The sequence below is a fragment of the Photorhabdus namnaonensis genome, from assembly GCF_001684335.1.
In the GTDB taxonomy this organism is placed as follows: domain Bacteria; phylum Pseudomonadota; class Gammaproteobacteria; order Enterobacterales; family Enterobacteriaceae; genus Photorhabdus; species Photorhabdus namnaonensis.
Genome location: NZ_LOIC01000015.1, coordinates 1 through 57,671, shown reverse-complemented (window position 1 = coordinate 57,671; position 57,671 = coordinate 1). Strand labels below are relative to the sequence as shown.

The 57,671-nt window shown below is 42.8% G+C and carries 47 protein-coding genes, 6 tRNA genes and 1 rRNA gene (1 of these 54 running past the window's edge); 20 read left to right on the top strand and 34 right to left on the bottom strand.

Going from position 1 to position 57,671, the window contains the following annotated elements:
• On the top strand, positions 1–204 hold the 3' portion of the coding sequence (cyaY, locus tag Phpb_RS02280) for an iron donor protein CyaY (protein ID WP_046395910.1). 117 nt of this gene lie to the left of the window's left edge; the window shows 204 of its 321 coding nt (coding positions 118–321); its start codon lies beyond the left edge, outside the window; it ends in the stop codon at positions 202–204.
• 28 nt (positions 205–232) lie between these two features.
• Here the strand turns inward: cyaY and Phpb_RS02275 are convergent, their stop codons facing one another.
• Entirely contained in the window at positions 233–2,809 is a 2,577-nt protein-coding gene (locus Phpb_RS02275) for a class I adenylate cyclase (RefSeq protein WP_065388991.1), read from the bottom strand.
• A 598-nt stretch (positions 2,810–3,407) separates the two neighbouring features.
• Between Phpb_RS02275 and hemC the strand changes: the two genes are divergently transcribed.
• Genes hemC through hemY form a run of 4 tightly spaced genes read left to right on the top strand, consistent with a single transcriptional unit; the run spans position 3,408 to position 7,467 of the window.
• Entirely contained in the window at positions 3,408–4,349 is a 942-nt protein-coding gene (gene hemC / locus Phpb_RS02270) for a hydroxymethylbilane synthase (protein ID WP_065388990.1), read from the top strand.
• Positions 4,346–5,086, top strand: a complete 741-nt coding sequence (gene hemD / locus Phpb_RS02265; protein ID WP_065388989.1) for a uroporphyrinogen-III synthase — start codon at positions 4,346–4,348, stop codon at positions 5,084–5,086. Before hemC ends, hemD begins: the two co-directional genes overlap by 4 nt.
• A 20-nt stretch (positions 5,087–5,106) precedes the next feature.
• Entirely contained in the window at positions 5,107–6,231 is a 1,125-nt protein-coding gene (gene hemX / locus Phpb_RS02260) for a uroporphyrinogen-III C-methyltransferase (RefSeq protein ID WP_065388988.1), read from the top strand.
• 3 nt (positions 6,232–6,234) lie between these two features.
• On the top strand, positions 6,235–7,467 hold the full coding sequence (gene hemY / locus Phpb_RS02255; RefSeq protein WP_065388987.1) for a protoheme IX biogenesis protein HemY: 1,233 nt from the start codon (positions 6,235–6,237) through the stop codon (positions 7,465–7,467).
• A gap of 85 nt (positions 7,468–7,552) precedes the next feature.
• Here the strand turns inward: hemY and Phpb_RS02250 are convergent, their stop codons facing one another.
• From Phpb_RS02250 to trxA, 20 genes are all read right to left on the bottom strand, one after another.
• On the bottom strand, positions 7,553–7,855 hold the full coding sequence (locus Phpb_RS02250) for an NINE protein (protein ID WP_065388986.1): 303 nt from the start codon (positions 7,853–7,855) through the stop codon (positions 7,553–7,555).
• 773 nt (positions 7,856–8,628) lie between these two features.
• Positions 8,629–8,705, bottom strand: a tRNA-Pro gene (locus Phpb_RS02245).
• 40 nt (positions 8,706–8,745) lie between these two features.
• Positions 8,746–8,832 (bottom strand) — tRNA-Leu (locus Phpb_RS02240).
• A 15-nt stretch (positions 8,833–8,847) separates the two neighbouring features.
• Positions 8,848–8,923 (bottom strand) — tRNA-His (locus tag Phpb_RS02235).
• Between the two features lie 76 nt (positions 8,924–8,999).
• A tRNA-Arg gene (locus tag Phpb_RS02230) sits at positions 9,000–9,076 on the bottom strand.
• 157 nt (positions 9,077–9,233) lie between these two features.
• A complete protein-coding gene (gene thrP, locus Phpb_RS02225) occupies positions 9,234–10,610 on the bottom strand; it encodes a bifunctional threonine/serine APC transporter ThrP (RefSeq protein WP_065388985.1) in 1,377 nt (458 codons plus the stop codon).
• 259 nt (positions 10,611–10,869) lie between these two features.
• On the bottom strand, positions 10,870–11,607 hold the full coding sequence (gene wecG, locus Phpb_RS02220; RefSeq protein WP_065388984.1) for a lipopolysaccharide N-acetylmannosaminouronosyltransferase: 738 nt from the start codon (positions 11,605–11,607) through the stop codon (positions 10,870–10,872).
• Positions 11,598–12,977 (bottom strand): ECA oligosaccharide polymerase, encoded by a 1,380-nt coding sequence (wzyE, locus tag Phpb_RS02215; protein WP_065388983.1) that lies wholly within the window; start codon positions 12,975–12,977, stop codon positions 11,598–11,600. Before wzyE ends, wecG begins: the two co-directional genes overlap by 10 nt.
• Positions 12,974–14,059, bottom strand: coding sequence for a TDP-N-acetylfucosamine:lipid II N-acetylfucosaminyltransferase (locus Phpb_RS02210; RefSeq protein WP_065388982.1), 1,086 nt, complete (start codon positions 14,057–14,059; stop codon positions 12,974–12,976). The genes wzyE and Phpb_RS02210 overlap by 4 nt, the downstream gene beginning before the upstream one ends.
• Positions 14,056–15,306, bottom strand: coding sequence for a lipid III flippase WzxE (gene wzxE / locus Phpb_RS02205; protein WP_065388981.1), 1,251 nt, complete (start codon positions 15,304–15,306; stop codon positions 14,056–14,058). The genes Phpb_RS02210 and wzxE overlap by 4 nt, the downstream gene beginning before the upstream one ends.
• A gap of 1 nt (position 15,307) precedes the next feature.
• Positions 15,308–16,438, bottom strand: a complete 1,131-nt coding sequence (gene rffA, locus Phpb_RS02200; protein ID WP_065388980.1) for a dTDP-4-amino-4,6-dideoxygalactose transaminase — start codon at positions 16,436–16,438, stop codon at positions 15,308–15,310.
• A 1-nt stretch (position 16,439) separates the two neighbouring features.
• Positions 16,440–17,150, bottom strand: a complete 711-nt coding sequence (gene rffC / locus Phpb_RS02195; RefSeq protein WP_065388979.1) for a dTDP-4-amino-4,6-dideoxy-D-galactose acyltransferase — start codon at positions 17,148–17,150, stop codon at positions 16,440–16,442.
• Positions 17,128–18,009, bottom strand: a complete 882-nt coding sequence (gene rfbA, locus Phpb_RS02190; RefSeq protein WP_065389000.1) for a glucose-1-phosphate thymidylyltransferase RfbA — start codon at positions 18,007–18,009, stop codon at positions 17,128–17,130. The genes rffC and rfbA overlap by 23 nt, the downstream gene beginning before the upstream one ends.
• Before the next feature lie 21 nt (positions 18,010–18,030).
• A complete protein-coding gene (gene rffG, locus Phpb_RS02185) occupies positions 18,031–19,101 on the bottom strand; it encodes a dTDP-glucose 4,6-dehydratase (RefSeq protein WP_065388978.1) in 1,071 nt (356 codons plus the stop codon).
• Positions 19,098–20,360, bottom strand: coding sequence for a UDP-N-acetyl-D-mannosamine dehydrogenase (gene wecC / locus Phpb_RS02180; RefSeq protein ID WP_065388977.1), 1,263 nt, complete (start codon positions 20,358–20,360; stop codon positions 19,098–19,100). Before wecC ends, rffG begins: the two co-directional genes overlap by 4 nt.
• Positions 20,361–20,364: 4 nt before the next feature.
• Positions 20,365–21,486 carry a non-hydrolyzing UDP-N-acetylglucosamine 2-epimerase gene (wecB, locus tag Phpb_RS02175; protein WP_065388976.1) on the bottom strand — a complete coding sequence of 374 codons (1,122 nt, stop codon included), beginning with the start codon at positions 21,484–21,486 and terminating at the stop codon, positions 20,365–20,367.
• A gap of 126 nt (positions 21,487–21,612) precedes the next feature.
• The gene (wzzE, locus tag Phpb_RS02170) at positions 21,613–22,668 is read right to left on the bottom strand and encodes an ECA polysaccharide chain length modulation protein (RefSeq protein WP_065388975.1); all 1,056 of its coding nucleotides are present in this window, start codon (positions 22,666–22,668) and stop codon (positions 21,613–21,615) included.
• Between the two features lie 29 nt (positions 22,669–22,697).
• Positions 22,698–23,783 (bottom strand): UDP-N-acetylglucosamine--undecaprenyl-phosphate N-acetylglucosaminephosphotransferase, encoded by a 1,086-nt coding sequence (gene wecA / locus Phpb_RS02165; RefSeq protein ID WP_065388974.1) that lies wholly within the window; start codon positions 23,781–23,783, stop codon positions 22,698–22,700.
• Positions 23,784–24,086: 303 nt separating this feature from the next.
• A complete protein-coding gene (rho, locus tag Phpb_RS02160; protein WP_011148733.1) occupies positions 24,087–25,346 on the bottom strand; it encodes a transcription termination factor Rho in 1,260 nt (419 codons plus the stop codon).
• A gap of 478 nt (positions 25,347–25,824) precedes the next feature.
• Positions 25,825–26,151, bottom strand: a complete 327-nt coding sequence (gene trxA / locus Phpb_RS02155; protein ID WP_065388973.1) for a thioredoxin TrxA — start codon at positions 26,149–26,151, stop codon at positions 25,825–25,827.
• Between the two features lie 118 nt (positions 26,152–26,269).
• Here trxA and rhlB point away from each other — a divergent pair, with 118 nt between their 5' ends.
• Together rhlB and gppA are read left to right on the top strand one after the other, a co-directional pair.
• Complete coding sequence (rhlB, locus tag Phpb_RS02150) at positions 26,270–27,556, top strand: ATP-dependent RNA helicase RhlB (RefSeq protein WP_065388972.1); 1,287 nt, start codon at positions 26,270–26,272, stop codon at positions 27,554–27,556.
• A 6-nt stretch (positions 27,557–27,562) separates the two neighbouring features.
• Entirely contained in the window at positions 27,563–29,065 is a 1,503-nt protein-coding gene (gppA, locus tag Phpb_RS02145) for a guanosine-5'-triphosphate,3'-diphosphate diphosphatase (RefSeq protein WP_065388999.1), read from the top strand.
• Between the two features lie 50 nt (positions 29,066–29,115).
• On the opposite strand, the gene rep is transcribed toward gppA, so the two are convergent.
• Both rep and ilvC read right to left on the bottom strand, forming a co-directional pair.
• Positions 29,116–31,143 carry a DNA helicase Rep gene (rep, locus tag Phpb_RS02140; RefSeq protein ID WP_065388971.1) on the bottom strand — a complete coding sequence of 676 codons (2,028 nt, stop codon included), beginning with the start codon at positions 31,141–31,143 and terminating at the stop codon, positions 29,116–29,118.
• A 158-nt stretch (positions 31,144–31,301) separates the two neighbouring features.
• On the bottom strand, positions 31,302–32,780 hold the full coding sequence (gene ilvC / locus Phpb_RS02135; protein WP_065388970.1) for a ketol-acid reductoisomerase: 1,479 nt from the start codon (positions 32,778–32,780) through the stop codon (positions 31,302–31,304).
• Between the two features lie 191 nt (positions 32,781–32,971).
• On the opposite strand from ilvC, the gene ilvY reads away from it, so the two are divergent.
• Positions 32,972–33,853 carry an HTH-type transcriptional activator IlvY gene (gene ilvY / locus Phpb_RS02130; RefSeq protein WP_065388969.1) on the top strand — a complete coding sequence of 294 codons (882 nt, stop codon included), beginning with the start codon at positions 32,972–32,974 and terminating at the stop codon, positions 33,851–33,853.
• Positions 33,854–34,433: 580 nt separating this feature from the next.
• The gene (locus Phpb_RS02125) at positions 34,434–35,288 is read left to right on the top strand and encodes an AraC family transcriptional regulator (protein ID WP_065388968.1); all 855 of its coding nucleotides are present in this window, start codon (positions 34,434–34,436) and stop codon (positions 35,286–35,288) included.
• A gap of 230 nt (positions 35,289–35,518) precedes the next feature.
• Here Phpb_RS02125 and Phpb_RS02120 read toward each other — a convergent pair whose 3' ends face one another.
• Complete coding sequence (locus Phpb_RS02120; RefSeq protein WP_065388967.1) at positions 35,519–36,604, bottom strand: flavin-containing monooxygenase; 1,086 nt, start codon at positions 36,602–36,604, stop codon at positions 35,519–35,521.
• A gap of 393 nt (positions 36,605–36,997) precedes the next feature.
• Between Phpb_RS02120 and Phpb_RS02115 the strand changes: the two genes are divergently transcribed.
• The 9 genes from Phpb_RS02115 to Phpb_RS02075 all read left to right on the top strand — a co-directional run bounded on the left by Phpb_RS02115 (position 36,998) and on the right by Phpb_RS02075 (position 46,273).
• A complete protein-coding gene (locus Phpb_RS02115; protein WP_065388966.1) occupies positions 36,998–38,179 on the top strand; it encodes a LuxE/PaaK family acyltransferase in 1,182 nt (393 codons plus the stop codon).
• Between the two features lie 11 nt (positions 38,180–38,190).
• Positions 38,191–38,547: an iron-sulfur cluster assembly scaffold protein gene (locus tag Phpb_RS02110; protein ID WP_065388965.1), complete on the top strand. Its 357-nt coding sequence runs from the start codon at positions 38,191–38,193 to the stop codon at positions 38,545–38,547.
• On the top strand, positions 38,544–39,734 hold the full coding sequence (locus tag Phpb_RS02105; RefSeq protein ID WP_065388964.1) for a cysteine desulfurase family protein: 1,191 nt from the start codon (positions 38,544–38,546) through the stop codon (positions 39,732–39,734). The genes Phpb_RS02110 and Phpb_RS02105 overlap by 4 nt, the downstream gene beginning before the upstream one ends.
• A 124-nt stretch (positions 39,735–39,858) precedes the next feature.
• The gene (locus Phpb_RS02100) at positions 39,859–40,095 is read left to right on the top strand and encodes an acyl carrier protein (RefSeq protein ID WP_011148745.1); all 237 of its coding nucleotides are present in this window, start codon (positions 39,859–39,861) and stop codon (positions 40,093–40,095) included.
• A gap of 280 nt (positions 40,096–40,375) precedes the next feature.
• Positions 40,376–41,641, top strand: a complete 1,266-nt coding sequence (locus Phpb_RS02095; RefSeq protein ID WP_065388963.1) for a beta-ketoacyl-[acyl-carrier-protein] synthase family protein — start codon at positions 40,376–40,378, stop codon at positions 41,639–41,641.
• Positions 41,638–42,453 carry a MaoC/PaaZ C-terminal domain-containing protein gene (locus tag Phpb_RS02090; protein ID WP_065388962.1) on the top strand — a complete coding sequence of 272 codons (816 nt, stop codon included), beginning with the start codon at positions 41,638–41,640 and terminating at the stop codon, positions 42,451–42,453. Before Phpb_RS02095 ends, Phpb_RS02090 begins: the two co-directional genes overlap by 4 nt.
• 56 nt (positions 42,454–42,509) lie before the next feature.
• On the top strand, positions 42,510–43,253 hold the full coding sequence (gene fabG, locus Phpb_RS02085) for a 3-oxoacyl-ACP reductase FabG (RefSeq protein WP_065388961.1): 744 nt from the start codon (positions 42,510–42,512) through the stop codon (positions 43,251–43,253).
• 322 nt (positions 43,254–43,575) lie between these two features.
• Positions 43,576–44,748, top strand: coding sequence for a multidrug efflux MFS transporter periplasmic adaptor subunit EmrA (gene emrA, locus Phpb_RS02080; RefSeq protein ID WP_065388960.1), 1,173 nt, complete (start codon positions 43,576–43,578; stop codon positions 44,746–44,748).
• Positions 44,749–44,755: 7 nt separating this feature from the next.
• The gene (locus Phpb_RS02075; RefSeq protein ID WP_065388959.1) at positions 44,756–46,273 is read left to right on the top strand and encodes a DHA2 family efflux MFS transporter permease subunit; all 1,518 of its coding nucleotides are present in this window, start codon (positions 44,756–44,758) and stop codon (positions 46,271–46,273) included.
• A 135-nt stretch (positions 46,274–46,408) separates the two neighbouring features.
• Here the strand turns inward: Phpb_RS02075 and ilvA are convergent, their stop codons facing one another.
• The 6 genes from ilvA to ilvL form a co-directional block, all read right to left on the bottom strand.
• Entirely contained in the window at positions 46,409–47,983 is a 1,575-nt protein-coding gene (ilvA, locus tag Phpb_RS02070) for a threonine ammonia-lyase, biosynthetic (protein WP_065388958.1), read from the bottom strand.
• A gap of 4 nt (positions 47,984–47,987) precedes the next feature.
• Positions 47,988–49,838, bottom strand: a complete 1,851-nt coding sequence (gene ilvD / locus Phpb_RS02065; RefSeq protein ID WP_065388957.1) for a dihydroxy-acid dehydratase — start codon at positions 49,836–49,838, stop codon at positions 47,988–47,990.
• Positions 49,839–49,922: 84 nt separating this feature from the next.
• Positions 49,923–50,849: a branched-chain amino acid transaminase gene (locus tag Phpb_RS02060; protein WP_065388956.1), complete on the bottom strand. Its 927-nt coding sequence runs from the start codon at positions 50,847–50,849 to the stop codon at positions 49,923–49,925.
• A gap of 23 nt (positions 50,850–50,872) precedes the next feature.
• Positions 50,873–51,130, bottom strand: a complete 258-nt coding sequence (gene ilvM / locus Phpb_RS02055; protein WP_036779619.1) for an acetolactate synthase 2 small subunit — start codon at positions 51,128–51,130, stop codon at positions 50,873–50,875.
• Positions 51,127–52,773, bottom strand: a complete 1,647-nt coding sequence (ilvG, locus tag Phpb_RS02050) for an acetolactate synthase 2 catalytic subunit (RefSeq protein WP_065388955.1) — start codon at positions 52,771–52,773, stop codon at positions 51,127–51,129. The genes ilvM and ilvG overlap by 4 nt, the downstream gene beginning before the upstream one ends.
• A gap of 138 nt (positions 52,774–52,911) precedes the next feature.
• Positions 52,912–53,010, bottom strand: coding sequence for an ilv operon leader peptide (gene ilvL / locus Phpb_RS23310; RefSeq protein WP_071647081.1), 99 nt, complete (start codon positions 53,008–53,010; stop codon positions 52,912–52,914).
• 644 nt (positions 53,011–53,654) lie between these two features.
• Between ilvL and Phpb_RS02045 the strand changes: the two genes are divergently transcribed.
• Positions 53,655–55,178 carry a YifB family Mg chelatase-like AAA ATPase gene (locus Phpb_RS02045; protein ID WP_065388954.1) on the top strand — a complete coding sequence of 508 codons (1,524 nt, stop codon included), beginning with the start codon at positions 53,655–53,657 and terminating at the stop codon, positions 55,176–55,178.
• Between the two features lie 46 nt (positions 55,179–55,224).
• On the opposite strand, the gene Phpb_RS02040 is transcribed toward Phpb_RS02045, so the two are convergent.
• Positions 55,225–55,563, bottom strand: a complete 339-nt coding sequence (locus tag Phpb_RS02040; RefSeq protein ID WP_046395390.1) for a MaoP family protein — start codon at positions 55,561–55,563, stop codon at positions 55,225–55,227.
• A 125-nt stretch (positions 55,564–55,688) separates the two neighbouring features.
• Between Phpb_RS02040 and hdfR the strand changes: the two genes are divergently transcribed.
• On the top strand, positions 55,689–56,525 hold the full coding sequence (gene hdfR, locus Phpb_RS02035) for an HTH-type transcriptional regulator HdfR (RefSeq protein WP_065388953.1): 837 nt from the start codon (positions 55,689–55,691) through the stop codon (positions 56,523–56,525).
• A gap of 699 nt (positions 56,526–57,224) precedes the next feature.
• On the opposite strand, the gene Phpb_RS02030 is transcribed toward hdfR, so the two are convergent.
• The 3 genes from Phpb_RS02030 to rrf all read right to left on the bottom strand — a co-directional run.
• A tRNA-Trp gene (locus Phpb_RS02030) sits at positions 57,225–57,300 on the bottom strand.
• A 9-nt stretch (positions 57,301–57,309) separates the two neighbouring features.
• Positions 57,310–57,386, bottom strand: a tRNA-Asp gene (locus Phpb_RS02025).
• A gap of 202 nt (positions 57,387–57,588) precedes the next feature.
• Positions 57,589–57,671, bottom strand: a 5S ribosomal RNA gene (rrf, locus tag Phpb_RS27645); the annotation flags it as partial.

The window sequence follows — 57,671 nt, the reverse complement described above, 5'->3', positions numbered from 1 at the left end:
ACCCTCAGCTTTGATAATGACAGCAAAATTATTATCAATCGTCAGGAACCGTTTCATCAAATCTGGCTGGCAACCAAAAGCGGGGGTTATCATTTTGACTACAAACAAGGTCAGTGGATTTGTGACCGCAGCGGCGACAATTTTTTAACCATGCTAGCACACGCCATCACCGAGCAAAGTGGCGAACAGTTCAGTTTTTCGTAATTGAACCTACCCCGCGCCGCGGGGTAAATCAGTAATGAGACACAGAACGATAAAATTCTGACCGCTCTTCTTTACCATTCTCACCATCATGCGTTACACATAAATGTGAAAAAGATGAGCCACTAAATGGAATAACCTGAATCTGCCCTTCCATTTGGACAATCTGATAAAACTGCGGCAAGTTAAAGTTGATAAAACTTGATCCGTAGGTAAACCGATCATGAGATGAAGAATAAAACCGGCTGACGTCACGAACCAACTCTTCCTTACTTCCCTCACAATGAGAATAGATTTCTACCCGGTTGGTTTCATCCAGAATATAGATATTAAAACTTTTACTATCTTGCGTATTTTCGAAGAAAAATTGAATAATGCCCTCGCTGGCAAAACCATCAACTACCGCGGGCAAATGTGTCTCTTTGGTATTAATTTTCACCGGCAACCCATGCAATTTGTTATTAGAAATCGCTCCATAGAATTCCACGGCATTTTCCAATTTCTGTACAGATACATTTAGACGCTCAAAGAACAACCCCCAAGTCTGGCCGGCAATACGTAACGCTTTAAAACGACCAGGGTCCTGACGATTGCTGGATAAACGTAACTCAATACATTCAGATACCAGTTGCTGGATACGAGTTCGGATAAGCCCTCGTAAATGTTCGCTGTAACAGAACACTTCAACCGCCGCTGGCGGCGCGGCATCTTGATGCATCTTGCCCAATATGGTCTTCAACGCTTCCAGCACAGATTGTTCACCACTAAAGTGTAAGGTCCGCACTTCATTCCATGAATTACGGTAAAGTAAGTCAATACTTTCCACTAAACATTGTTGCGATTCACCAAAGCTGAATACATCAAGCTTACGGAAATCAAAATGTACAACCTGATTAGAGAATTCAGCCGTTGGATCTTTCTCCAAATTGACAATAATTGCCAAATGGCGAATTTCACACGGACTATAAAGTGCTTTCGGTGTCGGCGCTGGCAAACGGATAGGGAAATGAGCGGAAATATCGTTAATCAATTCATGCAGTTTCAGTTCATCACATTGGGTGTCGCCATGATGAATATGGATACACGATTTCTCTGTTAACAAACCATTAAAATAGGTCCACGATACCAGTTTATTGAGATAACGATTATATTCCAGAGGTTGATGACCAATAATCGATCCAATCGTCGGCGCCTGATTGTAAAGATACCAACCGCTGCGGTTTGCACGTCCTTGAGGAACATAGATAAATGTTAAATTTGTCTCTGACAGGTCTGGCGAAATTTGCGGATTAACCAGCGTTACTTTTCCTGGCAATGCTTCAAATGCAGCATAAAGTTTACGCGTCAGCACACCAATATCCTGTGGACTGGCACTAACACTCAGATTATTACGGCGGGCAAAACGGATAAGATTACGGTAACTCTGCATCATGGTATCAAGCAGTTCATTATGCGCATCACGAACTTGTTCAATTTTCCATGAGTTGCGGTTATCCAAAATTTTCAACCGCTCTGGTTCCCACTTCCATTCATAGACCAGTTGAGTCAGAACCTGGCGTCGCCAGCCAATGCAACCTTTATCATCCTGATTAAGAGAGAGCTTTTCACAGACTTTTAAATAAAAACATCGACGTATTAGATCTAAACGGGTCGTATCATTAATTTCCGTCAGATAACGGGTAACACGCTCAAGCATCATGCTGTATGCATCAAGGCCAAAGGAGACTATTTCACCAGCATGCAAGCGCTGTTTCATATCCATTGCCAGTAACTTACCATTGGGATATTCCCAAGAATAGGCCTCCAGTAATAAGCTTTTTAATACGGCTTTATAAGGGGAATCGATACTTTTGTAGAGTTGCCATAAGCTAGCGCCAAAATACTCTTCAGCGGATAACTCACCCAATCCACCAAGATCAAGCCACTCATTTGGCGTCAAAACACCTTGCGCATAAAGGGATAAAACATATTCATCATAATGACGTTCTTCTTCTACGGGCACCATTTCCCATAACAAACGTTTACCCGCCATACGTACAGCGGTGCGGTAAAATTCATCCAGTAATAGAATATGCTGAGTAGAACCGCAATCCTCACCGCCGAGACTACCACTCGTATTATGGCGAAAACGGTTTTCATCAATAAGAAAAAAGTTAACTTCAATACCAAGCGCTGCCGCCCATTGTTCAATAAGCGTGCACTTACGTTGCAGCAAAAGGCGCTCATCATTATCCAGCCATGACTGATGACATACCCAGATATCTAAATCAGAGCAACCGCTCTGCCCAATTGATGAGGTACTGCCCATTGAGTAAATACCGGTAATAGGCAGTTCGCCATTGGCAGGCTGTTCTATGAAGTGTTCTAATTTACTTTCTAAATCATTAAGATAAGATTTTTGTGTTTCATCATGCACGAAAAAACATACGCCGCAGGGAACATTACCGTTAATGTAACCTGGCATCATCGGATGATGATAATGCAATAATACTGGCAGTAAACTGTATACCTGCTTAAATTCCGCACTCATGGCGGTGGAGGCGCGTTCTAACCTGAGTTGGTTTATCGCATCCAGTCTCTGCTTCAGTGTTTCGATATAAAGGTACAAGACGTCTCGCCCGATTGAGTTCCAGTGCCCAGATAAATCCCCCGTTTCCGGCTGTTATAGCTTGATGGAATTATTTAGAATGATTTTTACCAATTTATTACCGGAAACGTGATCAATTTAACACCTTGTCGATAAACCGTAAAGTCAGTAAAGCAATTGAGTTGCGATGTCCTATCGTACTAAAAATCAAATAATACATTGTTATATATGGAAATAATCGAAAAACCCATACTGTTTATACTTTCTTATACGAAAGAATTTTTCTCCACCCATTTTTTTAAACTAATACGTATAATACCTTGTTATCATCAATCCGATGAAAATGACTCCGTTGGCTATATTTTAATTAATGATTCTTTTCATTCAGGATTCCTTAATTACAGAAATAGTTTACTGAAAAAGTTAATTCATAATTAAATCAACCTATTTCCATTGCCATAAAAATAATTTAAAAATTAAAATTTATTTTATACTTTAACATAACCAGCATACCTTCTTCTTAGCCCCCTAGCTGGAAAAAAAAGTGCTGAAGTGTTAAAACGAGTGCTATGTTTTTCATTTATATGACGGCTGAAAAGCCCGAGAAATACCAACATCTATGTCAACTAAAACCATCCGTATCGCAACCCGGCAAAGCCCTCTAGCCATGTGGCAGGCGCTGTATGTTCAGCAAAAACTACAACAATGTCACCCAGATCTGGAAGTTCAATTGGTCCCGATGGTAACCAAGGGCGATGTCATTCTGGACACGCCTCTGGCAAAAATCGGAGGAAAAGGGCTGTTTGTCAAAGAGTTAGAATTAGCTCTGCTTGAAGGCCGAGCCGATATCGCTGTCCATTCAATGAAAGATGTCCCGGTCTCTTTTCCAGAAGGATTAGGTCTGGTCACTATTTGTGAACGTGATGATCCTCATGACGCTTTCGTCTCTGTCAAATATCCTTCTCTTGATGAATTGCCAACAGGCAGCACTGTTGGCACATCAAGTTTACGCCGTCAGTGTCAACTCCGTGAATTACGTCCTGATCTGATTATCCGTGACCTTCGGGGCAATGTTGGAACCCGCCTGAACAAGTTGGATAATGGTCACTATGACGCAATCATCCTCGCCGTCGCAGGATTGAAAAGGTTAAAACTGCATGAACGTATCCGTATACCATTGACGGCAGAACAATCATTACCTGCCGTTGGTCAAGGAGCGGTAGGAATTGAATGCCGCCTTGACGACCAACAAACACAAACTCTGTTAGCGCCATTAAACCACTATGATACAGAAATCTGTGTTCTTGCCGAACGTGCAATGAATACCCGGCTAGAAGGGGGCTGCCAAGTACCAATAGGTAGCTATGCCATTTGGCAGGATGGGAAAATCTGGTTACGGGCATTAGTTGGCGCTCCCGATGGTAGCATGATGATTCGCGGTGAGAGAACAGCTTTACCAAAAGACGCTTGCCAGGCAGGAATTGAATTGGCAGAAGAGTTATTAGAACGGGGCGCTCGGGAAATTCTAACCGAAATTTATCGAGGAAATCCCCCCACATGAGCATTCTGGTGACTCGTCCTGCTCCTGCCGGAGAGGAACTAGTCAGAAAGTTACAGGCTGCGGGAAAAACAGCTTTCAGCGCACCTTTAATCAATATTCACCCAGGTTCAGAGCTGCCGCAGCTCGCTGAGAAGCTTAACCATCTAAATACCTGTGATATGGTATTTCTGTTGTCAAAAAATGCAGTTTATTACGCAAACTCACAGTTAAATAAAATTAATCTGTCATGGCCCGACAAGCTGATTTATTATGCTATTGGCAGATCAACCGCTCTGGCTTTTCATCAACTAACGGGTATGAATGTTATCTGGTCATCAGAGGGTGAGACCAGCGAAATCCTGCTAAAACTACCATCACTACATCAGGTTGAAAATAAACAAGCTTTGCTGCTCAGAGGAAATGGCGGACGTGAACTTATTGCCCGGACGCTGACAGAAAGAGGCGCCACAGTTAATTATTGTGAATGTTATTTCCGCCAGCCAGTAGACTACCCGGCAGCAGAATTCAGTGCCCACTGGCAAAAGTATGGAGTACAAACTTTAGTTGTAACCAGTGGCGAAATACTGCAACTGTTATATAACTTAATACCCGAAAGTGATCGAAACAGGTGGTTATTGCATTGCCGCCTGATTGTGGTAAGCGAGCGTCTTGCACATACCGCCCGGAACTTGGGCTGGCAGGATGTTAAAGTTGCAAAAAGTGCAGATAACAACGCCTTAATTCAGGCACTAGAATAAACTGACATGGGATGCCCACTATGACGGAGCAAAAACAGTCCTCCGAGACAGTTGAACAAACAAAAACTACGGTTGAAAACTCGCAACAGCCCGAAACCGAGCCTCAAAAGCAAAAACGTTCTGGCACGCTAAAAAACCTTATCGCTATTGCAATCATGCTGGCAATCGGCGGCGGTCTTTATTATTACGGACAGCAGCAAAGCCATTTACTGAGCACAGAGAACCACGAGCTACGCCAACAACTGGAATCACTGAAACAACAGCAATCACAGGATAAACAGCATATTGAAGCGCTGTTTAAAGAACAATCACAGACTTTAAGCCATTTCGCCGCACAAAATAATCAACTGGGTAATAGCCTGCAAGAGTTACAGGCCAAAATCTCTGCGTTATCCAGCTCTGATGTAAAAAGCTGGCTACTGGCACAAGCCGATTTTCTAGTCAAAATGGCAGGCCGAAAATTATGGAATGACCAAGATATAGTCACCGCCGCTGCTCTGTTGAAAAATGCAGATGCCAGTCTCGCTGAAATGAATGATCCAAGCTTGATTGAAATCCGTCGAGCAATTACGCAAGACATCAGTACATTATCCGCCATTAGTCAGATTGATTTTGACGGCATTATCCTGCGAGTTAATCAGCTTTCTAACCAGATAGATAACCTGCGTCTGGCTGACAATACAACCGATGGTTCGCCAATGGACGAAGATAATGATGAATTAACCGGTACATTATCTGAATGGCGCCAGAATCTGAGCAAAAGCTGGAAGAGTTTCATGGATAATTTCATTACCATCCGTCGCCGGGATACCACAGCAGAGCCATTACTGGCGCCAAATCAAGATATCTATCTACGAGAGAATATCCGAGCTCGTCTGTTAATTGCCGCCCAAGCAATACCGCGTCATCAAGGTGAAGTTTTTAAACAGTCATTAGAAACGGTTTCAACTTGGGTTAGAGCTTATTTTGATATCAACGATCCCAATACCAAAGCATTCCTGGAAGAAATTGATTCATTAAGCCAACAACCGATTTCCATCACTGCGCCAGACCAACTTTCAAGCCAGCCTTTACTGGAAAAATTGATGCAAACTCGGGTTCGCAGCTTACTTTCCCAATCTTCTGAAACCAACCAGGGGGGTTAAGTTATGCTGAAAGTTCTATTACTGTTCGTGGTACTCATTGTTGGTATTGTGCTTGGCCCAATCGTTGCCGGCCATCAGGGATACGTTCTGATTCAAACTGACAATTACAACATTGAAACCAGTGTTACCGGCCTGTTCATTATATTTGCTCTTTTACAACTGGCACTCTGTCTCCTTGGTTGGTGCTACCGCAGAGTTATACGCACAGGCTCACGTACCCGTGGCTGGTTCCTTGGACGCAAACGCAGCCGTGCCCATGCCCAAACAAAAGAAGCGCTGATCAAACTGGCAGAAGGCGATTTCAAACAAGTTGAGCAATTACTGACCCGTAACGCTGATCATGCAGAACAACCTGTGGTCAACTATTTACTGGCGGCTGAAGCCGCTCAACAACGCGGGGATGAATTCCGTACCAATCAATATCTGCAACGTGCGGCAGAAGTCGCAGACAATAATCAGTTACCGGTGGACATTACTCGTGTACGCATTCAACTTGCGCAAGGTGAAATTCATGCAGCCCGTCATGGTGTAGACAAGCTATTAAATCAGGCTTCGCGCCATCCAGAAGTCTTACGCCTGGCTGAACAGGCTTATATGAAATCAGGAGCTTACCAGTCACTGATTGATATACTACCGGTAATGGAAAAAATCCATCTACATGATGAGTTACAAATTCACAAATTGCGCCAGCAAGCCTATATCGGCCTGATGAATCAGTACATGGCAGAACAAGGCAGCGAAGGCTTAAAACGTTGGTGGCATGATCAAAGCCGAAAAATTCGTCACGATGTGGCTTTACAAGTTGCAATATCTGAACATTTAATTGAATGTGATGACCATGAAACTGCACAAAAGATCATTTTGGAAAGTTTAAAACGTCAATACGACGAACGTTTACTCTTATTGATTCCACGCTTAAAAAGCGAAGATCCAAAACCGATACAAAACGCGTTGGATCATCAGCTAAAGCAACATGGTTCAACTCCCCTGCTAAACAGTACGCTTGGGCAAATTGCTTTACGCCACGGAGAATGGGAAAAAGCAGTAAAAGATTTTAAAACCGCATTAGCCCAACGTCCTGATGCACATGATTATGCTTGGTTAGCAGATGCATTGGATAAACTGCGTAAACCAGAAGAGGCGGCACAAGTTCGTCGCGAGGGATTAGTACTCACTTTGAAGCGTGAGAGTAATGTAGTTAAGAGCGATCTCGTTAATAGCAATAGTGTCAGCTAATACAGTAGCCTTTAATCTATCCATCGCCATTCCTTTACAAGTTTTTCATGTCACTGATTAAAAATGCCCCACACGGGGCATTTTTCTAACCATATTTTTTGGCAAAATCTTCATCGGAAGTACAAAGATAAATAATAAATTCAATAAATGAGATCAGTGTAGGAATAAATGTCCAGCAAAATAACAGATATAAAATCCCCATACCGATTTTGCCCAGATAAAATTTATGAGCGCCAAAGGAACCAAGGAAAAACGCCAACAATGCAGCAACAATACGGCTATTACTACCGGAAGAATAAGCCTTTATCATCGCGCCACAATGTGGGCATGATTGTGCAGACTCATGCAACATTCGACCACAACCAAAGCATCCAATCATTTTTGACATCAATATTCCCCTTAAGATAAGTTTAGGAACGAAGTAACTGAATTAATTTTATAGCAAAAAACTAACCATCATATTTTCAGTTCTGTTTATATTAGATAGTAATACCTAAACAGTATATAAACCTACCAGATATATCTTTTAGAAATAAAAAAAACACCTACCTTAAAAACAAAGATAGGTGTACAAATACAATCAGGTCTACAGACGGATAGTGCCTCACTCAACGTTGAGTCCGGTCGGCGATGAAAAGAGGGTTATATCTTACTCATCTGTGACATGGACAATAGGCACCGATAATCGGCTCTGCATCATCCCTGGGTTTATGAAGCATACGCAATCATAAGAAATAGGATGAGCATCTACGTTTATAGTAATGCATTTAGCGTGCCAACTTTTATTCAAATGAAAGCTGCCTCGCTTCATCAGCTATTTCTCTATTTATTACAACAACAAATCGAATCATCACAAAATCCATTTTATGCACTGTCTCTTATTTGAGACAAAACACAAGGTATTTATTATTTTCATTATAATTCAATTGGTTATAAGTCTCTTATTTGAGACAGCTAATATATCAATTGTCGTCAAAATACAAAAAATAAGAAATTTACATACAAAACAAATAGTTATTTTCAAAAAAATAATCCACTAAATTTGCATCAACAGAGCACAACTTGAAGGTGCATGGATTAGGAAGGGAAACAAAAAGTCGGAGAGAGGGCAAAAAGGGATAAAATGCAAAAAACCCTGCATTGCAGGGTTCTTTTAGAATTTGGTCGGCGAGAGAGGATTCGAACCTCCGACCCACTGGTCCCAAACCAGTTGCGCTACCAAGCTGCGCTACTCGCCGAAATTTTCTGTATTTTCTATTTCTTCTTTTCTCTTTTTTATGGTGCGAAAGGGGGGACTTGAACCCCCACGTCCGTAAGGACACTAACACCTGAAGCTAGCGCGTCTACCAATTCCGCCACCCTCGCGTGTCATAAAAAAGATGGGGTGGCTAATGGGACTCGAACCCACGACAACTGGAATCACAATCCAGGGCTCTACCAACTGAGCTATAGCCACCATAACAACTATTTACTGCTAAACACTTAACTACCCAACAGCGTAATACATCACCGCAGCTCTTGCACGCAAATAATGGCGCGCCCGACAGGATTCGAACCTGAGACCTCTGCCTCCGGAGGGCAGCGCTCTATCCAGCTGAGCTACGGGCGCTTAACGCCGTTGCGGATGGGGATAGTACGGATTTAATGATTTACTGTCCAGTGCTTTTTTAAAGAAATGATGCGTTTGATTACACCTTGTTCATTTCGTAGATAAAGCCATCCCTTAATTTCCCTACTCACTACCACCATGACAGTAAATCAGCCGATCACGCTTTAAGTTTTTTACCGTTAAAAAGCGTCACCAACCAATAAATCAGCGACACCATCAACAAAAATCCCCCACCTACCAGCAATGAGAAACGGGTATCCGGGTTAATTGCCATACCGATCAACACACAACATAAAAATGCTAATGTCAGATAATTGACATAGGGGAACAGGATAGATTTAAAACCATGTCGCTTCAGTGCTTGCTGATGGTGCTGACGAAAACGCAACTGGCTCACCAGAATAACAAACCACGGAACCATTCCTGGCAGTACACTAGCACTGTACACATAAACAAAAACTGCCTGCGGATTTGGGATTAAGTAATTCAAACTAGAGCCCACAATCAAACATAAGATAGTGATAGCAATACAAATTACCGGCACCCCATTCTTTGACAATTTAGTCAATGATGAAGGCAGCTGACGGTTTTGCGCCAACGCATAGAGCATCCGTCCACCACTGTACATACCGCTATTACAGCCGGAAAGCGCAGCGGTCAATACAACAAAGTTAATCACAGCTGCCGCTGAGGTGATCCCTACTTTGGTAAATGTCATTACGAACGGGCTGCCCTGTGAACCCACTTCTGTCCACGGAAATAATGTCACTACAATAAAGATCGCGCCCACGTAGAAAATCAGGATACGCCAGAGAATATTGTTAATCGCTTTTTTCAATGTCACCTGAGGGTTCTTCGCTTCCCCCGCAGTGATACCAACCAACTCCACACCCTGATAAGATGCAACCACAATACAGAGCGCAAACAAGAACCCTTGCCAATTACCCGCAAAGAAACCGCCATACACAGTCAGATTATCCAACCCAATAGGCTGCCATTGATTACCAATACCGAAAAATATCAATCCCAAGCCAATCAGAATCATGACAATAATTGTGGTCACCTTAATCATCGCAAACCAAAATTCCAGCTCACCATAAAGACGTACCGCCGCGAGGTTAGCCAAAGCGACCAGTGCCACCGCAATCAATGCTGATACCCACTGAGGAAGTTCAGGGAACCAAAACTCAGCATAAACCCCGATAGCCGTTATTTCTGATATTCCTACCGCCACCCACATAAACCAATAGCCCCAAGCGGTGAGGCATCCCCAATATGGGCTGAGATATTTATGCCCAAAAGAGGCGAAAGAACCTGTGACAGGTTCAAGAAACAGCATTTCTCCCATCGATCGCATAATGAAAAAAACAAAAATTCCGGCAATAATGTAAGCCAGCAAAACGGAAGGACCAGCCCATTTCAGTGTACTGGCCGAGCCCATAAACAGACCGACACCAATTGTGCCGCCTAATGCGATCAGCTCTATATGACGGGCTTCTAAACCCCGTTGCAAGCTATGTTGTTGATCTGCCATAAATTCCCTGTCCATTGTTATATGTTGTAATGTGCAATTAATAAAAACGTACAAGACTGATGTTAATCAGCCATAAAAAGGTCAGGGATCAAAACATGTTTTTTCACTGAGTGGAATAAAAAATTATCCAATAATTAACTACAAATAGTGAAAATCCGGCAGGATCAAACTGTTAGATAAATATTGTGGAATAAACTCATCGTATTGACCGAAGAAAGTATCGCCTGACGAAAATTTACACGACAGGCAAGAAACGGATTTACAGACGACCACTGCAATAATATCCAAGAAATTTCAGTAACTTGAACTGGCGACGAATACGGCTTGGTTGTGATAACAGACGATAAAGCCATTCAAGACCCAAATTCTGCCATGCTTTTGGCGCACGTTTTACATGGCCGGTAAAGACGTCATAAGTACCGCCAATTCCCATATACAACGCATCTGAATGAATTTCTCGACAGTCACGCATAAAAACTTCCTGTTTAGGCGATCCCATTGCAACTGTCACAATCGCCGCACCGCTGGCATGAATCCGTTCAAAAACAGCATGACGTTCTTCTGGCGTGAAATAACCGTTCTGGCTGCCAACAATATTGACGTTCCACTGAGCTCGCAGTTTACTTTCCGTCTGTTCCAATATCTCTGGTTTACCCCCAACCAGAAAAATAGGTGTGCCTTCTTTGCCGGCACGCTCCATGATGGCTTCCCATAAATCAGCGCCCGCCACACGAGAAACTTCAGCATCAGGGTATTTACGGCGAATAGCACGTACAATACTGATACCATCAGCATACAGATATTCTGCGTCACTCAGCAGTGTACTTAAAGCTTGATCTTCCTCTGCCGTCAGAACTTTTTCCGCATTAATCGCAACCAGAGTACCCGTTTTTACCTGTCCGCGTTGAAAAATATGGTCAAGAAAGTGTGCCATACCACGGAAACCCCAAATATTCAGACCACGAATACTGTATTTAGGAATATTGTTTAGCTCCATTTTCTTTCCTTACATTGTAGCGGACGTTTTTGTGATACAACCAAGTTGCTAGTCAGATACTTTTTAATCAGCCCTGCACTCTCAAATAACCAGTACAATAACTTAGCAGTTACTAGACATAAGCCAAAAATAATACAGAAAAACACTACACGAGAAACAAATGAATCCACGCCTTCACGAGCTAATACAATCATGTTGAAGATCGCGCCAAAGCAGAATGCCTGCAAGATAGCGGCCTTATAACGATTAGTCTCCTGTTTTCCTAATTCATAAATCCAGTCAAACCACTTAATTATCAATCCAACAACAATCGCACCAACCGGAATAAACAGCACGCCCCCCATCACAACCAGAGAGCCTATCAGAGTCGGGGAGATTGCCAGACCAGAGTGATTATCCAGTACTTCCCAAGTAAAATAATTCGCAGAATTCAATACAGCATCAGGGCGTCCCGGCCAAAGCCAACTTGGAATAAAGACATAGAAATCACGGATAATAGGCGCCAACCCCTGAAAATCAATTTTGTCGTAGTTATTCAGCAGTAACGCAAAATTTTCCCACGGTGAGAAAGTATCCCTTGTCAGGTAGAGGAAAGTATAAAACGCTTCTGCACCACTGACATCCAAACTATAACGTTTGAGCGCCAACCAAAACATGCCAACAATCCCTATTGCGCCCGCCGTTACCAACATCCACAAGGTTATCCAACCACGCACAATGCCAATAAACAGAAACAACGCGAACGCAATGATAATATTAGCCCGTGTTCCGCCAACAATGACATAAGTCAGTATCCCAAAAGCAACTGTGCTCATCAGAAAAAACAACCAGCGTAACTGTGTCGGCTTCAAGAAATAGACCACTAACATGGCAGGAATAAAGAAGTAAAAGAACCGTTTTAGGGCAACACCGGAAACCTGACTGGAAAAAATTTGACTGTATGACTGTAATTTAAACAGTAGAAAACCGTTTTGCATAAAGAACAGCCCCACTGTCACCACCGCAACTGATGCCAGTAGTAACCATGTAAAGTTAGTCTCTACCCGGTTCATGGTAAATACCGGTGCTTTAGGCCGCATAGACGACTTTCTTAACCGTGTTTTATAACTGACGTAATAAATACCATAAAAACAGGTCGCAGCCAGTAGAGCGTGTAGTAAGGCGTCTACAGGCACCACTTCAACATCAAATTGGAAAACCAACAAACACGTCAGTGGGAAACCAAAATAGAATGTCAGCAAATAAAGCAATGAGAAGAATATATTAAAATTAAAACGTACACGCCGGAATTCCTGATAAGTCAGCGTCAGGATGAAAACCAGTGATATCAAGTAAACAACAAATAATCCGCTAAACTGCGTTAAAGTCATTGCTGCTCTCCCGCCGCTTTCGCTAGCGCCTGCCGCCAACCATCAATAAAATTCGGGCTAAAGAAAGCTATCGCGTTTCTGTCCAGAGAGAGCATCTGCCGTTGTGCTTCCGCAATCAGTTGGTTATCTAAAGGATCACCAGAAAAAAATACCGGCACTTGCTGTTCTGTCAAATCCCGCCAAAAAAGATTCTGACGACTAAGTACAAACGGCACACCAAATTGTATCAACAGACAAATTGTTCCAATCCCCTGCTGGCGATTAAACATGAAATACCCTAAATCACAACAACGCAGTAATGCCAGATAATCATCAAACACCATATTTTGCTTAATAATGTTCAAATTTTCTGGCCGGAACAGCGATAAAGCAGCCTGTTCAACCTGATTGATATAAACCTGATTGTTTTCAGGATAACCCATTGGGATAATGATTCGCACCTTATCGCCAAACTGCTTATGAATAGTTTTCAATGCCGTAATATGGCGGTTCGATCGATCACCGGAATTCCCCAACAAAATGGTCATTTTGCCATCTTCAACAGGTGTTCTTTCTGCCATTGTCAAAGCAGGTTCCATTCTGGTTGGAAAATAGAGCAATGATGTCGGTACGTTCGGATGATGTTGAGAATAAAAATAGAGATCTCCACGAACCGCAAACACATGCCCTACCCGACGCTGCGCCAGACGACGCAAGAAATAAAATAGACGGAATTTTAACTGACGGGAGTCTTCATACAGATCAGCGCCCCAGGCATGCCACCAAAACTGATTACGTTTGATTTTTCCTGACAACAGCGCCAACCACAAGCTCACATTAAATTGGCCGTGAAAAAAAAACCGACAACCTCTATCTGAACGCGCTTGAGCAATAACAGCCTGCGCCAAAGATTTTTTACTGTCGAAGAATTCCATCTCCAATGACGAACAATCATCCAATAACGCGCGATTCCCAGTCACTACCATAAACTTCGGTTTGGCTAAAAAACCAATTTCTTGTGCTAAGACGTCATTAAAAAAGCGCAATACTGTTCGATTGTGATGTGGAATATCAGATCCCAAAACGTGAATTAGGGTTGTCATGCTCGCCTACGATAAATAAGAAATGCACCACAACAAAGGGTGAAATAAATAATGTAAGTTGCCATATAAGCCTGTGCCGCACCTAACGCTCCATTTACAGGAATGAGCCAGTGGGCAAAACCAGTAAGCAGTAAAAACTGGCTAACTTCTGTCAACACATAAAAACGCAATGCAGCCTTGGCAATCACCAAATAGCCAAAAACATAAGCGCCCACTTTCAGAACATCACCCACCAACTGCCAGGCAAAGAGATCACGCATAGCAGTAAATTTGTCAGAAAACAGTAACCAAATGGCAAAATCACGCAACAGCCATACAGTAAAACTTGCAACCGCCACCGCAGGCAAAACAAATTTCAGCGCCTTAATTATCTCATTTGATATTTCGCTCTTACCCTGCAATCGTGAAAGCGTTGGCAACAAATAAACAGTAAAAGATGCTGTGATAAATTGCAGGTAAGCATCGGAAATACTGCTTACACCTTGCCAGATACCCACATCGTGCCAACTATAACGCGCTGCCAGCAGATTTCGCATCATAATGTAGGCAACCGGTAAAGTAATAGAAGTCAGCAGGGCCATAAGGGTAAACTTGCCAAGCTGACCAGCCAGTACCTTATCCCACATGGGTTTAAAACTTGAAATCGATACCGCTTTGAGACGCCAAACCATCAATCCCGCAGGAAATATAATTAATGCAGGCACTAAAGCCAAACCCGCCAAGGCACCTTTATACCCACCAAGAACAAAACAGAGATAATAGGCCATCACGCCAATCACGCTACCTAAAATAATTGCCAGCGCATTCCTCTGAGCATCTCGGTATCCTTTCAAAATAGCCAAGAAATAGTTGGCAAAAGCAATCCCCATTTGAATAAAGGCGAGTGCCTGCACAACGGGCTCATAATCTTGATGACCAAATAACCCAACACTGATATACCCGCTAAACAGCAAAAAAATCACTGCCAACAGCGTGGAAAACCCAAGGATAATGGCAGAAGAGGTTCCCAGTACCGCACGCAATCTTTCCGGCTGCTGCTGATACTCAGCAACATATTTAGTCACACCGTTAAAAATACCGGCGCCAGCCAACACCCCAAGCACAGTGATAAGCTGACGGAAATTACCCGCCTGCCCAACTCCACTGGGGCCAAAAGCAACCGCCAGTAATTTAACGATTAAAAGCCCCACACCGATTTTTATCAGTGTGGAGCCCGCAGTCCATATTGATGCTTTAGCTAACGACATATCAGGCGAAGTATTCCCGAATATGTTTGATGACTATCTGCTGTTCAGCGTCTGTTATGTTGTAAAACATCGGCAAACGCACTAGACGATCACTTTCACAAGTAGTAAAACGGTCTTCCCCGTGAAAACGGCCAAATTTTTCACCGCCGGGGCTGGTGTGCAGAGAAACATAATGGAATACCGTTAGTACACCCGCGTCCTTCATATAGCTATTGAATGCTGAGCGTTCTTCAACATCTTTCAGCTTGATATAGAACATATGAGCATTATGCTCCAACCCTTCCGGTATGACGGCCAATGTCAGGAGATCAGCATCAGCCAGCGGTTTTAATGCTTGATAATAGGTATTCCACAAGGCAAGGCGACGCTCATTGATTTTTTCAGCCTCTTCCAATTGCGCCCACAAATAAGCAGCCTGAAGCTCCGACATCAGATAACTCGAACCAATATCGCGCCAAGTATATTTATCAACTTGACCACGGAAAAACTGACTACGATTAGTCCCTTTTTCGCGAACAATTTCCGCACGGGAAATCAGTGATTGATCATTGAGAAGCGCTGCACCACCTTCACCACCAGAAGAGTAGTTTTTGGTTTCGTGGAAACTGTAGCAACCAATATGTCCAATAGTTCCCAGTGCACGCCCTTTATAAGTAGACATTACCCCCTGCGCAGCATCTTCCACGACAAACAGGTTATATTTCTCTGCCAGAGCCATAATGGTATCCATTTCACAGGCCACACCGGCGTAATGCACTGGAACAATCACGCGTGTTCTAGCTGTAATTGCTGCTTCGATTTTGGTTTCATCAATATTCATGGTATCCGGGCGGATATCCACAAATACAATGGTCGCCCCACGCAGTACAAACGCGTTAGAACTGGAAACGAAAGTGAAACTCGGCATAATAACTTCATCACCGGGTTGGATATTCAGCAAAATAGCCGCCATTTCCAGTGCAGCGGTACAAGATGGTGTTAATAGAACTTTCGGACAATTGAAATGTTGTTCCATCCACTCTTCACAACGTTTGGTGAAACCACCATCCCCGCAAAGCTTACCGCTCTCCATTGCTTGCTTCATGTAATCTAATTCAGTGCCAACTACTGGTGGTTTGTTAAATGGAATCATTTCATCCCCTGTATAACCAATACGCGGTGCTTTCCACAAACGCACCACTGCGTGTATAAAGGCGCAAAGCAGCAATGTTGCTGGTTTGTGTCGCAATCCTTAACTGCCGTATTTGGTGGCGTTGACACCACTGCTGCGCCGCCAACATCAATTTTGAACCAATACCACAACCAATATTTTCTGGGAATACGGCCAACAAACCCATACGAGCCTCTCCTGCCCCAATATCCCGTAAAGTAACAAATCCTGCGGGTTGCCCGTTATCTCCATTTACTAGCAAACATTGATGATCAAATGTCCCCAATACCGCTTTTTCAACCCAAGTCGCGTAAAAACGACCACTATCCTGTGGTTGATACCACGGGGTTCGAAAACGACTTAAAGGAAATACGTTGGAAGCCACCTCTTTCAACATCGGGATATCCCGCCGCTCAGCCGAAAGTAGATTACTTTCAGAATTGTCTTTAGCATTTTCTATGCCAATCATTAAGGAAAAGTCTACTTCCCCTTCCACTAGCGAAAAGCCCAACGCGGATAAGCCATCAATAATATCCAATCGCTGCGCAGGTACTTTAGCTTGCACTAAAGCATACTGATCTAACTGAGATGAGGTTAGCAGACCGGCATCAGGTGTGAAATCAAGGCGAGCGGTGGACAAGCCAAAATAGTGGCTATCCCACTCTAATAGTTCAATATTGGCGCGCACGGACATGAAGCAGATCCAGCAGATATTGACCATAGCCAGTTTTTGACAAGGATTTTACTGTTTCTCTTAACTGTACATCATCCAGCCAACCATTACGCCAAGCAATCTCTTCAAGGCAGGCAATCTTAAAACCCTGACGTTTCTCAACAGTCTGTACAAAAGTGCTGGCCTCAATCAGGCTGTCATGAGTGCCAGTATCCAACCAGGCAAAACCACGCCCTAACAACTCAATGTTTAGTTCGCCACGCTCCAAATACATCTGGTTAATACTGGTAATCTCTAGTTCACCTCTGGCAGAAGGCTTGACCCGCTTGGCAAAATCCACCACTTGATTATCGTAGAAATAGAGGCCGGTTACCGCCCAGTTGGATTTTGGCTTTTCTGGTTTTTCCTCAATAGAAAGAACGCGGAACGCGTCATCAAATTCCACCACCCCAAATCGCTCAGGATCCATCACTTGATAACCAAAAACAGTCGCCCCTTTTCCACGAGACACAACCTTCCTCAATTTTGGGCTGAACCCTTGTCCAAAGTAGATATTGTCTCCCAATACCAAGCAGCAAGGCCCGCCGTTGATGAACTCCTCACCAATCAAAAATGCCTGAGCTAAACCATCCGGTGATGGCTGTTCTTTATAGCTTAAGTGAATACCAAATCTGTCGCCATCACCTAACAGTCGGCGGAAAGAAGGTAAATCTTCTGGTGTAGAGATAATCAGAATATCACGTATCCCTGCCAACATGAGTACTGACAAAGGATAGTAAATCATTGGTTTATCATAAATTGGCAGTAATTGTTTGGAAACACCCTGTGTTATCGGATGCAACCGGGTTCCTGATCCACCTGCCAGAATGATCCCTTTCATATTTACTGCCCCCATCGTCATTCAGTTTTTACCTAATCCAAGGCGTTCACCGGCATAAGAGCCGTCTTGAACTTTACGCCACCAGTTTTCATTTTCCAAATACCATTGAACTGTTTTACGAATACCTGATTCAAATGTCTCTTGTGGTCTCCAGCCTAGCTCACGCTCAACTTTCTCCGCATCAATGGCATAACGCATATCATGGCCAGGGCGATCCGCAACATAAGTAATCAAGTCTCGATAATACGCAATGCCCGCGGGTTTCTCAGGACAAAATTCTTCCAGAAGTTCACAAATCGCACAAACCACATCAATATTTTTACGTTCATTATGACCACCAATATTGTAGGTTTTGCCCGGTTCAGCGTCTGTCACAACCAAATAGAGTGCTCTGGCATGGTCTTCCACATACAACCAATCGCGAATTTGTTCCCCTTCACCATATACCGGTAAAGATTTTCCTGCTAATGCATTTAAGATCATCAGTGGGATCAATTTTTCCGGGAAATGGTAAGGACCATAGTTATTAGAACAATTGGTGATAATGACCGGTAAACCATAAGTCCGGTGCCATGCTCTTACCAGATGATCGCTGGACGCTTTGGACGCCGAATATGGGCTGCTTGGCGCATAAGGTGTTGTTTCGGTAAAAAAGCCCTCTTCATCATGTAAATCACCATACACTTCATCTGTTGAAATGTGGTGAAAGCGGAAAACAGCCTGTTTCTCTTCACTGAGTTTCTGCCAGAAAGCACGCGCAGCTTCCAACAAAGTGTAAGTACCCACAATGTTGGTTTCGATAAATGCCGCCGGGCCATCAATAGAGCGATCCACATGGCTTTCTGCCGCCAGATGCATCACACAATCCGGCTGATATTGCTCAAAAACTCGATCCAGCGCTCCACGTTGACAAATATCAACCTGTTCAAACGCGTAACGAGAGCTATCTGCAACTGGGGCAAGAGACGCCAGATTACCGGCGTAAGTCAGACTATCAACCACAACCACGCTGTCTTCTGTATTATCAATGATATGCCGCACAACCGCGGAACCAATAAAACCTGCACCACCTGTGATTAGAATACGTCTCAACGCCAGACTCCTTTTGTATCCACAATCCACTTCTGTTTAATTTCATGACTGTTTACAGCTTTAAACTGACTATGATCCACCAGCATCAACAGGATATCTGCTTCTTCCAGCGCCTTTTCCAGATTAACTAATCGAGTTATTTCCTTCAAAGAAGCGGGTAATTCATGAACATGAGGTTCTACAGCCAGCGTTTCACCTGCATGCCATTGCGCAATCATACCGGTGATATATGCCGCTGGGCTCTCACGCAAATCGTCAATATTTGGTTTAAATGCCAAACCAAAACAGGCAATTTTCACTTCGCTTGCGCGTTTTCCACTCTCAGCTAAACAATCCGCAACAGCCGCTTTTACTTGATCCACAACCCACAATGGTTTGTCATCATTAACCATACGTGCGGTATGAATAAGACGTGATTGTTTCGGGTTTTGAGAAACAATGAACCACGGATCAACAGCAATACAATGACCACCCACGCCAGGGCCTGGTTGGAGAATATTTACACGCGGGTGGCGATTTGCCAAACTGATCAGTTCCCACACGTTGATCCCTTGATCAGCACAAATCAGGGAAAGTTCGTTGGCGAATGCAATGTTTACATCTCGAAAACTGTTTTCTGTCAGCTTACACATTTCTGCCGTTCTTGAATGAGTGACAACACATTCACCTTCAAGGAAAATTTTATACAGCTCACTAGCTCTGGCCGAAGATTTTGACGTCATACCGCCGACAACGCGGTCATTCTTAATTAATTCAACCATAACTTGCCCTGGCAATACACGTTCAGGACAGTAAGCGATATCAACATCGGACTCCTCTCCAACCTGCTGTGGGAAAGTTAAATCAGGACGCGCCGCTGCCAACCATTCCGCCATCTGCTCCGTCGCGCCTACCGGTGAGGTAGATTCCAGAATAACCAGATCGCCTTTTTTCAGCACCGGCGCCACAGATTCAGCGGCGGAACAGACGTACGTCATATCCGGCTCATGATCGCCTTTAAAAGGCGTCGGAACAGCTATCAGAAAAGCATCTGCTGGTAACGGAGCAATCACGGCTTTCAGGTAACCGCCTTCTACGGCAACTTTCACCACTTTGTCTAGATCCGGTTCTACAATATGAATTGCACCACGGTTGATGGTTTCTACTGCATGCTGATTCACATCTACGCCAATGACTTTCTTATTGCGGGATGCAAACGCTGCCGCCGTTGGCAAACCAATATAACCAAGACCAATAACAGAAATAGTTTCAAAGCTCATAGTGTCACCTGATTTTTTTCAAAACGTCGAGAATACGTTGACAGGCATCGCCATCCCCGTAAGGATTATGAGCGCGGCTCATTTGCTGATAGGCAGCATCGTCTGTCAACAATCGAGTCACCTCTTCCACGATAGTTTTTGTTTCTGTCCCTACCAGACGTACCGTTCCAGCATCAACCGCCTCTGGCCGTTCAGTCGTGTTACGCATTACTAACACCGGTTTTCCTAAAGAAGGCGCTTCTTCTTGAATACCACCGGAATCGGTCAGGATCATATAGGCATGGTTCATTAGATAAACAAATGGCAAATAATCCTGGGGTTTGATGAGAATAACATTATCAATATTATGCAAAATGCGCTTTACCGGCTCACTGACATTTGGGTTTAAATGGACCGGATAGACAACTTGCACATCTGGATGAGCGCGGGCTATCTGTGCCAAAGCTTCACAAATTCGCTCAAATCCACCACCAAAACTTTCACGACGATGCCCCGTCACGAGGATCATTTTTTTATTAGTATCAATAAATGGGTAATGTTCCGCTAGTTTACTTCGCATTGCCTCATCATTCATTATTCGATCACGTACCCACAGCAACGCATCAATCACGGTATTTCCGGTAACAAAAACTCGATTATCTGTGATTGATTCTTTCTGTAAATTCTTACGAGAGTTTTCCGTCGGAGCAAAATGATACATTGCCAGATGCCCAGCAATCTTACGGTTCGCCTCTTCCGGCCAAGGGGAATAAAGATCACCCGTTCTTAATCCAGCTTCAATGTGACCAACAGGGATACGTTGGTAAAACGCAGCCAAACTGGTTGCCATCGTTGTTGTCGTATCTCCGTGAACCAATACAACATCAGGCTTAAATTCTGCAAGAACAGGCTTTAATCCTGCCAAAATACGACAGGTAATATCCGTTAGATCTTGCCCTGATTTCATAATATTGAGATCAAAATCGGGAGTGATCTCAAAAAGGTGTAACACCTGATCCAACATTTCCCGATGTTGGGCAGTGACACATACTTTCGCTTCGAAGGCTTCATCCCTTGCCAATGCGTGTACTAGCGGAGCCATCTTGATAGCCTCCGGCCGAGTACCAAACACAGTCAACACTTTCACAGTGACTCTCTTATAGTCAGTAAATTACAGATTTTCCTGCAAACAATACTCTTAATACTATTTACTCCTGCTGCTGGAGTTGCAGAAGATATCCCTCAGAAGCAGTTATTCCTAATAATTATCTGATTATTTACGCGAACATCTCACTAATGCCACGCCAGCACCCACTAAAGCGCCGACTGCCCCCCACATGATCATCAAAAATATTCTGCGGGGGCTGTCTCTGGTAACCGGCTCCTCTGGTGTTCTCAAATAGCGGTAAGCCTGGAATTGATCCTGTAATGTCGGGTCAACATTCAATGCTGCTAACATTGCAATATTCTGGTCATAGTCCACATCATACTTAGGCCCTATTGCTTCCAAAGTCTCAAGTTGAGCCTGTAACAACGGCGCCCCTAACATAAACATTTTTGAATCGGGCAACTGATCCACCGGCGTATCCGTTTGATTGCGCCGAATACCTTGTTTCTCCGCAATTTTCAAGGACTGCTGCAATACATTCATTTCGCGGTTATAAACCGCTTTAGCGACCATTTCCTGGCGCTTAACCAATGCATCCATCGAGTGAGCACGGGTAGTCCATGCACCTTTTACCTCATCATTTAAATGAGCGCTGGCACGACTATTGGCAAAAGCAATGTACTGGCGCAGGAGCTGATTTGCTTGTCTAGAAGACTCAGCAGTCAGTTTAATGCTGTCATTCAGCACTTTTTTATCATCATGAGGAATAAACTGAATATCATTGACTAATTCATCTAATAAGGCTGCATCAGCTTTGGCATCGCCCTCCTGATGTTGCTTGTAATAATCAGATTTCAACCAGAATTCACGGCGAGTATCATATGCTGCAATTTGGGTGATGAATTCTTTATAGGCTTCTTCTGAAATAGACGGTAACTGAGTTTCCGGTGAAATGTTAATGTGAGTATCCAGATTGCGCAAAAACTGCTGCTGAGAATAATAACTTTCCAACTGACTAATCGTAGGCAGATCAGTAATTGCTGTAGCACTCCATTTTTGCTGCATCAGATAAGATGCTCCTAGCGCCGCGGTTGCGAAAATTATTGCCAGTACAACAATCCATATCTTTCCACGCCATAGCGCACCGCACAAGGCTCTGATATCCAGCTCATGCTCCAGAGCTTGTTCATCCTGAATAAATTTCGTTTCTGATTTTATCACTGCACAGAACCTCTGCTGATAATAGATGTTTAATGGTTAGCAGAACGGCGCATACGACGCTTTTGCCGTTTAATGAAACGAGCTACCCTCCATACACGCTTGAGGCAATAGCCATACAACACAAATGCAAGCAAGAACAGTGCCAACATTACCCACTCGGGCACAAATTCCAGCCATTCTCCGGTAATTCCGATAGCGGCTAATAAAGCGGCGGCAACAGTGATTAAAATAAAAGCCTGACGTGATGAGAACCCAGATCGCATAACTAAATGGTGAATATGTTGCCTGTCAGGCGAAAATGGGCTCATCCCTTTCCGTAACCGACGGTACATAATAGCAACCATATCCATTAATGGAATGGCAACAACCCACAACGCAGTAACTGGATTAACAGGATGCTCATTTCCCTGAGTAGATTCAATGAGCAACCAGATAATGGTAAAACCAATCAATGTACTACCCGCATCCCCCATAAACACTTTGAAGCGCTGGCTTAATAAACCAAGATTAAGCACAATATAAGGGAGAATGGCAGCAATAAATGCAAAACACCATAATGCTAACGCCGTATTACCACTTTGATACAGTAAGATCCCCAAAGCACCGAAGGAGACACAGGATAATCCGCCTAATAATCCATCTATCCCATCAACCATATTGAATGCATTGATGGCAGCCCAGACAGCAAATAGTGTCACAACATAACTAAACGGTCCAAGTGTCATATCCCAAGGACCAAAAGCATAACCAAGACTATCTAATTTCAGGCCAGCAAAATACATCATCGCAATACCAACCAGAGCTTGGATGGTTGCCCGGATCTTAACGCTGATATCAAAACGGTCATCCAATGCGCCGATAAATACCAACACACCAGCACAAATCAAATATAACCACTTGTGAGGAATAAATTCTTTTGTGATAACAAAAGCAAAACAAATCCCAACAAATATCGATATTCCTCCAACCAGAGGCACTAACCCTTGATGACACTTACGATAATTGGGCTTATCAACAAGACCAACTCTCTTTGCTATTTTGCGTGCCATAAACAAAAACGCAAAAGAAAACAGAAAAACATAAAAAATTTCAATATTCATGATGAGAATATTCACGATGATAACTCTCTGTAAAAAGTAAACACACCCTGGTCATCGATCAACCGAAAACACATGATTTTCCAGCCAAGATCTACCCTCACGAGTACCCCAGCTTGCGAAAACACTGCTTTTAATTATGGAAAAATTAATGGCCCTTATACTCTTAACATCATTCTTTTAATACTTATTTCAAATATATGGCAGGCATATATCGCTTGCAAAATACATGCCACATATAGTGCTATAACAGTATGGTGAATACAAAAAACGCCACGAAATTGTGGCGTTGATTAAAATGATCATGAACTGAGTTAAAAACTATGAACGTTTCATCATGTCAAAAAAATCGTCATTCGTTTTGCTCATAGCCAGTTTGTTGATAAGGAATTCCATCGCATCAATTTCTCCCATCGGATGAATAATTTTGCGCAGAATCCACATTTTCTGTAGCTCTTCAGAGGTGGTGAGTAGCTCTTCTTTACGTGTACCAGAACGGTTGTAATCGATAGCTGGGAAGACGCGTTTTTCAGCAATTTTACGGGAGAGATGCAGTTCCATGTTACCTGTACCTTTGAATTCTTCGTAAATTACTTCATCCATCTTGGAGCCTGTATCCACCAACGCAGTCGCAATAATGGTCAAGCTTCCGCCCTCTTCCACATTACGTGCAGCACCGAAGAAACGTTTCGGGCGATGTAACGCGTTAGCATCCACACCACCAGTCAATACCTTACCAGATGCAGGGACAACAGTGTTATAAGCACGTGCTAAGCGAGTAATAGAGTCAAGCAGGATAATCACGTCTTTTTTGTGTTCAACCAGACGTTTTGCTTTCTCAATAACCATCTCTGCCACCTGAACGTGACGAGAAGCTGGCTCATCAAAAGTAGAAGCAATAACCTCACCTTTTACCAGACGTTGCATTTCAGTAACTTCTTCTGGACGTTCATCAATCAGAAGTACCATCAATACACAATCTGGATGATTGTGAGCAATGTTAGCGGCAATATTTTGCAGCAACATCGTCTTACCCGCTTTGGGTGGCGCGACGATCAGACCACGTTGTCCACGGCCAATCGGTGCCGCCAGATCCAGAACACGAGCAGTCAAGTCCTCAGTGGAACCATTACCACGCTCCATACGCAAGCGGCTATTAGCATGCAGCGGGGTTAAGTTTTCAAAAAGAATTTTACTGCGGGCATTTTCTGGTTTGTCAAAATTAACTTCGTTAACCTTCAACAGAGCAAAATAGCGTTCACCTTCTTTAGGTGGACGGATTTTACCTGAAATTGTGTCACCGGTACGGAGGTTAAAACGACGGATTTGGCTAGGAGAAACGTAGATATCATCGGGGCCGGCAAGGTAGGAACTGTCTGCTGAACGGAGGAATCCAAATCCATCCTGCAATATCTCCAGCACGCCATCACCGAAGATATCTTCTCCGCTTTTCGCATGCTGCTTAAGGATAGAGAAGATAATATCTTGTTTACGCATACGGGCTAGATTTTCCAGCCCCATATTTTCGCCGAGTGTAATCAATTCAGATACCGGCGTATTCTTTAATTCGGTAAGATTCATAATGGTGGGTTCTTAAACTCGGGGTATATCTCGAACTATGAACGTGAATAGTATGGCAGCGTCATCGATCGGTGCCTGTTTATTTTGTACAAAAAACAAATCAGACCTTTAATACGTTATTCATATAACAAAGGTAATAATTTGAAGTACTAAGATTGAACTCAAATAAGACTGACAGGCTGTCAAAAACGCTGTTGAGATAATGCTGAAACATTACTGATTTCGATAAAAACTATCTCAACGTAACGAGCTATACGCCAGATTATTCCCGTATAACCCATTGGATATTTTAGACTATCCAGAGATAACAGACTTATCAGACACTACAGATTATTCAGTATGCAACATACTTCTAACATGATGTATGTGATACAAGCAGTGGCGCTAACTTATCACGCTTCTTTACGGACGTCTAGCGGTCAATGAAATAAATAATAATATACGCTAAACGCCCGGTATTAATGTGAGCTCACTTCAATCAGAGATTAGCATCCAAAAATTCTTTCAATTGAGTCTTTGACAGTGCTCCCACTTTAGTAGCAGCAACCTGACCATCTTTGAACAGCAACAATGTAGGAATACCACGGATACCATACTTAGGAGCCGTTGCCGGGTTGTCATCAATGTTCAATTTAGCAATAGTCAGTTTGCCTGAATATTCTGGGGCAATTTCATCCAAGATAGGTGCAATCATTTTACATGGCCCACACCAGGCAGCCCAAAAATCGACAAGAACTGGACCTTCTGCGTTAAGAACATCAGTATCAAAGCTAGCGTCACTCAAATGAATAATTTTTTCGCTCATTTTTTACTCCAAAGAATAATTTTTTACCATGCTAGTGTAACATTACTGATATAAGGTTGCCTTTATTTCAGTGGATACACTTTCGTAAGACAATGGTTAACTGATATTCTACCACACTATGAGTAAAACACACTTGACAGAAAAGAAGTTTTCCGACTTCGCCTTGCACCCCAAGGTTATAGAAGCTCTTGATAATAAGGGTTTTTCTAATTGTACACCGATACAAGCATTGACATTGCCTTTCACTATTGAAGGCCGTGATGTCGCGGGGCAAGCGCAAACCGGTACGGGGAAGACGCTAGCATTTTTAGCGTCTGCTTTTCATTATTTACTGACTCATCCCACAGCGGAGGAGCATCAAACCAATCAGCCAAGAGCGCTGATTATGGCTCCTACCCGCGAACTCGCCGTACAGATTTACTCTGATGCAGAAGATCTGGCACAGGTAACGGGTTTAAAGATGGGTCTTGCCTACGGCGGTGATGGTTACGACAAGCAGCTAAAAGTACTGGAATCTGGTGTTGACATTGTTATCGGCACTACCGGACGTCTGATCGACTATACCAAACAGGGGCACATTAATCTGAATGCGGTTCAAGTTGTGATTCTTGATGAAGCTGATCGCATGTACGATCTCGGTTTTATCAAAGATATCCGTTGGTTATTCCGCCGGATGCCACCAGCAAACGAACGTATGAACCTACTGTTTTCTGCCACACTCTCTTACCGAGTCCGAGAATTGGCATTTGAGCAAATGAATCATGCAGAGTATGTCGAGGTGGAACCGCTACAGAAAACGGGACACCGTATCCGCGAAGAGCTGTTTTATCCTTCTAATGAAGAAAAGATGCGCCTGCTTCAAACGTTATTGGAAGAAGAGTGGCCTGATCGCTGCATCATTTTCGCCAATACAAAACATCGTTGTGAAGATATCTGGTCGCATCTGGCCGCTGACGGACATCGAGTTGGGTTACTAACCGGTGATGTAGCACAAAAAAAACGGTTACGCATTCTAGAAGAATTCAGCAACGGCAATATTGATGTTCTGGTTGCCACTGATGTCGCAGCCCGTGGGTTGCACATTCCTTCAGTCACTCATGTTTTTAATTATGACTTACCCGATGACTGCGAGGATTATGTCCACCGTATTGGCCGTACTGGTCGTGCCGGTGAAAGCGGCCACTCGATCAGTCTGGCCTGTGAAGAATACGCTCTAAACCTGCCAGCGATTGAAAGTTATATTCAGCACCCTATCCCGGTCAGCAAATATAACAGCCAAGCCTTGCTGCAAGACTTACCGGCTCCTAAACGCCGCTACCGTTCGCGTTCAGGAAACCATCAGCGCCGTAACAATTTGTCGCATCGTAATAATACACCACGTAATAACCGTAAACGTTCAGGCTGAATAATGATGCTGAGTTCTTCTTCGCTCTATGCGGCTATCGACCTAGGTTCAAACAGTTTTCATATGCTGGTCGTGCGCGAAGTATCCGGCAGTATGCAGATACTGGCACGAATCAAACGTAAAGTCAGGCTGGCCGCCGGATTAGATAAAAATAACCGTTTATCTCAACAGGCGATGGAGAGAGGCTGGCAATGTCTCAGGGTTTTTTCTGAACGCTTACAGGATATACCACCATCACAAATCCGTGTTGTTGCTACGGCAACTTTACGCATTGCTGAGAATTCAGACGAATTTGTGAAAAAAGCAGCAGAAATCCTTGATTGTCCGGTTAAAGTAATCAGTGGCGAAGATGAAGCTCGGCTTATTTATCAAGGCGTTGCCCATACAACTGGCGGCCCTGAAAAACGTCTGGTTGTCGATATTGGCGGTGCAAGTACAGAGTTGGTTACAGGGAATGGGGCAAAAGCCACTCAGTTATCCAGCCTAAGTATGGGCTGTGTCACCTGGCTTGAAAGCTACTTTAATGACCGCAGCCTGACGGAAGAAAATTTCGCCAAAGCCGAAGCTGCCGCACATGAAACGTTGAAACCCATTGCGCCAAAGCTTACCGAACAAGGCTGGCAGATTTGTGTAGGCGCTTCCGGCACCGTTCAGGCTCTGCAAGAAATCATGATTGCTCAGGGTATGGATGAGCTGATCACTTTGCCAAAACTTCAAGAGCTCAAACATAAAGCGATTGAATGCGGTAAGCTGGAAGAACTGGAAATAGAAGGGTTGACGCTGGAACGGGCTTTGGTTTTCCCAAGTGGGCTGGCTATCCTGATAGCGATTTTCCAGGCATTAAATATTGAAAGTATGATCCTTGCGGGCGGCGCCTTACGGGAAGGTCTTGTTTATGGCATGCTGGATTTACCAATAGAGCCAGATATTCGTACTAGAACACTACGTAATATACAACGCCGTTTTCAGTTAGACGTTGAACAATCTCAACGAGTCAAACAATTGGCTGAACACTTCCTACCACAAATTGCCAAACCTTGGGAGCTGGATAGCCGATGTCATGAATTATTACAAAGTGCCTGTCTGATACATGAAATTGGCCTAAGCATTGATTTCCACCAAGCTCCATCACATGCAGCCTATCTTATCAATTATCTCACTCTCCCCGGCTATACGCCCGCACAGAAAAAACTCTTAGCCGCATTACTAAAGAACCAAAGCGGCCCCATTGATTTGTTTTCCTTCAATCAACAAAACGCCTTACCTCTGATACAAGCTCAACGTTTATGTCGTCTGTTGCGGTTAGCTATCATCTTCGCCAACCGCCGTCGAGATGACACTCTCCCTGCGCTACGTTTAAAAGTGAGTGGTGAAGCGTTAACAATAACGTTACCTCATGGCTGGCTAATGCAACACCCTCTGAGGGCAGAGTCTTTACAGCATGAAATTCAGTGGCAAAGCCATGCTCAATGGCCGATTGTTTTAGGCGAGCCGGATACTCGAACCTGAATAAAATCGTTTTCCCTGTATCTCTGTGATACAGGGAGTCTTCAATATATTTACGACTTATTTTTCTGCCCAAGCCCTAAACGCGATTTGATATCCGCGATACGCGATTGCCCTTTTTGCATTCTTTCTTCGGCAGTCACTATCTTTTTATCTTGCGGCCAATGTAAGTCATCCTGTGGCAACTCGTACAAAAAACGACTTGGTTCTGGGCGGATTAACTCGCCATATTGACGACGCTCTTTACATAAAGTAAAGAATAACTCCCGTTGAGCACGGGTGATCCCGACATAAGCCAGTCGTCGCTCTTCATCAATATTTTCTTCATCAATACTGCTCTGATGAGGCAGTAGCCCTTCTTCCATGCCAACCAGAAATACATAGGGAAACTCCAACCCTTTGGAAGCATGTAGAGTCATCAATTGCACCTGATCAAACTCCTCACTATCCTCGTCTCGCTCCAACATATCTCGTAATGTAAAACGCGCGACCACCTGAGATAAAGTCATTGGTTCGTTCAGTTCATCACCTTTCAGCATTTCACTCATCCAAGTGAACAACTGATTAATATTTTTCATCCGCATCTCAGCCGCTTTTGGACTCGGTGATGTTTCGTACAGCCAACTTTCATAATCCATACCGTGTAGTAGATCACGTACAGCTAGCAAAGGATCTCGTTCAACCTGGCGAGTTATCTCATCCATCCAGTGAGTAAAACGCTGTAGTGCCGCCAAACCGCGGCCGGTTAGACTTTGTGCCAAACCAAGATCAAAACTAGCCTGATAGAGACTTTTATCGCGCTGATTCGCCCATTCACCCAGTTTTTGAATGGTAACCGCACCAATTTCACGTCTTGGTGTATTGACAATTCTTAGGAATGCGCTGTCATCCTCAGGATTAGTCAGCACCCGCAGATAAGCTAGCAAGTCCTTAATTTCAGGACGGGCAAAGAAAGAAGTGCCTCCAGAAATCCGATAAGGAATGCGGTTTTGCATCAACATCTTTTCAAACACGCGGGATTGATGATTTCCTCGGTAGAGAATGGCGTAATCTTTATATTCGGTCTTATTGATAAAGTGATGCGCCATCAGCTCCCCAATAACCCTTTCCGCTTCATGCTCTTCATTATTAGCGGTAATCACTTTTAACGGATTACCATACCCCAGTTCAGAAAAAAGCCGTTTTTCAAACACATGCGGGTTATTAGCGATTAAAATATTAGCCGCTTTCAGAATACAACCAGAGGAACGATAATTCTGTTCCAGTTTAATCACATTAAGCTTTGGGAAATCCTCTTTCAGGAGCACCAAATTTTGTGGTCTTGCGCCGCGCCATGAATAGATCGACTGGTCATCATCACCCACCACCGTAAAACGGGCCCTTTGTCCCACCAACAATTTCACCAGTTGATATTGACTAGTATTGGTGTCCTGATATTCATCGACCAACAGATAACGAATACGGTTTTGCCAACGCTCCCTAACTTCTTCATCATGCTGCATCAGCAAAGTCGGTTTGGTAATCAGATCGTCAAAATCCAATACATTACAGCTCGTCAGATGTAAATCATAACGACGATAACATTCAGCAAACTGATGCTCCTGAGCAGAACGGGCCAATGCCAAAACTTGCTGTGGAGAAAGCAGATCATTTTTCCAGTTTGAAATGACAGAGATCAATTTTTGTAATAGATCTTTATCTTCCTCCAGTAAATCGGCTGTTAAATCTTTCAACAAAGCCATCTGGTCCTGATCATCAAACAACGAGAAATTGCTTTTCATTCCTAACGCTTTGTACTCACGCTTAATGATTTCCAATCCCAATGTGTGGAAAGTAGAAATCATCAACCCCTTAGCCTCTTTACGCCCCAGAGTTTGTGCTACACGCTCTTTCATTTCCCTCGCAGCTTTATTAGTAAACGTCACAGCGGCGATATGACGAGGCTGATAGCCACAAGTACGGATAAGATGAGCAATTTTATTGGTGATCACCCTAGTTTTGCCGGAACCTGCTCCCGCCAGGACCAGACAAGGACCAGTAACAAATTCGACAGCTTGTTGTTGTCTAGGATTTAATCGCATGATGTTTCATAAGTTATATCAGGACAGTATCTCAGGGGGATACAATTGTAGCAGAAAGAGGAGAAAGGAAACGCGGTTTTCTTTATGAAGGAAAAGGACTCTACTGGTTGATAAATATTAAATGCAAAGAGGGAGAATTTCTCCCCCCTTATCTTTAATCAACCACCAACAGCAATACGTTTCATATCTGTCATGTAACCACGTAATACGCGGCCAACGACTTCGATGGGGTGGTTACGGATAGCTTCGTTTACCTCGCGTAACTGGGCGTTATCAATACCGTTATCCGCAACAGACTTACCTAAATCCCCCGCCTGTAACGAACCCATAAACTTCTCTTTCAGCAGTGGGACCGCAACATGAGAGAACAAATAGTTACCATATTCCGCTGTATCAGAAATAACGACATTCATTTCGTACAGGCGCTTACGAGAGATAGTATTCGCAATCAACGGTAATTCATGCAGAGATTCATAATAGGCAGATTCAGCAATAATACCGGTATCAACCATAACTTCGAATGCCAGTTCAACCCCAGCTTTCACCATAGCAACCATTAAAACGCCGTGATCAAAGTATTCCTGTTCACTGATTTTGCCATCATATTCAGGTGAATTCTCAAACGGAGTGTTACCCGTCTCCTCACGCCAACCTAACAGTTTTTTATCATCATTGGCCCAGTCAGCCATCATACCGGAAGAAAATTCACCAGAAACAATATCATCCATATGTTTCTGGAACAGCGGCGTCATCATTTCTTTTAACTGTTCAGACAACGCATACGCTCGCAGTTTTGCCGGATTAGACAGACGGTCCATCATCAGGGTGATGCCGCCTTGTTTCAGTGCTTCTGTGATGGTTTCCCAGCCAAACTGGATCAATTTTCCTGCATAACCCGGTTCAGCGCCATCTGCCACCAGTTTGTCATAACACAGCAGTGAACCAGCCTGTAACATACCGCACAGAATAGTTTGCTCACCCATCAGGTCAGATTTCACTTCTGCCACGAAAGAAGATTCCAGAACACCGGCGCGATGCGCTCCCGTTGCCGCAGCCCATGCCTTAGCGATTGCCATACCTTCACCTTTCGGATCATTTTCCGGGTGAACCGCGATCAAAGTAGGCACACCAAAACCCCGCTTGTATTCTTCACGCACTTCAGTACCAGGACACTTAGGCGCAACCATCACCACAGTGATGTCTTTACGGATTTGTTCACCGACTTCAACAATGTTTAAACCGTGGGAATAACCCAGTGCGGCACCTTCTTTCATCAACGGTTGAACTGCGCGAACAACAGAAGAGTGTTGCTTATCTGGCGTCAGGTTAATGACCAAATCAGCCTGCGGTATCAACTCCTCATAAGTGCCGACTTGAAAACCACTTTCCGTCGCTTTACGCCATGAAGCACGTTTTTCTTCAATGGCCTCTTTACGCAGGGCATAAGCGATATCCAGACCGGAGTCACGCATATTCAGGCCCTGATTCAGCCCTTGCGCTCCGCAACCGACGATAACTACTTTTTTGCCTTTTAAATATCCTGCCTCATCAACAAACTCTTCCCGCGCCATAAAACGACATTTACCTAACTGCGCCAACTGCTGACGCAAATTCAGCGTATTAAAATAATTAGCCATTAGTGACTCCGTTATCATGTTGTGCTCAGCAATGAAGTGCTGGGGCTGTTTTTTTAGATTTCCTCACCCTGTGAGGTGTTTATATATTTTTAATATATGACATGAAAGCCATTGCTTAAATTGATATATTAACAATACTACATTGCACTTTATGCAATACAGATTATTGGACAGGAAAAGGGGAATAAGCTATGGATATACGCGATCTCAGACTGTTTCTACATCTAGCTGAAAGCTGTCATTTTGGCCGAACAGCAAAAACAATGCATGTCAGTCCATCCACATTATCTCGCCAGATTCAACGTATGGAAGATATTCTGGGTCATCCACTATTTTTACGGGATAATCGCACCGTAAAATTGACCTTTGCCGGCGAGCAATTTAGACAATTCGCCCAACAGACCCTGCTACAATACCAGCAACTAAAACACTCATTGAATCAGCAAAGCCCATCTCTAAGTGGCGAGTTACGTCTGTTTTGCTCAGTCACGGCGGCCTACAGTCACTTACCACAGATCCTAGACCGTTTTCGTGCTGAACATCCTATGGTTGAAATCAAACTCACCACAGGTGATGCCGCAGATGCTGTCAATAAGATACAATCTAATGATGCTGATTTAGGTATCGCCGGTAAGCCGGAAAAACTACCAGATAATGTTAGCTTCACCAAAATCGGTGAAATCCCATTGGTAATGATTGCACCTTCCCTTCCCTGCGCTGTACGCGCACTCGTCATACAAGAGTACCTTGACTGGAATAACATTCCCTTCATTTTGCCGGAACACGGCCCTTCACGTAAGCGCATTGAGCACTGGTTCCGCCACCATAAAATTAACAATCCGTTGATTTACGCTACCGTATCCGGTCATGAAGCCATTGTTTCTATGGTTGCATTGGGTTGTGGAGTGGCATTAATTCCCAATATCGTTGTAGAAAACAGTCCTGAACCGGTACGTAATCGCATATCTTCATTGGACAATATTTCTCTAGTAGAGCCGTTTGAGTTGGGTATGTGTGTACAGAAAAAACGGCTTAATGAACCCTTAATTAAAGCGTTTTGGGGATTGTTATAACAAACTGCCTTAACAGGTCTTTTTATTTATTACAAGCCTGATGCAACTTATTTTCGGTATTATGCCAATATACCTATAGTTTATGTGGCCTAATTCACAAAGAACATAAAAATATAACCATATTGTTCTCATGATAATATGTTTAATATAAGTTATAACCAATTAAAATAATCATATAAAAATATTGGCTCCGCATTAAATTTTTGGTCATTAATTATGTTACGAAAGAAAATACTGTTAATTATATCAAGTAGATAATAGCTATTTAACGTTGAATAATTCAGATATCGTTAAGATTGGCTAGTAAAAATTGAATATTCCACCCACGAAAAATAGGGTGGGGAATAATTCTTTACACCATATCATAACGATACTTTCCAATAGTGAAATTATTTTTTCCTAGATACCAGAGGAGGCAACCTTATAATAACCATTTAATAATTTTTTGATGACATAGTAACTAATAATAATTATTTAACTAGTTAATATAATTTAATTAAAAAATAACACCCAGGATTTATAATAATTATATTGAATAATTAATTCAAATACACACAATAATTTAATAAAGGACACCATCATGTTACACAAAATAGACAAATCACCGTATTTTATTAAATTCTATAAATTCCATCTACAAGATCTGGTTTTCTCTTATAATATGCAAACAGAATGGCACCATCATCCTTGTATCCAATTGAGCGTATCACCACATAATTCACTCATGAGGATTGATACCGAAAATGAATCGAGACAAGTACATGGATTCATTATTTCCTCTAATATTAAACATAAATTACACTCGGAAGGGCAACTCTGTTTTAATTTACTGATAGACCTAGCCAACCCACTATGTCATTTATTACTACATCAAATGAGAGGTTCAGATATCATATATTTAAATCAAGAATCATCCAGTTTAATAGCAAATTATTTTATTAATTGTTTACAATCAGAAACCTCTCCAGATATTTTCATCTTAAACAACCTTTTAGGTAAAATAGAAGATTGCCATTGTTATCAGGATAAACGAATCATGAAAGCGGCCTCTCTTATTACTGAATTACCGGTTAAATGTATATCTTCTCGTGAAATATCAAATCAGCTCTATTTATCCGAGAGTCGATTCTTGCATCTATTTAGAGAAAAAATGGGAACTAATTTCCGTAGTTATCTACTATGGAAGCGTCTGCATCATGCTATTGATGAGATACACTCATCAGATTCACTGACTTTACTAGCTTGTAATAGCGGATTTTCCGATGGCGCACATTTCAGCCGTACCTGCATGACACTATATGGATTAAGACCTTCTGAATTAAAACATGCCAGTAAGAACAAAATGCAACAAACACAACAAAAATATTTCAATTTATCATCAACATTAGCAGGTCTAAATTTTACCAAGCAAAATATCTGTGTTATGAATAAATAATATTTTTGATACATTACCTAAAATAAATAATTTTTATTTATAACCGTTATTATCAAAGCCAGTATGTTAGAGATTCTGTATCATTTTATTCCTAATAGCACATTTATATTATGCACACTTAGTAATGATACAGAATTCAGAACAACACCATAACAATACTACCTAATAAATCGTTAATCCACGCCCAATAAAACATACAGAGTGAAATATCACTATTCTGTATTAATCATTCATTTTAATGGTACATGCTCTTTCAGATAATTTTCCACCCATTTAGCAACCCGACAGGTGTCTTTATAAGCCCCTAACATCAGTTCAGAACCACGGCTACTCAACCATTTCCGCCCAATGATAAATAATCCAGGATAAGGGGTTTTCCCGCCTTCCGCATGGCCATTTTTACAAACGAATCCATTAGCATCCACAGCACCGGGAAGCGTCAACCATTCCGTATTATCCTTATACCCCAAACACCAAATAACCGTATCTACCTCATATTGATTGCCAGAAAAATCACATAATTTATTATCTTTTACATCAACTAACCTATTCGCTATTTTTATATCCAAAGCTGCTAATCGATGGTTTTTCAGATCGCCACAAGGGATAGGATTACGCCGCCGCATAATTTTCCCGACCAAACTGTAATAATTGGCAAATAACAAGCCACTTTTACTTAACCACCAAAAAATATCTTTGCCCAGTATTCTATTAGGTAAGAGAGGACGGGAAGAACCGCAAAATAACGTCACCTTCGTCGTTGCAGACAAATCTTTAGCAATCTGACGGCCACTCGCACCATCACCAACAACAGCGACTCGGCTGCCTGCTTTAATTTGTTTTGGCTCCCGATATTGGTCTGCTCCGATTTGCTGTATATCAGTAGAAAGTTGTTCAGCAAGCGTTGGAATATCAACTAATTGATTAGCTCCTGTCGCATTAACCAAACAAGGCGCGTGAAATACTTTTCCATCTTTTGTTTTAACACGATAGCCATTTTTATCATGCTTCACTTCAACCACTTCAGTTTGAGTATGTATAGCAAGGTTATGATGTGAAGCATAACGTTCAAGATAATCAGCAACTTCATTTTTATCTGGATAACCCTCTTTAATTCCAGGAAATGGTAAGCCATGAAGCTGAGTCATACCACGTGAAGTGAATAACAGCATATTATCAGGACGCCTGCGCCACACATCACCAATACGCGCTTCTCGCTCTAATATGCAGACATTAATATTTTTAGCCGCAAGAATAGCCGCTAAACTTAGTCCGGCTTGACCGGCACCCACAATTAAGCAATCCATTTTCATCATACGTACTCATTTTTTAATTTGGTATTAATCTATATTTTGTTTTTATCATTATCGAAATCTTAGGACAATGAAAAACTTGCAAAAAGAACACTCAATAGATCAAAAAACAACGAACTTCACAAAAATATAAAAGACAATTAAAAAATTTACTTGAATTAACTGGTCATATTCGTACTAAAGTGAATATTTTGAATAAACCAGCTATTTTTAGCATAATTTTAACAATATTGACAAATCCATATAATAATCAGAGCAATAATATAGCCAATTTATTCAATAAAAATAAATTATTAATGACTATCCTTTTTGCCTAAGTAACTTATGCTTTATTACTATAACTTAGAATAAACAAAGATTAATTTATCTACTCTTTACCCTACCGGAGATAAAAAAATGGAAAATATCAAAAATATATATAACGGTATAAAATCTCGTGGCGGAAATCCGCTGAAGTGGTTAATGGCCGATGTTGACCTCCTCTATAAGCTGTCTAAAGAAGAACAACAAGAATTAAAAACCTGTTTGCTTAAGGACGCTTTTCATTTCCATTATCATAATAACCCTTACTATAGAGATATTTGTGAAAAACAAGGTATTAAGCCAGAAGAGATCCAAAATTATAATGATTTAGTTCGCATCCCATTGATACCCGTTGCAACTTATAAATCAGCCGAAAGTCACCGTTTATTAAGCAAGCCATTATCTGAAATCGAACATGAAATGCGCTCAACGGGCACAAGCGGAATTCCTAGTGTTTATCGTCGTTGCCACGATACGATGGATCATACAGTATTAGCTGTCTATTCTAATTATCGCAGTATGTTCAAAGTATCCGGCGGCGCTGGCCTATGTTTATGCCCGTCAACAGAAGATATTCCAGAAATGGCGCTGGTTAAAATCTTTAATTTCCTGACAGGTCTGTTAGATACTCGACGCTATATGATTAATCAGGACCGCTTTTCTCCAGAAGATTCCCTGAATCAATTAATCCAGTGGAAAGGCAAATTTACCCGACATTTAATTGGCCCTCCATTCATGATCCATCGTTTTATCACGTTCCTAAAAGAGAATAATACCAAGCTCACTTTAGATCGCGATAGCATGGTAATTACTATGGGCGGCTGGAAACGTTTTACCGGGGATATGATTTCCCGTAGCGAATTGAATGCGGATATTGAAGAATGGATGGGCATTCCAGCTTCCCGGACACGTGATATGTATGGTCTGGTTGAAGCAAACGTTCTTGCCATCGAAGATGAATATAACCATAAGCATGTTCCTCCTTATATTCATTTCTCCGTTCGTGATCCTAATGATTTAACACGTGAGTTACCTGATGGTGAAACTGGGCAATTAGTGATCTTAGATCCTCTTTCTGTTTCCACTCCCGGCATGTTACTGACAGAAGATTTGGTCTACTTGCGTACCGATCCTAACAAATCCTGGCGTAATTCTCAGCGAATTCAGTTTGTTATGCGTACAGCTGCCGCTAAAGAGTTTGGTTGCTGCGCAGTCAACCTTGAGAGAAAAATGTCAGACGATGAAGGTACCTCAGCTACACCCGCTGTTAAATAGCAAGGTGAATTATGTTTAACAACATCATTATTGACAACTTTTGCAATCCTGACTGCCAGGGAACGTTATCCACCCCCACCATTAAACTGGCATTAGGTAACCCTGTATGCGGTGACAAGGTTGATATCGATCTGACACTGGATAACCAAGGGAGAGTAGATAATGCCTGTTTTCGTGCATGGGGATGTACCGCCTCCCTGGCAATGTCTAACCAATTTTGTCGCCACGCTAAAGGTAAGACTCTCGAAGAATTGAACGCATTATCGCCTGAGGGTATTGATGCGTTATTAGGCGAGTTAGAACCGGCACAGCAACACTGCCTTGATATGCTGCATAAGCTATTTGAGCAGCTAAAGGGAAAAATATGACAAGTCTATACTTCGACTACAACGCCACAACACCGCTAAGTGTTAAAGCGCAGTTGGCGATTAAAGATGCAATGTCTATTTTTGCTAATCCGTCCAGCCACTACAGCTTAAGCGGCATGGCTAAAAAGTTGCTCACTGACGCTAGAAGATCGATGGCTTCATTAATGGGCACAATCCCAGAGCAGATCCTGTTTACATCAGGAGGAACTGAAAGTAATAACCAAGCCTTATCCAGCTTGTTAGCAACGCTTCCCGGTTCGGATCTGTCTGCCCATCATGTTATTAGCTCTTCCATTGAGCATCCGTCTGTTCTGGCGCCATTGCTCTGGTATCAGCAACGCGGGCTTCAGCTAACGTTTATCAATCCCGATAATCAAGGGCGAATAAGTGCACAAAGTATCCGGGAAAACCTACGGCCACAAACTCGCCTGATCACATTGATGGCGATTAACAACGAAACCGGCGTGATCCAGCCCTATGAAGCTGTCGCCTCTTTAGCAAAAGAGGCCGGTGTTTATCTGCATATCGATGCAGTACAGGCTATTGGTAAGCTTCCTTTTAGCTGTGACACACTTTCTGGCGTAACGACCGTATCTTTCTCCGGCCATAAGTTTAACGGTCCGAAAGGTATTGGCGGGCTCTACCATGCACCGGGGATTCAATTAAATCCCTTGCTGCATGGCGGAGGGCAGGAACAAGGAGTACGTAGCGGCACCGAGAATACCTTGGGCCTCGCAGGACTCACGGCGGCAGCTAAAGAATCACTGAACGGATTGCAAGAACGTTTCAATACTTACAAAACGCTCAGAGAAGCCTTACTCTCTCTGTTAGAACAGCATCGTGTTAACTACCTGATTAATGGCAATACCAATCCAGAGTTTCAGGCACCTTGGACACTCAATTTAAGTTTCCCGGGTATTCGTGCTGAATCATTAGCCAGCAGGCTAGATTTACGTCACGGCATCTCTTTATCTCTAGGATCAGCCTGTAGCAATAACAAATCAACCCAACGTTCTCACGTTCTGGTTGCTATGGGATTACCCGATGATCGTATTGATAGCGCAGTACGCATCAGCTTCGGATATACCACAAGTCAAGATGATATTGAGATATTGGCTAACGCCATCAAACAAGAAACGTATAACTTACTTAAAATTTCAGGGAAATCTTTAATCACCCAGGAATAATAGCAAAACGACAGTTAAAAGACGGTGTGGCAGGAATAATGCGTTTATTAATTGGTACCATTGGTACCTATATTCCTGCACCTAAGCGCCGCCAACATTATTTAAATTTTTAGGGGACATTAATATGAAACTATTTGAATTACTTCAATCTCAAATTACTGAATTAACTGATATCGAGCCAGAAGATATTACTCTTGACACTCTACTTGATGATATTCATTTAGTGAGTCTGGATTTCGTTTCTATTCAGGTTGCTTTAAAAAGAGAAATGGGCATTCAACTGAATTTCGATAAGTTCCAGCGAGACAACACGACGACAATCGGTGATTTCGTCAATTATGTCAGTGAATTAGCAAAATAATCATCACTAATACACTGGGATATTATACCCAATGGATTTCAAGATGCATCGCGACGGCAAGGGAGCGAATCCCCGGGAGCATAGATAACTATGTGACCGGGGGGAGTGAGCGCAGCCAACAAAGAGGCAACTTGAAAGACGACGGGTATAGCTGTCTATGACAACATCACAACACAGCTAACATTCATTTTTATGATGCTTTTATCTACCAATCCTATTATTTGGTTGTATTAGAAAATAAAGCATGTCACCAAGAAATGAATTTTGGAGATAATGTTTCATGAATATTCAAACGGGCTATCGTCGCGTTGCCGTCACAGGCTATGGTTCTATCTGTTCCCTTGGGCAAAATACCCAAGAAATTTGGGATGCAATCCTAAATTATCGTGTAGGCTACAAAAAGGAAGAACACCCAGACGCTTCTGTTGTAGCAAAATTTTTCGGCAATATCCCTTTCTCTCCTGATGTATCGCGGTTTTCCAAAAAGTTATTAAAGAACCTGCCCAAATTTAGCAAACTTGGGCTAATTGCGGCGGATGAAGCGATCAAGATGGCATTTGGTAACGATAAAGCCGCTCTTGACGAAAATTATTCCCCTTTTGAACGCGGCGTCATTTTTGGCACTGGCTGGGGTGGAGAAGATGCAACCGTTGAAAACAGCCATTCCTATGCTGATCAAGGCATTGCCTCACCTATGACCAATATCATGTCTATGCACAGCGTAGGGACAGCGGCGATTTCAATGAACTGGAATTTACGGGGATACCAAAATACCCCAGTTGCAGCTTGTGCAACCGGCAGTATGGCGATAGGCGATGCATTTGAACTTATCCGCAGCGGACGAGCTAAAATGATGCTGGCAGGTGGCGGTGAAAGCATCCGAGATCCATTCATCGTCTGGAGTATCGATATTCTTGGAGCATTGAGTAAAGAACAGGAATCTGTCGAAAAAGCCTGTTGTCCATTCAGCCAAGATCGTAGTGGTTTCGTTATGTCGGAAGGGGCAGCAATATTATGTCTTGAAGACTATGACAGCGCTGTTGCCAGAGGCGCCAAAATATTGGCGGAAGTGATTGGCTATGGTAATTACTCTGATGCGTCAGATATGACCGCCCCGGCACCTGATTGCAAAGGACGGGTCATGGCGATTCAGATGGCGCTGGAACAAGCCAAACTCTCTACCTCAGATATTCACTATATTAATGCTCATGGGACATCAACCCCACTCAACGACATTAACGAAACCGATGTTCTAAAAATGAGCCTGGGCGAACACGCTTATCGTATTCCTATTTCCAGTACAAAATCCTATACAGGCCATCTTATTGCCGGAGCTGGAGCAATTGAATCTATTTTTTGTATTAAAGCGATAGAGACAGCAACGATCCCCGCAACTATGCACCTAAATAATCCTGATCCGCTATGCGATCTGGATTATGTCCCCAATATCCATCGGACTCACCAAGTTATTGACACGGCTTTAAATGTTAACTACGGCTTCGGTGGTACAAACTGTGCGCTTATTTTTAGGAAAGCCGACAGATGAACGTTCAATTCAGCAAAGAAGATCTCAGTCAATGGGCTAAATTCTCCGGCGACTACAATCCTATCCATTTTGATGAAAAAATCGCAAGAGAAGTTGGGTTGGGTGGTATTGCAGTACACGGCATGCTGGCAATGATCCCGCTCAAAAGCGGATACGATTATCTGTCACAACCAAATAGGGAAATGGGCAGACAGTGGCACGTTAATTTACGCAATCCCGTCCCTTTGGATGCCTGCTATTGTGTTAAAACTAAGCACATTGACCGAAATGGGAAAACGACCTTTAATCTGCAAGATGAAATAACTAACCTAAAACCTTTAGTTGGTCACTATAGCTGTTTTGATTTTTCACAAAAAGCTAGATTTCCTGAAAAACCACGTTGCCAAGTTCCCATACAAGAGACGATAAAAAAATCCATCGAATTCAAACATACCTTCCCGGAAATCAATGAGTTCTGGATCTTTCTCGATGCTCTGATGTTTTATCTTTTCATGCAGCAAAGTGCCAAAACCGCACTAGCAACAGAATTTAAAACCTATTTTGGCAAACAAGAACATGATGAAGCATGTCTCAAAGACCTTATTGTCTTGCATGTCATGCACACCGTGAGTTTTTCTCCCGCGCTTCTCAATCGCCAAATCCCAGATGAAATGCCGGATATCGAATATACGATCCTACCAAAAGATACATTCGACGTTGATGGCTCGTTATACGGTACGTTGGAAATCCCGATCTGGCTGAATGGAGAAATCTCTTTAGTTGTTGAGATGAGCCTGATGGGAACAACAAAAAGAAAGCAGATTGCCAACTAAGATTTGATGAATGCGGTATTGGCAGACGGATGGCAAAAATTCAAAGGAATAATTTAATGAGTATCAGCACCCCTTGGGTTTTTATTTCAGGAGGATCACGTGGTATCGGCAAAGGCATAGTCAAAATGCTGGCAGCTCAAAACTATCACGTGGTTTTTACCTATAAATCAAGCATAAATGAAGCTCAAATACTTTGTCAGGAAATTAAGCAACAAGGTTATCGCTGTGAGGGCTATCAATGTGATGTCTCAAACGCGAAAGAAGTCACAACATTATCAGCAGAGCTTATCTCACGATATGGTGCTCCTTATGCCATCATCAATAACGCCGGAATTACACAAGATGCATTGCTGATAAATATGAAAGAAGAAGAGTGGCACAATGTGATTTCTACCAATCTTTCTTCTGTTTATTTAGTCAATCACGCTTTTCTCCCTGAAATGATTACTGCGGGAGAAGGCTGCATTATCCACATGAGCTCAGTCACTGCGTTTAAAGCTAACTCAGGGCAAGTTAATTACGCTGCAACCAAAGCCGCTATGATAGGTATTACCCGCTCATTAGCAGTTGAAGTTGGCCGATTTAATGTTCGAGTCAATACCGTTGCGCCAGGTTTGATTGATACTGAAATGCTGGATCATATCCCTGCATCACATAGGAAAAAACTATTGTCTAATATCCCATTGGGCCGTTTAGGTTCAGTGGAAGATATTGCTCTGACAATCAATTTCCTGCTCAGCCCTGGGGGACGCTACATCACCGGACAAACGTTCGTTATCGATGGAGGAATGACGGCCTGAGTCAGTTAAGTAATTAACATCAACGGTTTCGTATCCCTATTCTGTGATTATTTGTACCCAGATAAATGTTCTGGGTACTGACACAAAATACCGTTAATCATTGCCAGATAAACAATCCAGCCTATCTGATAAATGTTAATAACGATAATAAACAATTTTAATATTAAATCATGCTTTTGGCGTTAAGTGCTAAATATGAGCAATTTTCATTTTATGAAATGAGAAGAGCTTGACCTTGTAGTCGACTCCAAGGTGTTTAATCAAATATAAGCACATTATTTAAGACGAATTTACTTTTAATCACTGTGATGGGAGAGGACATATGGCAGGAGAAATACAATCACCTCCGCTTAATGAGAAAAAGTCAAAGCGTAAATTAGCACTGATCCTCGCAACTCTCTTATTTGTTTTTGCCGGGTTGGGTTACTTCGCCTATTGGCTTATTTCACTACGTCATTATCAAGTGACTGATGATGCATACGTTGTTGGTAATCAGGTACAAGTGATGGCCCAGATCACCGGTAGCGTAACCGCTATCTATGCCGATAATACCGACTTCGTTCAGCAAGGTGATATTTTGCTACGTTTGGACGCCATTGATGCGGAACATGCTTTTGAGCGAGCGAAAAATACATTAGCTAATAACGTCAGGCAAACTCACCAAACCATTATCGATAATGAAAAACTACTCGCTAATATTGAGCTCAAACAAACAGCATTACAACAGGCTCAAGATGATTTAAAACGACGTGAACATCTGGGACTGACAGGTGCTATCGCCAAAGAAAATCTGATCCATTCCCGCAACAGTGTGCAAATGGCAAAATCCGAGCTAAATGTGGCCCGACAACAATATCATGCCAATAAAGCATTAGTTATAGACACCCCATTAGATCAACAACCAACCATTAAACTGGCTGCCTCCCAGCTCCGCGATGCATGGTTAACCTTACAGCGCACTCAAATTGTAGCGCCGGTAACAGGCTACGTTTCACGCCGCAGTGTTCAAGTCGGCTCACAAATAAAAAATGGTGCTCCACTGATGGTTATCGTACCCGCTGACCAACTTTGGGTCGAAGCTAACTTCAAAGAAGTTCAACTCGCCAATGTCCGTATCGGTCAACCTGTAACACTGGTGAGTGATTTCTATGGTAGTGATATCACTTATAAGGGCCGAATTGTAGGTCTTGATATGGGTACTGGCAGCGCATTTTCTTTACTACCGGCACAAAACGCCACCGGCAACTGGATCAAAGTGGTTCAACGTTTGCCTGTTCGTGTTGAATTGGAAGCACAGCAGCTTATTGATCATCCTTTACGCATCGGTTTATCCATGCACGCCACGGTTGATACCCGAAATCGGGATGGTCTGGTGCTTGCCGACACGCCTCGCAACGGCATTGTTTATGAAACCAACATCTTGTCTTACAACACCGGAGAAATTGATCGGCTAATTAACGAAATCATCCAAGTTAATACCAGTCAAAACAAGTGAGGTTAACATGCTAAAAGAGCCATTATCAGGAGCCAAACTTGGCTGGCTAACTCTGGCTTTAGCATTAGCCGCCTTTTTACAAATATTAGATCTGACCATCGCCAACGTTGCAATATCAACGATAGCTGGAGATTTAGGCTCATCAGTATCACAAGGTACTTGGGTAATTACTTCATTCGCCGTTGCTAACGCGATCTCCATCCCATTAACTGGCTGGTTGGCAAAACGGTTTGGGGAAGTCCGGGTTTTTTTAGTTTCAATGATCTTGTTTGTGATCACTTCCTGGTTATGTGGTATTGCCAATAGCCTGGAAATGTTGATCATTTCCCGCGTTCTACAAGGTATCTCAGCCGGGCCGATTATGCCCCTTTCGCAAAGTTTGCTACTCAACAACTATCCTCCGCTAAAACGCAATATGGCTCTGGCAATGTGGTCAATGACTATCGTTGTCGCTCCGGTTTGTGGTCCCATTCTTGGTGGTTGGATCAGTGACAACTATCATTGGGGATGGATTTTCCTCATCAATGTCCCGGTCGGCTGTGCCGTCATCGCTATCACCTGGATGCTATTAAAAAATCGGGAAACTGAAACAAAGATCAGCCCCATTGATGGCATAGGACTGATTTTATTGGTTATCGGCGTCGGTTGTTTTCAGTTATTGCTTGATAGAGGAAAGGAACTTGATTGGTTCAACTCGACAGAGATTATTGTATTAGCGATTATTGCGGTTATTGCCATTACTTTCCTGATCATTTGGGAACTGACCGATGATGATCCGATCATTGATTTATCGCTATTTAAATCCCGTAATTTTACTATCGGTACTTTATGTATTAGTTTGGCCTTCTTACTCCATATCGGCACGCTGGTTCTACAACCTCAACTATTACAAATGGTCTTTGGCTATACTGCCACTTGGGCAGGGTTGGTAATGGCTCCATTAGGAATAGTGCCGATAATACTTGCTCCAATCATTGGCCGTTTTAGTTCAAAAATCGATATGCGTTATTTAGTCATATTCAGCTTTATCGTTTTTGCACTCTGTTTTTTTTGGCGGGCTTATACCTTCGAACTATCAATGGATTTTTCTACTGCTGCCTGGCCGCAATTTATCCAAGGCTTTGCTATTGCCTGTTTAATCATGCCATTAGCGGCCATTATATTATCCGATATCGAACCCGCTAAAGTTGCCTCTGCGGGTAGCTTGTTCAACTTCTTACGCACTCTGGCAACATCCGTAGGTACTTCAATTACCACTACTATGTGGTCCCGCCGTGAAGCTGTCCACCACGTTCAGTTAACTGAATCGATCACTCCCCATAATCCTATTGCCCAACAAGCCTACAATAAAATGGAACAATTAGGGATGTCACAGGCCCAAGCTAGCAGTTCTCTGGCGCGTGAAGTCACCAATCAAGGATTGATTATTGCCGCTAACGAAATTTATTGGCTATTTGGCTTTGTTTTCCTAATCTTGTTGCTTCTTATTTGGTTGGCCAAACCCACGGTTGGAGAAAAGAAATAGCACAATGCTCAAAGAACTTATTATAGAGCCCTTTCCAGTGAGACCTTGGTGAATATTAAATCTTGTCAAAATAGCACCTTTCAGGCGCTATTTTGTCATTCCACAGAACATGTTTTTTCATTACCAAGACACTGTTCAACCTCCTGTTGTTTCAGACGCCTGGCACATTAAAAAGAATTTAAACGCGGGGGTATCCGTCTCATCGTGATACGCATAACCTAATGCATCAAGGTGACGCCTAAAACGCACTTCCGTGCCTGACAATTCAAATGCGGCTAACACCCGGCCATAATCTGTACCATAATTGCGATAATGGAATAATGTAATATTCCAGTAAGTTCCCAAAGTTTGTAGGAACTTGAGCAAAGCCCCCGGCGATTCAGGAAATTCAAAACTAAACAAGCGCTCTTTCAATGGCTTAGATGGGCGACCGCCGATCATATAGCGAACATGTAATTTCGCCATTTCATCATCTGAAAGATCAGCAACCTGATACCCTGCGGTACGCAATTCCGCGATAATTTCCCGTCGCTCCATCTCACCACGACTCAAGCGAACACCAACGAAAAGACAAGCCCAATCAGGGTCAGCATCCGTATAACGATAATTAAATTCGGTTACCACACGATCGCCCAACTTCTGGCAAAAACTCAGGAAACTCCCTTTATGTTCAGGAATAGTCACTGCCAGCAATGCTTCCCGCTGCTCGCCCAATTCACAACGCTCAGAGACATAACGTAACCCGTGAAAACTCACATTAGCGCCAGAAAGAATATGCGCCAATCGTTCACCTTTAAGCTGATACTGCTGAACATACTTTTTCAATCCAGCTAGCGCCAATGCGCCGGATGGCTCAGCAATCGCACGTACATCTTCAAACAGATCTTTTACCGCTGCACAAATAGCATCACTGTCTACTGTGATAACCGCATCGACATATTGCTGACACAAACGAAATGTTTCATCACCAATACGCTTAACAGCAACACCTTCAGCAAATAAGCCAACTCGCGGTAAATCTACCGGATGTCCAGCTTCCATTGCTGCTTTCAAGCAAGCTGAATCTTCCGCCTCCACCCCAATGATTTTAATTTCTGGCATCAGTTGCTTAATCAACACTGCCACTCCTGCAATCAAACCACCACCACCAACAGGTACAAAGATGCGATCCAAGCGCACATCCTGTTGCAAAAGTTCCATCGCCAGTGTTGCCTGACCTGCGATTACAGCGGGATGATCAAACGGAGGAATAAAGGTATAGCCCTCCTGTTGTGCCATTTCTATTGCTTTAGCTTTAGCCTCATCAAAATTAGCACCATACAATAGAGCCTTACCACCGAAACGACGGACTGCATCAACTTTAATATCCGCGGTAGTAACCGGCATAACAATCAGAGACTTAATCCCCAAACGATTGGCGGAAAGCGCCACCCCCTGAGCATGGTTACCGGCTGACGCGGTAATCACTCCCCGGTTTTTTTGTTCCTCGGTCAAACCCGCAATCATGGCATACGCGCCGCGGAGCTTAAAGCTGTGAACAGGTTGCCGATCTTCCCGTTTTACCAATATGGTATTTCCCAAACGGGCAGAAATTTTCTCCATTTCCTGCAAAGGAGTCACCTGAGCAACTTCATAAACCGGCGCGCTTAATGCCGCTTTCAAATACTCTGCACCATTTGGTGCGGAAGTTAAGGGAAGAAATGCAGCCATACGATTATCCCCCTAACTTAGATTTATCACGGACAGCGCCTTTATCCGCACTAGTCGCCAATGAAGCATAGGCTCTCAGGGCAAACGAGACCTGACGTTCACGAGCTTTCGGCGTCCACGCGTTATCACCACGGGCAAATTCAGCCTCTTGACGGGTAGCAAGTACCTTTTCATCTACATTAAGTCGCATTTTCCGCAATGGAATATCAATATCAATAATATCGCCATCTTGAACCAAACCGATTAGCCCTCCATTAGCCGCTTCTGGAGAAACATGGCCGATCGACAAACCCGAGGTACCACCAGAAAAACGCCCATCTGTAATCAATGCACAGCTTTTACCTAACCCCATAGATTTTAGATAAGTCGTCGGATACAACATTTCCTGCATGCCGGGCCCACCTTTTGGCCCTTCATAACGAATGACCACCACATCACCCGCAACAACTTTTCCACCCAGAATCGCATCAACCGCATCTTCCTGACTTTCGTAAACTTTGGCTGGCCCACGGAACGTCAGACTGTCCTTATCAACCCCCGCGGTTTTTACAATACAACCATCTATAGCCAAATTACCAAATAGAACAGCAAGACCACCATCCCGACTATAGGCATGTTCAATGTCGCGAATACACCCTTCTACACGGTCGGTATCCAACGAAGGCCAACGACAATCTTGTGAAAATGCCTGAGTAGTACGGATACCCGCAGGACCTGCCGAATACATCTCCTTTACTGACTCATCCGCCGTTTGCATCACATCGTACTGATTAAGCGTTTGTAACAAATCCAGACCCAAAACATTTTTAACCTGACGATTCAACAGGCCCGCTCTATCCAGCTCGCCTAAAATACCCATCACACCACCAGCACGATGAACATCTTCCATATGGTATTTTTGTGTACTTGGTGCAACCTTACATAGATGAGGGATCTGACGAGACAAACGATCAATATCCGCCATAGTGAAATCCACTTCCCCTTCCTGCGCCGCAGCCAGTAAGTGAAGCACAGTATTAGTTGAGCCACCCATTGCAATATCCAACATCATCGCATTTTCAAATGCGGCTTTCGTTGCAATACAACGTGGTAGAGCACTATCATCATTTTGTTCATAATAGCGCTTAGTCAGCTCAACAATGCGCTTGCCTGCATTCAGAAACAACACTTTGCGATCTGCATGAGTAGCCAGTAATGAACCGTTCCCCGGTTGAGACAAACCCAACGCTTCTGTCAAACAATTCATAGAGTTAGCGGTAAACATGCCTGAGCAGGAACCACAGGTTGGGCACGCTGAGCGTTCAATCTGACTGCTATCCTCATCACTGACATTCGGGTTCGCACCTTGGATCATGGCATCGATCAGATCCAACTTGATAATCTGATCTGACAATTTAGTTTTACCCGCCTCCATAGGACCACCGGAAACAAAAATCACCGGAATGTTCAGACGCAATGCCGCCATCAGCATACCTGGGGTAATTTTGTCACAATTGGAAATACACACCATCGCATCCGCACAATGCGCATTCACCATATATTCGACAGAATCAGCAATTAATTCACGTGACGGCAGAGAATAGAGCATACCACCATGCCCCATTGCGATACCGTCATCCACCGCTATGGTATTGAACTCTTTTGCAACACCGCCTGATGCTTCAATCTGTTCAGCAACCAGTTTACCTAAGTCCCGCAAATGAACATGCCCGGGAACAAACTGAGTAAATGAGTTAACTACTGCAATAATCGGTTTACCAAAATCTGCATCGGTCATCCCTGTCGCGCGCCATAAAGCGCGAGCTCCAGCCATATTGCGACCATGAGTCGTAGTGGCAGAACGGTACTTAGGCATTATCTTCACTCCCGTGTCATCAAAACAGGCGGGGAACGAACCGCCCGTTAAATTATTTATAGTTCTATTAAAGGTATAGTTCTATTAAGGATTGACCGGATCTAACCAGCCCCATTTATCGTCTGTCGCGCCATCAAACAAACCAAAGAAAGCTTGTTGAATTTTCTTAGTAACAGGCCCGCACTTACCGATACCAACCTGAATATCATCAACACTGCGAACAGGTGTGATTTCAGCCGCTGTACCTGACATAAAAACTTCATCAGCCAGGTACAGAGATTCGCGCGACAATACCTGCTCACGCACTTCCAGCCCCAAATCTTTGGCTAATTTGATAATGGCATCACGGGTAATTCCTGGTAATGCAGATGAAGTAAATGGTGGAGTGAACAATATGCCATCTTTTACTTCAAACAGATTTTCACCCGCACCTTCAGAGATATAACCATAAACATCCAGTGCAATACCTTCTTGATATCCACGACGACGGGCTTCACTACCTACCAAAAGTGAAGACAGGTAGTTACCACCTGCTTTGGCCGCGGTTGGTATTGTATTTGGCGCCGCACGATTCCATGAAGAAACCATCGCATCAATCCCTTGATCCAGAGCTTCTTCTCCTAGGTAAGCCCCCCAAGGAAAAGCAGCGATAATAACATCCGTTTTATAGCCAGACGGTGGATTAACTCCCATGCCAACATCACCGATAAAGACTAGTGGACGTATATAAGCACTGACTAAATTATTTTTACGCAGAGTTGCCCGACATGCTTCCATTAATTCATCAACACTCTGGCTCAACGGCATGCGATAAATCTTTGCAGAATCATGTAAACGCTGCATATGCTCACGATGACGGAAAACCACGGGCCCTTTATGAGAGTCATAGCAGCGAATTCCCTCAAAAACAGAGGTGCCGTAATGTAAAGCATGGGACATGACGTGAACTTTAGCATCTGCCCAAGGAACCATCTCACCATTGAACCAAATGTAATCGGATTGCTTCGTCATTCTCTTATTCCTTTATTTCTACGTTACGCACGTATGAGTTGTGATTTTTGTTGCAGGATCTTGACGCCAGCGACATCCACTAATTTAGCCAGTTGTGAAGACAACAAATTAACCGGTTTTTGGCTGGCAACAATTAATTCGATATTAACATTATCGCCATCCATTGTTTGATCCATATTCATGGAACAGATCTGAAATCCACGATGACGCGTTACCCGTAAGATACGCTCTAATATTTCAGGACGGAAACGAGCATGGATTGCAAGTTGATGCTGCATCATAATGATTTCTCCAACATAGTTTCATTGCTTGCACCGGGAGGGACCAACGGCCAAACGTTCTCTAATTCCTCAATAGATACCTGTAATAAATAGGGACCCTTACTGGCAAATAATGCATTCAGCGCTTCATCAATCTGTGATTTATCCGTGATATGTTGCCCCGGAATATCAAAGGCTTTCGCTAATGTGACAAAATCAGGGTTATCTGTTAATGTCGTTTCGCTATATCGCTTATCAAAAAACAGCTCCTGCCATTGCCGCACCATTCCCAACCGCTGGTTATCCAACAATAAAATTTTTACTGGTAATTGTTTGCGTTTAATTGTCCCCAATTCCTGAACATTCATCATGAAAGAACCATCACCAGATACACAGATCACCATATCTTCCGGTCGAGCAATCTGAGCGCCAATCGCAGCAGGGATACCAAATCCCATCGAGCCCAACCCACTAGATGTAATAAAATTTTCAGGCCCATCAAAAGTCATATGCTGAGCTGTCCACATTTGATGCTGTCCAACATCGGTAGTAATAACCGTATTACATGCTTTACGATCTGAAACCTGCTTCAATAACCAAGGCGCATAGATACTCTCCCCCTGATGGTCATAACACCAAGGATATTCAGCTTTCAGAGATTTCACTTCCTGTTGCCAGGGCATAATTGACAATGGTTGTTGCAAACGAGGCAATAATGCCTTCACATCCCCCAGTAACGACACATGAGCCTGACGTAATTTACCTAACTCTGCCGGATCGATATCCAGATGAATCACTTTTGCATGCGGAGCAAAAGTATTAAGTTTGCCAGTCACACGATCGTCAAAACGAGCACCCACAGCAATCAATAAATCACATGACTGAACGGCAAGATTGGCCGCTTTCGAACCATGCATCCCAAGCATGCCCAGATAACATGGATGTTCTGAATCAGCAGCTCCCAAACCTTTCAACGTAGAAACAACCGGCATACCTGTTTCCACAACAAAATCTCGCAGAACAGAAACTGCTTGAGACATCCCTACTCCACCACCAACATATAATACTGGCTTTGTCGCAGCCGCAATCATCCTCCGGGCTTGCTCTAATTCACTTTCCGAGCAGGGCTCCTTTTGTTCAACGGGTACCAAATGTGGTACCAAATTCCCCTCTTTCAGCTGAATATCTTTAGGAATATCAATCAAAACTGGGCCAGGTCGACCACTAGTGGCGATAGAAAAGGCTTCCGCCATAATTTGAGGTAAATTTTCCAGTGAATCCACTAAGAAACTGTGTTTGGTACAAGCAAGGGAGAGACCTAAAACATCGACTTCTTGAAAGGCATCAGTTCCAATCAATTCAGAACCAACCTGACCAGTGATAGCAACAACAGGAACAGAATCTAACAACGCATCGGCTAATCCAGTGATTAAGTTTGTTGCTCCCGGTCCCGATGTAGCGATACAAACTCCCGGCTTACCACTGGCTCTCGCATAACCGATTGCAGCCATAACCGCACCCTGCTCATGCCGACAAAGCAAATGCTCCACACCACCATCGTACAAAGCATCATAAACCGGCATGATCGCACCACCAGGGTAGCCGAAAACCTTATCAATCCCCTGCGTTCGTAATGCTTTTACAACCCACTGCGCCCCGTTCATTTTTCATATCCCCTGTGTTTACCCTGTGAGACAAGATTTTGTTCTGTTGTATGTTTCCGTCTCTATCTAATTTTGCTTGTCGAAAAAAAACCCCCGCGCCTTTCGGTGCGGGGGTCTTCGAGAGATCTGGCTGTTTTTCTAAGCCTTTCTTCGTCCAAGTGCTGCCCCGCACGGTGGGATAATAATCACCACCACGCTGACAATAATTAGGCTAATCACTAGGACAAATGTGTTCATAATCTTGGTCGTTTAATTCGTTTGTTTAATCTATATTTAAGAGTTATCACGTTCTTCATAGCTTGACAACACTTATTTTGTTTTATTATTCGATATGAAAAAATACTGTTTATTTTCAAGTAAATACTTGTAATTTAGATTATTTATCTATTAAATAATCCAATTTAAGTGATAAAAACCAACTGATTAGACATAAACAAAACAACACACAAAGCGGTAACATAAAAAACAAATCATTCAACTATAACCAAAATTAAAGATCTTATTATTAATCACTCTGGTGATAAAAACTCCTCATTAAAAATAAAGCAGAATGATATAACACGCTAAATTTATTCACTGTGAAAAATATATAAATTTTAATTTCAAATAAACTATTTCAATAAAACCAATCTAAAAACACGACTTAAATAAAACCTCATAATATGAATATAAAAATAATCAATTTTACAATCTAAGCTAAAAACAATAAAACCATAAAAATCAATCAAATAAAATAAAAATTACTTAATAATGATTTCAAAAAAGTCTTTAGCGTTGCTTCACAAAATATTTATTAGAGCCGCTTCGCAAAAAAATAATAGAAAACTATTTATTATCCAATTTCAGTCCATCATATGCCCTTTCTTACGAAGGAGAATAGGATGGCCCTCGCTGTTATTTATACCAGAGCGACTATAGGTATTCATGCCCCAATTGTTACTGTTGAAGCGCATATTAGTAATGGCTTACCTGGATTAACTTTGGTTGGTTTGCCTGAAACAGCCGTAAAAGAAGCAAGAGATCGTGTCAGAAGTGCGTTGATCAACAGTGGGTTTACCTATCCGTCTAAAAGAATCACCATCAATCTTGCTCCCGCAGATCTTCCCAAGGAAGGTGGTCGTTATGATTTGCCGATCGCTATCGCTATTCTGGCCGCTTCAGAACAAATACCTACCAATACACTAAATTATTATGAGTTTCTTGGTGAACTCGCTCTATCCGGTGGTCTACGAAAAGTTAACGGCGCAATTTCAGCCGCGCTCAGCGCAGGAGAAGCAGGAAGGCAACTTATTCTACCAACAGAAAACGCAATAGAGCTGGCAATCTTATCTCAGAATGAGACGTTAATGGCAGAACACCTTTTGCATATCTGCCACTTCCTTCAGGGAGAAAAACAACTACTGACAACAACAATCCAACATAGCCCCTTAACAGAGCCATCACAGCCAGATCTTCAGGATATTATTGGCCAGGAACAAGCAAAACGCGCACTGGAAATTACAGCAGCAGGCGGACATAATCTTTTACTACTTGGCCCACCAGGGACAGGAAAAACAATGTTGGCAAGCCGTCTATGTAGTTTATTACCGCCATTAACAAACAAAGAAGCCCTTGAGGTAGCCGCTATCAATAGCCTAGTGGATACCTACCTTCCACCAGAACAATGGCATACACGCCCATTCAGAGCGCCTCATCACAGCTCTTCAATGGCAGCACTAGTTGGCGGTGGCGGGCTGCCAAAACCTGGTGAAATTTCACTTGCTCACAATGGGGTGCTATTTCTAGATGAACTACCTGAATTTGAACGCAGAGTCCTTGATGCTCTCAGAGAACCACTGGAATCAGGGGAAATAATTATCTCCCGGGCCAGAGCAAAAGTTTGTTTTCCTGCTCAAGTCCAGTTGATCGCAGCAATGAATCCTAGCCCGACAGGCTACCATCAGGGAATTCACAATCGAAGTAATCCTCAGCAAATACTTCGATACCTGGCAAAACTTTCTGGACCTTTTTTGGATCGTTTTGATCTCTCAATTGAAGTTTCTCTATTACCCATTGGAACATTGAGTAGCCCTCTTAGATCAAGCGAAAGCAGTAAAGATGTAAAATTAAGAGTGCTGGCAGCGCGAGAAATACAATTAAAACGTTGTGGAAAGATTAATGCCCATCTGAATAGTAAAGAGACAGAAGCATTTTGTAAACTCAAACCTAGCGATGCTGTATTTCTAGAACAAACGCTAATAAAACTAGGACTTTCAATCCGAGCATGGCACCGAATTCTGAGAACATCCCGGACACTTGCCGACTTAGAAGAAAAAAAAGAGATAGAAAAACCACATATCATGGAAGCCTTAAGCTACCGCAGTATGGACAGGCTATTAATACAATTACAAAAACAATCGGGTTAGAAATGAAAAAGGGGCGAAGCCCCTATATTCACAATTTGTGATGATATTAATCATCAGTGTCGGTATAGTCATCGGAAGCATCGATCTGAGGCTTACCGCCTGAAAGAGTATGAAAACGTTTTGGACGACTAATTCTTGCAAGATATTTGGTCCATACTTTTTCTTCCATTGTCACAGGCTGCCGTTCACCTCGGCAAACAGCAACAAACAGCTCTTCTATTTCTGTTTGAGGCTCGCGTTTACCAAGATCTAACTCATTGAACGCATAACCGTGGCGCTCTAGCAATTGCGCCTCTTTAATGGTGAAATCCCCATGACGGGAGAACCCACGAGGGTAATTTTTGTTATCAAAAAAACGATTAGTCGTGATGAAGCTTTCGGCCATCTGACACACTCCTAATTCTAGTACTGTTACTATCATGCCAATTATGGCGCGGAGTATTAGATAGGCCTGGCGTTCTGTAAAACAAAAAATTTAAATCTTAACGATAAATATTATTGGAGATATATGTGGACACTGAATTACTGAAAACCTTCTTGGAAGTCAGTAAAACTCGTCACTTTGGGAGAGCAGCCGAATCATTGTACCTGACGCAGTCAGCAGTTAGCTTTCGCATACGCCAGCTAGAAAATCAATTAGGTACCCATCTTTTCACACGCCACCGCAATAACATCCGTCTTACAGCGGCAGGAGAGCGCCTTGTTCCCTATGCTGAATCACTGATGAGTACTTGGCAGTTGGCTAAAAAGGAGATAATGCACGCTTCTCAACATACTGAATTAACAATTGGTGCCACCGCATCACTATGGGAAGCATATTTAACTCCCTGGTTGCAAGATTTCTATCAAAAACACCAGGAATTAAGATTGGAATCTCGGGTTTCTACACGACAATCCCTTGTTAAACAACTTCATTCACGTGAATTAGATCTGTTAATCACTACCGAACCGCCTAAAATGGATGAGTTCCAAAGCCTATTATTAGGGAATATTTGCTTGAAGTTATTAACAACAGAAGAAAATCTGAAATGCCAAATTAAAAATTACATCAAACTAGAATGGGGTGCTGATTTCCATCATCAGGAACAACGGATTTTAAAAAGTGAGCAGCTACCCATCATCACAACCACCTCAGCACATATAGCCCGCCAACTGCTCAATAGCGTAAGAGGAGCCGCCTTCTTACCAATACACTGGCAAAATGAACATCCAGAACTGGTTTCTTATCCAAGCACTGAACTAATTGAACGCCCATTATATGCCATATGGCTACAAAAAAATGATCAGCAAGCATTCATTCAACAGCTGTTAAAAATACCTATCATGCATACTTCTGCAAGAGGTTAAGAGGCTTTCATAGAAATCATTCAATCAATAAGTATGTGTTCTGAAAAACTTATGAATAACAATACTATACGGAAACAGGAATGAAAATAGTAAGGGAGAAAGAAGTTTTAGATAGAGCATAAAGTGGGATTACTTTTTTATCTTCCCACATATAGCTCCTTATTTACCAAATAATCCTTACGTATAGTTTGAAATTATGACTTGAATCAGACACAGTGTTCCTGCTTTATCGTTTTAGGTATCCTTTCCTTCAATTCGAGCCTTTCTTAAGAAAAAAGCTTGGTAATCAAAATCTTACTGGTATGGAGATTGCCCGAAAGTCTAAAAGGTTACTTATAAGAATTCACTTCGATAGTAGATAATCAGAAAGAAAGGTTTTATTGCTACAAGATCGAATAATATTAAGGAAAGACTATTCAACTGAAAGTGTTTAACAGCATCTATGATGAATTCAAATCGATGGCAACATTGGCTTTACGAACCAGACGATATTTGGAAATAAATTCTCCAAGTGGGATCATTTCTGGGGAAAAAGTTCGCACAAAGGGATTTTTAGTGTAATGGCAAATCCGTTTTTCTAACAAAGCTTCATAGAAAAAGGCGCTGACCAAAAGCCAGCGCCTTATCAATAATCTTATCTAAACAGCATATATGGGTAACCAATATTATGAACTATCTTAGTTGCCCTGAGCTTATAACTGGCAGGGGCGGAGAGACTCGAACTCCCAACACCCGGTTTTGGAGACCGGTGCTCTACCAATTGAACTACGCCCCTAAATTAAGGTGGCGGTGCGGACGGGGCTCGAACCCGCGACCCCCGGCGTGACAGGCCGGTATTCTAACCAACTGAACTACCGCACCACCGAATTCTCTGTCATCTATATCGCTTGCTACAATATAAAACTTAAATATCAACTTTGGCAGTTTACGAACAGCTTGCCTGCCGTTCGCCCTTCGGACCGCCGCCCCTCGCGACGATTAAATCCGTCTGCAACAGATTCATCCTACTCACTGCTATTCGTGCTTCATGCTGCCTTTGATGGCAACATCATCCTAAATTAAAGCCTGGCAGTGTCCTACTCTCACATGGGGAGACCCCACACTACCATCGGCGCTACGGCGTTTCACTGCTGAGTTCGGCATGGG

Bases quoted from the DNA above. Each gene is read 5' to 3' on its own strand.
- hemC (WP_065388990.1), top strand. From the start codon at position 3,408: ATGTCAACTAAAACCATCCGTATCGCAACCCGGCAAAGCCCTCTAGCC.
- hemD (WP_065388989.1), top strand. From the start codon at position 4,346: ATGAGCATTCTGGTGACTCGTCCTGCTCCTGCCGGAGAGGAACTAGTC.
- hemX (WP_065388988.1), top strand. From the start codon at position 5,107: ATGACGGAGCAAAAACAGTCCTCCGAGACAGTTGAACAAACAAAAACT.
- hemY (WP_065388987.1), top strand. From the start codon at position 6,235: ATGCTGAAAGTTCTATTACTGTTCGTGGTACTCATTGTTGGTATTGTG.
- Phpb_RS02250 (WP_065388986.1), bottom strand. From the start codon at position 7,855: ATGTCAAAAATGATTGGATGCTTTGGTTGTGGTCGAATGTTGCATGAG.
- thrP (WP_065388985.1), bottom strand. From the start codon at position 10,610: ATGGCAGATCAACAACATAGCTTGCAACGGGGTTTAGAAGCCCGTCAT.
- wecG (WP_065388984.1), bottom strand. From the start codon at position 11,607: ATGGAGCTAAACAATATTCCTAAATACAGTATTCGTGGTCTGAATATT.
- wzyE (WP_065388983.1), bottom strand. From the start codon at position 12,977: ATGACTTTAACGCAGTTTAGCGGATTATTTGTTGTTTACTTGATATCA.
- Phpb_RS02210 (WP_065388982.1), bottom strand. From the start codon at position 14,059: ATGACAACCCTAATTCACGTTTTGGGATCTGATATTCCACATCACAAT.
- wzxE (WP_065388981.1), bottom strand. From the start codon at position 15,306: ATGTCGTTAGCTAAAGCATCAATATGGACTGCGGGCTCCACACTGATA.
- rffA (WP_065388980.1), bottom strand. From the start codon at position 16,438: ATGATTCCATTTAACAAACCACCAGTAGTTGGCACTGAATTAGATTAC.
- rffC (WP_065388979.1), bottom strand. From the start codon at position 17,150: ATGTCCGTGCGCGCCAATATTGAACTATTAGAGTGGGATAGCCACTAT.
- rfbA (WP_065389000.1), bottom strand. From the start codon at position 18,009: ATGAAAGGGATCATTCTGGCAGGTGGATCAGGAACCCGGTTGCATCCG.
- wecC (WP_065388977.1), bottom strand. From the start codon at position 20,360: ATGAGCTTTGAAACTATTTCTGTTATTGGTCTTGGTTATATTGGTTTG.
- rho (WP_011148733.1), bottom strand. From the start codon at position 25,346: ATGAATCTTACCGAATTAAAGAATACGCCGGTATCTGAATTGATTACA.
- trxA (WP_065388973.1), bottom strand. From the start codon at position 26,151: ATGAGCGAAAAAATTATTCATTTGAGTGACGCTAGCTTTGATACTGAT.
- rhlB (WP_065388972.1), top strand. From the start codon at position 26,270: ATGAGTAAAACACACTTGACAGAAAAGAAGTTTTCCGACTTCGCCTTG.
- gppA (WP_065388999.1), top strand. From the start codon at position 27,563: ATGCTGAGTTCTTCTTCGCTCTATGCGGCTATCGACCTAGGTTCAAAC.
- rep (WP_065388971.1), bottom strand. From the start codon at position 31,143: ATGCGATTAAATCCTAGACAACAACAAGCTGTCGAATTTGTTACTGGT.
- ilvC (WP_065388970.1), bottom strand. From the start codon at position 32,780: ATGGCTAATTATTTTAATACGCTGAATTTGCGTCAGCAGTTGGCGCAG.
- ilvY (WP_065388969.1), top strand. From the start codon at position 32,972: ATGGATATACGCGATCTCAGACTGTTTCTACATCTAGCTGAAAGCTGT.
- Phpb_RS02125 (WP_065388968.1), top strand. From the start codon at position 34,434: ATGTTACACAAAATAGACAAATCACCGTATTTTATTAAATTCTATAAA.
- Phpb_RS02120 (WP_065388967.1), bottom strand. From the start codon at position 36,604: ATGATGAAAATGGATTGCTTAATTGTGGGTGCCGGTCAAGCCGGACTA.
- Phpb_RS02115 (WP_065388966.1), top strand. From the start codon at position 36,998: ATGGAAAATATCAAAAATATATATAACGGTATAAAATCTCGTGGCGGA.
- Phpb_RS02110 (WP_065388965.1), top strand. From the start codon at position 38,191: ATGTTTAACAACATCATTATTGACAACTTTTGCAATCCTGACTGCCAG.
- Phpb_RS02105 (WP_065388964.1), top strand. From the start codon at position 38,544: ATGACAAGTCTATACTTCGACTACAACGCCACAACACCGCTAAGTGTT.
- Phpb_RS02100 (WP_011148745.1), top strand. From the start codon at position 39,859: ATGAAACTATTTGAATTACTTCAATCTCAAATTACTGAATTAACTGAT.
- Phpb_RS02095 (WP_065388963.1), top strand. From the start codon at position 40,376: ATGAATATTCAAACGGGCTATCGTCGCGTTGCCGTCACAGGCTATGGT.
- Phpb_RS02090 (WP_065388962.1), top strand. From the start codon at position 41,638: ATGAACGTTCAATTCAGCAAAGAAGATCTCAGTCAATGGGCTAAATTC.
- fabG (WP_065388961.1), top strand. From the start codon at position 42,510: ATGAGTATCAGCACCCCTTGGGTTTTTATTTCAGGAGGATCACGTGGT.
- emrA (WP_065388960.1), top strand. From the start codon at position 43,576: ATGGCAGGAGAAATACAATCACCTCCGCTTAATGAGAAAAAGTCAAAG.
- Phpb_RS02075 (WP_065388959.1), top strand. From the start codon at position 44,756: ATGCTAAAAGAGCCATTATCAGGAGCCAAACTTGGCTGGCTAACTCTG.
- ilvA (WP_065388958.1), bottom strand. From the start codon at position 47,983: ATGGCTGCATTTCTTCCCTTAACTTCCGCACCAAATGGTGCAGAGTAT.
- ilvD (WP_065388957.1), bottom strand. From the start codon at position 49,838: ATGCCTAAGTACCGTTCTGCCACTACGACTCATGGTCGCAATATGGCT.
- Phpb_RS02060 (WP_065388956.1), bottom strand. From the start codon at position 50,849: ATGACGAAGCAATCCGATTACATTTGGTTCAATGGTGAGATGGTTCCT.
- ilvM (WP_036779619.1), bottom strand. From the start codon at position 51,130: ATGATGCAGCATCAACTTGCAATCCATGCTCGTTTCCGTCCTGAAATA.
- ilvG (WP_065388955.1), bottom strand. From the start codon at position 52,773: ATGAACGGGGCGCAGTGGGTTGTAAAAGCATTACGAACGCAGGGGATT.
- ilvL (WP_071647081.1), bottom strand. From the start codon at position 53,010: ATGAACACATTTGTCCTAGTGATTAGCCTAATTATTGTCAGCGTGGTG.
- Phpb_RS02045 (WP_065388954.1), top strand. From the start codon at position 53,655: ATGGCCCTCGCTGTTATTTATACCAGAGCGACTATAGGTATTCATGCC.
- Phpb_RS02040 (WP_046395390.1), bottom strand. From the start codon at position 55,563: ATGGCCGAAAGCTTCATCACGACTAATCGTTTTTTTGATAACAAAAAT.